This window comes from Streptomyces phaeofaciens, assembly GCF_014648915.1.
Classification (GTDB): Bacteria; Actinomycetota; Actinomycetes; order Streptomycetales; family Streptomycetaceae; genus Streptomyces; species Streptomyces phaeofaciens.
Map to the genome: position 1 here is coordinate 1 of NZ_BMSA01000038.1, position 57318 is coordinate 57318.

The 57318-nt window shown below is 73.3% G+C and carries 50 protein-coding genes (1 of these 50 only partly in view); 25 read left to right on the forward strand and 25 right to left on the reverse strand.

Translation table 11 applies throughout. The annotated features are described in order from the left end of the window. Positions 1–539 (reverse strand): alpha/beta hydrolase (locus IE275_RS40070; protein ID WP_189717631.1); only part of this gene is annotated, 539 nt, incomplete at its 3' end. Positions 540–727: 188 nt separating this feature from the next. Here IE275_RS40070 and IE275_RS40075 point away from each other — a divergent pair. Further along, positions 728–1210: a MarR family winged helix-turn-helix transcriptional regulator gene (locus tag IE275_RS40075; protein ID WP_189717632.1), complete on the forward strand. Its 483-nt coding sequence runs from the start codon at positions 728–730 to the stop codon at positions 1208–1210. A gap of 49 nt (positions 1211–1259) precedes the next feature. Here IE275_RS40075 and IE275_RS40080 read toward each other — a convergent pair whose 3' ends face one another. From IE275_RS40080 to IE275_RS40090, 3 genes are all read right to left on the reverse strand, one after another. Beyond that, on the reverse strand, positions 1260–3647 hold the full coding sequence (locus IE275_RS40080; protein WP_189717633.1) for an ATP-binding cassette domain-containing protein: 2388 nt from the start codon (positions 3645–3647) through the stop codon (positions 1260–1262). 74 nt (positions 3648–3721) lie between these two features. Then, positions 3722–4129: a VOC family protein gene (locus tag IE275_RS40085; RefSeq protein WP_189717634.1), complete on the reverse strand. Its 408-nt coding sequence runs from the start codon at positions 4127–4129 to the stop codon at positions 3722–3724. A 10-nt stretch (positions 4130–4139) separates the two neighbouring features. Beyond that, a complete protein-coding gene (locus IE275_RS40090; protein WP_189717635.1) occupies positions 4140–4583 on the reverse strand; it encodes a helix-turn-helix transcriptional regulator in 444 nt (147 codons plus the stop codon). Positions 4584–4815: 232 nt separating this feature from the next. On the opposite strand from IE275_RS40090, the gene IE275_RS40095 reads away from it, so the two are divergent. The 4 genes from IE275_RS40095 (at position 4816) to IE275_RS40110 (ending at position 9408) form a co-directional block, all read left to right on the forward strand. After that, positions 4816–6393, forward strand: a complete 1578-nt coding sequence (locus tag IE275_RS40095; RefSeq protein ID WP_189717636.1) for a hypothetical protein — start codon at positions 4816–4818, stop codon at positions 6391–6393. Between the two features lie 85 nt (positions 6394–6478). Next, positions 6479–7063, forward strand: coding sequence for an AMIN-like domain-containing (lipo)protein (locus IE275_RS40100; RefSeq protein WP_189717637.1), 585 nt, complete (start codon positions 6479–6481; stop codon positions 7061–7063). Between the two features lie 187 nt (positions 7064–7250). Further along, positions 7251–8321: a right-handed parallel beta-helix repeat-containing protein gene (locus IE275_RS40105; RefSeq protein WP_189717638.1), complete on the forward strand. Its 1071-nt coding sequence runs from the start codon at positions 7251–7253 to the stop codon at positions 8319–8321. Positions 8322–8379: 58 nt separating this feature from the next. Next, entirely contained in the window at positions 8380–9408 is a 1029-nt protein-coding gene (locus IE275_RS40110) for a methyltransferase (protein WP_189717639.1), read from the forward strand. A gap of 78 nt (positions 9409–9486) precedes the next feature. Here the strand turns inward: IE275_RS40110 and IE275_RS40115 are convergent, their stop codons facing one another. The 10 genes from IE275_RS40115 to IE275_RS40160 all read right to left on the reverse strand — a co-directional run bounded on the left by IE275_RS40115 (position 9487) and on the right by IE275_RS40160 (position 18468). Next, entirely contained in the window at positions 9487–9819 is a 333-nt protein-coding gene (locus IE275_RS40115) for a TcmI family type II polyketide cyclase (protein WP_189717640.1), read from the reverse strand. A gap of 21 nt (positions 9820–9840) precedes the next feature. Continuing rightward, complete coding sequence (locus IE275_RS40120; protein WP_189717641.1) at positions 9841–10320, reverse strand: SRPBCC family protein; 480 nt, start codon at positions 10318–10320, stop codon at positions 9841–9843. 1 nt (position 10321) lies between these two features. After that, the gene (locus tag IE275_RS40125; RefSeq protein ID WP_189717642.1) at positions 10322–10579 is read right to left on the reverse strand and encodes an acyl carrier protein; all 258 of its coding nucleotides are present in this window, start codon (positions 10577–10579) and stop codon (positions 10322–10324) included. A gap of 93 nt (positions 10580–10672) precedes the next feature. Next, positions 10673–11917, reverse strand: coding sequence for a beta-ketoacyl synthase N-terminal-like domain-containing protein (locus tag IE275_RS40130; protein WP_189717643.1), 1245 nt, complete (start codon positions 11915–11917; stop codon positions 10673–10675). Continuing rightward, a complete protein-coding gene (locus tag IE275_RS40135; RefSeq protein WP_189717644.1) occupies positions 11914–13182 on the reverse strand; it encodes a beta-ketoacyl-[acyl-carrier-protein] synthase family protein in 1269 nt (422 codons plus the stop codon). Before IE275_RS40135 ends, IE275_RS40130 begins: the two co-directional genes overlap by 4 nt. Further along, the gene (locus IE275_RS40140) at positions 13179–13631 is read right to left on the reverse strand and encodes a cupin domain-containing protein (protein WP_189717645.1); all 453 of its coding nucleotides are present in this window, start codon (positions 13629–13631) and stop codon (positions 13179–13181) included. The genes IE275_RS40135 and IE275_RS40140 overlap by 4 nt, the downstream gene beginning before the upstream one ends. A gap of 66 nt (positions 13632–13697) precedes the next feature. Beyond that, entirely contained in the window at positions 13698–14855 is a 1158-nt protein-coding gene (locus IE275_RS40145) for a SchA/CurD-like domain-containing protein (RefSeq protein ID WP_189717646.1), read from the reverse strand. Between the two features lie 123 nt (positions 14856–14978). Continuing rightward, entirely contained in the window at positions 14979–15692 is a 714-nt protein-coding gene (locus IE275_RS40150; RefSeq protein ID WP_189717647.1) for a class F sortase, read from the reverse strand. A gap of 123 nt (positions 15693–15815) precedes the next feature. Next, positions 15816–16538, reverse strand: a complete 723-nt coding sequence (locus IE275_RS40155) for a hypothetical protein (RefSeq protein ID WP_189717648.1) — start codon at positions 16536–16538, stop codon at positions 15816–15818. A gap of 274 nt (positions 16539–16812) precedes the next feature. Next, on the reverse strand, positions 16813–18468 hold the full coding sequence (locus IE275_RS40160; protein ID WP_189717649.1) for an FAD-dependent oxidoreductase: 1656 nt from the start codon (positions 18466–18468) through the stop codon (positions 16813–16815). Between the two features lie 157 nt (positions 18469–18625). Between IE275_RS40160 and IE275_RS40165 the strand changes: the two genes are divergently transcribed. Beyond that, positions 18626–18916 carry a zinc ribbon domain-containing protein gene (locus tag IE275_RS40165; RefSeq protein WP_189717650.1) on the forward strand — a complete coding sequence of 97 codons (291 nt, stop codon included), beginning with the start codon at positions 18626–18628 and terminating at the stop codon, positions 18914–18916. A 27-nt stretch (positions 18917–18943) separates the two neighbouring features. Here IE275_RS40165 and IE275_RS40170 read toward each other — a convergent pair whose 3' ends face one another. Further along, positions 18944–20023, reverse strand: a complete 1080-nt coding sequence (locus tag IE275_RS40170) for a sugar ABC transporter substrate-binding protein (protein WP_189717651.1) — start codon at positions 20021–20023, stop codon at positions 18944–18946. Then, positions 20020–22407, reverse strand: a complete 2388-nt coding sequence (locus tag IE275_RS40175; protein ID WP_189717652.1) for a SpoIIE family protein phosphatase — start codon at positions 22405–22407, stop codon at positions 20020–20022. Before IE275_RS40175 ends, IE275_RS40170 begins: the two co-directional genes overlap by 4 nt. Positions 22408–22537: 130 nt before the next feature. Here IE275_RS40175 and IE275_RS40180 point away from each other — a divergent pair, with 130 nt between their 5' ends. From IE275_RS40180 to IE275_RS40190, 3 genes are read left to right on the forward strand one after another with little or no spacing between them, the layout of a single operon-like run. Continuing rightward, positions 22538–23626 carry a sugar ABC transporter substrate-binding protein gene (locus IE275_RS40180; RefSeq protein ID WP_189717653.1) on the forward strand — a complete coding sequence of 363 codons (1089 nt, stop codon included), beginning with the start codon at positions 22538–22540 and terminating at the stop codon, positions 23624–23626. Positions 23627–23658: 32 nt separating this feature from the next. After that, positions 23659–24441 (forward strand): ATP-binding cassette domain-containing protein, encoded by a 783-nt coding sequence (locus tag IE275_RS40185; protein ID WP_373299374.1) that lies wholly within the window; start codon positions 23659–23661, stop codon positions 24439–24441. Positions 24442–24446: 5 nt separating this feature from the next. Then, positions 24447–25718 carry a sugar ABC transporter permease gene (locus IE275_RS40190; RefSeq protein ID WP_189717685.1) on the forward strand — a complete coding sequence of 424 codons (1272 nt, stop codon included), beginning with the start codon at positions 24447–24449 and terminating at the stop codon, positions 25716–25718. 81 nt (positions 25719–25799) lie between these two features. Here the strand turns inward: IE275_RS40190 and IE275_RS40195 are convergent, their stop codons facing one another. Beyond that, positions 25800–26090 (reverse strand): DUF6355 family natural product biosynthesis protein, encoded by a 291-nt coding sequence (locus tag IE275_RS40195; protein WP_189717655.1) that lies wholly within the window; start codon positions 26088–26090, stop codon positions 25800–25802. Positions 26091–26399: 309 nt separating this feature from the next. After that, on the reverse strand, positions 26400–27950 hold the full coding sequence (locus IE275_RS40200) for an MFS transporter (protein WP_189717686.1): 1551 nt from the start codon (positions 27948–27950) through the stop codon (positions 26400–26402). A gap of 448 nt (positions 27951–28398) precedes the next feature. Between IE275_RS40200 and dacB the strand changes: the two genes are divergently transcribed. From dacB to IE275_RS40215, 3 genes are all read left to right on the forward strand, one after another. Further along, on the forward strand, positions 28399–29793 hold the full coding sequence (dacB, locus tag IE275_RS40205; RefSeq protein WP_189717656.1) for a D-alanyl-D-alanine carboxypeptidase/D-alanyl-D-alanine endopeptidase: 1395 nt from the start codon (positions 28399–28401) through the stop codon (positions 29791–29793). A 209-nt stretch (positions 29794–30002) separates the two neighbouring features. Beyond that, positions 30003–31799: a protein kinase domain-containing protein gene (locus tag IE275_RS40210; RefSeq protein WP_308435766.1), complete on the forward strand. Its 1797-nt coding sequence runs from the start codon at positions 30003–30005 to the stop codon at positions 31797–31799. Positions 31800–31926: 127 nt separating this feature from the next. Next, positions 31927–32559, forward strand: coding sequence for a DUF6629 family protein (locus IE275_RS40215; protein ID WP_189717657.1), 633 nt, complete (start codon positions 31927–31929; stop codon positions 32557–32559). A 7-nt stretch (positions 32560–32566) separates the two neighbouring features. Here the strand turns inward: IE275_RS40215 and IE275_RS40220 are convergent, their stop codons facing one another. Continuing rightward, positions 32567–33712 (reverse strand): NADAR family protein, encoded by a 1146-nt coding sequence (locus tag IE275_RS40220; protein WP_189717658.1) that lies wholly within the window; start codon positions 33710–33712, stop codon positions 32567–32569. Between the two features lie 88 nt (positions 33713–33800). Here IE275_RS40220 and IE275_RS40225 point away from each other — a divergent pair, with 88 nt between their 5' ends. Further along, positions 33801–34952: a LacI family DNA-binding transcriptional regulator gene (locus tag IE275_RS40225; RefSeq protein ID WP_189717659.1), complete on the forward strand. Its 1152-nt coding sequence runs from the start codon at positions 33801–33803 to the stop codon at positions 34950–34952. Here IE275_RS40225 and IE275_RS40230 read toward each other — a convergent pair. Continuing rightward, the gene (locus IE275_RS40230; protein ID WP_189717660.1) at positions 34876–36474 is read right to left on the reverse strand and encodes a flavin-containing monooxygenase; all 1599 of its coding nucleotides are present in this window, start codon (positions 36472–36474) and stop codon (positions 34876–34878) included. The genes IE275_RS40225 and IE275_RS40230 overlap by 77 nt on opposite strands. Before the next feature lies 1 nt (position 36475). Next, the gene (locus IE275_RS40235; RefSeq protein WP_229871085.1) at positions 36476–37468 is read right to left on the reverse strand and encodes a patatin-like phospholipase family protein; all 993 of its coding nucleotides are present in this window, start codon (positions 37466–37468) and stop codon (positions 36476–36478) included. 134 nt (positions 37469–37602) lie between these two features. Here IE275_RS40235 and IE275_RS40240 point away from each other — a divergent pair, with 134 nt between their 5' ends. The 7 genes from IE275_RS40240 to IE275_RS40270 all read left to right on the forward strand — a co-directional run bounded on the left by IE275_RS40240 (position 37603) and on the right by IE275_RS40270 (position 42401). Next, positions 37603–38196: a TetR/AcrR family transcriptional regulator gene (locus tag IE275_RS40240; RefSeq protein WP_189717661.1), complete on the forward strand. Its 594-nt coding sequence runs from the start codon at positions 37603–37605 to the stop codon at positions 38194–38196. A 167-nt stretch (positions 38197–38363) separates the two neighbouring features. Then, a complete protein-coding gene (locus IE275_RS40245; RefSeq protein ID WP_189717662.1) occupies positions 38364–38870 on the forward strand; it encodes a DUF2617 family protein in 507 nt (168 codons plus the stop codon). Continuing rightward, positions 38867–39268 carry a DUF4247 domain-containing protein gene (locus IE275_RS40250; RefSeq protein WP_189717663.1) on the forward strand — a complete coding sequence of 134 codons (402 nt, stop codon included), beginning with the start codon at positions 38867–38869 and terminating at the stop codon, positions 39266–39268. Before IE275_RS40245 ends, IE275_RS40250 begins: the two co-directional genes overlap by 4 nt. Before the next feature lie 94 nt (positions 39269–39362). Next, complete coding sequence (locus IE275_RS40255; RefSeq protein WP_189717664.1) at positions 39363–39800, forward strand: DUF350 domain-containing protein; 438 nt, start codon at positions 39363–39365, stop codon at positions 39798–39800. A gap of 11 nt (positions 39801–39811) precedes the next feature. Beyond that, positions 39812–41413 (forward strand): polyamine aminopropyltransferase, encoded by a 1602-nt coding sequence (locus IE275_RS40260; protein WP_189717665.1) that lies wholly within the window; start codon positions 39812–39814, stop codon positions 41411–41413. A gap of 110 nt (positions 41414–41523) precedes the next feature. Continuing rightward, a complete protein-coding gene (locus IE275_RS40265) occupies positions 41524–41919 on the forward strand; it encodes an ArsR/SmtB family transcription factor (RefSeq protein ID WP_189717666.1) in 396 nt (131 codons plus the stop codon). Next, the gene (locus IE275_RS40270; RefSeq protein WP_189717667.1) at positions 41916–42401 is read left to right on the forward strand and encodes an SRPBCC family protein; all 486 of its coding nucleotides are present in this window, start codon (positions 41916–41918) and stop codon (positions 42399–42401) included. The genes IE275_RS40265 and IE275_RS40270 overlap by 4 nt, the downstream gene beginning before the upstream one ends. Positions 42402–42410: 9 nt before the next feature. Here IE275_RS40270 and IE275_RS40275 read toward each other — a convergent pair whose 3' ends face one another. Continuing rightward, positions 42411–44882 carry a SpoIIE family protein phosphatase gene (locus IE275_RS40275; protein ID WP_373299375.1) on the reverse strand — a complete coding sequence of 824 codons (2472 nt, stop codon included), beginning with the start codon at positions 44880–44882 and terminating at the stop codon, positions 42411–42413. Between the two features lie 251 nt (positions 44883–45133). Here IE275_RS40275 and IE275_RS40280 point away from each other — a divergent pair, with 251 nt between their 5' ends. Then, on the forward strand, positions 45134–47200 hold the full coding sequence (locus tag IE275_RS40280) for a SpoIIE family protein phosphatase (RefSeq protein WP_189717669.1): 2067 nt from the start codon (positions 45134–45136) through the stop codon (positions 47198–47200). Between the two features lie 28 nt (positions 47201–47228). Here IE275_RS40280 and IE275_RS40285 read toward each other — a convergent pair whose 3' ends face one another. Next, the gene (locus tag IE275_RS40285) at positions 47229–49418 is read right to left on the reverse strand and encodes an ATP-binding SpoIIE family protein phosphatase (protein ID WP_189717670.1); all 2190 of its coding nucleotides are present in this window, start codon (positions 49416–49418) and stop codon (positions 47229–47231) included. 331 nt (positions 49419–49749) lie between these two features. Continuing rightward, complete coding sequence (locus IE275_RS40290; RefSeq protein ID WP_189717689.1) at positions 49750–50931, reverse strand: ROK family transcriptional regulator; 1182 nt, start codon at positions 50929–50931, stop codon at positions 49750–49752. A 230-nt stretch (positions 50932–51161) separates the two neighbouring features. On the opposite strand from IE275_RS40290, the gene IE275_RS40295 reads away from it, so the two are divergent. Further along, the gene (locus tag IE275_RS40295) at positions 51162–51587 is read left to right on the forward strand and encodes a VOC family protein (RefSeq protein ID WP_189717671.1); all 426 of its coding nucleotides are present in this window, start codon (positions 51162–51164) and stop codon (positions 51585–51587) included. Between the two features lie 62 nt (positions 51588–51649). Here the strand turns inward: IE275_RS40295 and IE275_RS40300 are convergent, their stop codons facing one another. Then, a complete protein-coding gene (locus IE275_RS40300; RefSeq protein ID WP_189717672.1) occupies positions 51650–53347 on the reverse strand; it encodes an eCIS core domain-containing protein in 1698 nt (565 codons plus the stop codon). Between the two features lie 212 nt (positions 53348–53559). Here IE275_RS40300 and IE275_RS40305 point away from each other — a divergent pair, with 212 nt between their 5' ends. The 3 genes from IE275_RS40305 to IE275_RS40315 form a co-directional block, all read left to right on the forward strand. Then, complete coding sequence (locus tag IE275_RS40305) at positions 53560–54069, forward strand: hypothetical protein (RefSeq protein ID WP_189717673.1); 510 nt, start codon at positions 53560–53562, stop codon at positions 54067–54069. Positions 54070–54256: 187 nt separating this feature from the next. Then, positions 54257–55330 (forward strand): NAD(+)/NADH kinase, encoded by a 1074-nt coding sequence (locus tag IE275_RS40310; protein WP_189717674.1) that lies wholly within the window; start codon positions 54257–54259, stop codon positions 55328–55330. Between the two features lie 548 nt (positions 55331–55878). After that, a protein-coding gene (locus IE275_RS40315) for an arylsulfatase (protein WP_229871087.1) crosses the window boundary here: on the forward strand, positions 55879–57318 show its 5' portion. The gene runs 795 nt beyond the window's last position; 1440 of the gene's 2235 nt are visible here — the first part of the coding sequence; its start codon is at positions 55879–55881; its stop codon lies beyond the right edge, outside the window.

The following is a 57318-nucleotide window of genomic DNA, read 5'->3' on the forward strand; positions in this document are numbered from 1 at the left end:
CCGCGCTCCTTGGCCATCAGGGTGAGAGCCGCGGTCATGTTCCCGCCGACGGAGTCGCCGGCGGCCGCGAGGCGGGTGGCGTCCAGGCCGTGGGCGGCGCCCTCCCGCACGATCCACTGCGCGACGGCGTAGTTCTGCTCGATGGCGACCGGGTAGCGGGCCTCGGGCGAGAGGTCGTACTCCGGGAAGACCACGGCCGCCTCGGCGCCGACCGCCAGCTCACGCACCAGCCGGTCATGCGTGTGCGCATTGCCGAACACCCAGCCCGCACCATGGATGTACAGGATCACGGGCAACGTGCCCTGCGCACCGGCGGGCCTGACGATCCGGGCCCGGACACTGCCCGTCGGACCACCGGACACGGTGATCCACTCCTCGTCCACCACCGGCTTCGCGATCTCACCGGACTGCACCTCGTCCACCGCCTTGCGGCCGTCGGCCGGGGGCAGGTCGAAGAGGTAGGGCGGGTTCGCGGTGGCCTCGGCGAAGGCCTGCGCTGCGGGCTCGAGGACGGGACGGGCTGCGGCGGTGTCGGTCATGACGACCTCCTCGGTTCGGGTGCCGCGGGGCAGGCTCCGACGGTAGTCGCGCTGGGGAGCGGCGGCACGTCAGGAACAGTAGCGCGGTATTAAGTCGTGCACAACTTATTAGGACAGTATTTATTCGTGGTCGACTCATATGCGGGCGATAGAATCGTGAGGACGCGAACACAAGGGTGGTGAACCCGATGACCGGCACAGGGACCGGAAGCCGTACCGACGTGCGGGCCGCCGCACCGGGCGACGGCTCGCTGCTCCTGGACGACCAGCTCTGCTTCGCCCTGTACGCCGCCTCCCGGGCCGTGACCGCCCGCTACCGGCCGCTGCTGGACGAACTGGGCCTGACCTACCCGCAGTACCTCGTGCTGCTGGTGCTCTGGGAGCGGGACTCGATCTCCGTGCGGGAGCTGGGCGCCGCGCTCCACCTGGAGTCCAGCACCCTCTCCCCGCTGCTCAAGCGCCTGGAGGCGAACGGCCTGCTGCGCCGGGAGCGGCGCGCGGACGACGAGCGTTCCGTCGCCCTGCGCCTCACGCGGGACGGCGCCCGGCTGCGGGAGCGCGCGGGCACCGTCCCCCTCGCGATCGGCGACGCCATGGGTCTGACGCCGGAGCAGGACGCCCTGGCCAAGCAGCTGCTGCGCCTGCTCACGGCGAACGTCACCGAGGGCTGACCGGGCGCCCGGGCCGGCTCGCCGGCCGGGCACCCGCCCCTCGCCCGGTTCAGGCGCCCACGTACGCCGCGAGGTGCTCGCCGGTGAGGGTGGCGCGGCCGGCGACGAGGTCGGCCGGGGTGCCCTCGAAGACGACCCGGCCGCCGTCGTGGCCGGCGCCCGGCCCCAGGTCGATGATCCAGTCGGCGTGCGCCATGACCGCCTGGTGGTGCTCGACCACGATGACCGACTTCCCGGAGTCGACGAGCCGGTCGAGCAGGCCGAGCAGCTGCTCGACGTCGGCGAGATGCAGACCGGTGGTCGGCTCGTCGAGGACGTAGACGCCGCCCTTGTCGCCCATGTGCGTGGCCAGCTTCAGCCGCTGCCGCTCGCCGCCGGAGAGCGTGGTGAGCGGCTGGCCGATGGTGAGGTAGCCGAGACCGACGTCGGCGAGCCGCTCCAGGACGCGGTGCGCGGCCGGTGTGTGCGCCTCCCCGGAACCGAAGAACTCCTCGGCCTCGGTCACCGACATCGCCAGCACCTCGCTGATGTCACGGCCGCCCAGCCGGTACTCCAGCACCGACGCGTCGAACCGCTTGCCCTCGCAGTCCTCGCAGACCGTGGCGACGCCGGCCATCATCGCCAGGTCGGTGTAGATCACGCCGGCGCCGTTGCAGGTGGGGCAGGCGCCCTCGGAGTTGGCGCTGAAGAGCGCCGGCTTGACGTCGTTGGCCTTGGCGAACGCCTTGCGGATCGGGTCGAGCAGGCCGGTGTAGGTGGCCGGGTTGCTGCGCCGCGAGCCCCGGATCGGGCTCTGGTCGACCCACACCACGCCGCCGTCGGCGGGGATCGACCCGTGCACCAGCGAGCTCTTGCCGGAGCCGGCGACACCGGTGACGACCGCGAGGACGCCGAGCGGAATGTCGACGTCGACGTCCTGGAGGTTGTTCGCCGTGGCGCCGCGGATCTCCAGCGCGCCGGTGGACTCTCGGACCGTGTCCTTCAGGGCGGCGCGGTCGTCGAAGTGGCGGCCGGTGACCGTGTCCCCGGCCCGCAGCTCCTCGACGGTGCCCTCGAAGCAGACGGTGCCGCCGGCGGTGCCGGCGCCGGGGCCCAGGTCGACGACATGGTCGGCGATCGCGATCACCTCGGGCTTGTGCTCGACGACGAGCACGGTGTTGCCCTTGTCGCGCAGCCGCAGCAGCAGGTCGTTCATCCGCTGGATGTCGTGGGGGTGCAGGCCCGTGGTCGGCTCGTCGAAGACGTAGGTGGTGTCGGTGAGTGAGGAGCCGAGGTGGCGGATCATCTTGGTGCGCTGCGCCTCGCCGCCGGACAGGGTGCCCGCCGGCCGGTCGAGCGAGAGATAGCCCAGACCGATCTCCACGAACGAGTCGAGGGTCTGGCCCAGCGTGGTGAGCAGCGGCAGCACCGAGGGCTGGTCCAGGCCGCGGACCCAGGCGGCCAGATCGGTGATCTGCATCGCGCAGGCGTCGGCGATGCTCACTCCGTCGATCTTCGAGGAGCGGGCGCCCTCGCTGAGCCGGGTGCCGTCGCACTCGGGGCAGGTGGTGAAGGTGACCGCCCGGTCCACGAACTCGCGGATGTGCGGCTGCATCGACTCCCTGTCCTTGGCGAGCATGGACTTCTGGATGCGCGGGATCAGACCCTCGTAGGTCATGTTGATGCCCGCGATCTTCATCCTGGTCGGCTCGCGGTGCAGGAAGTCGTGCAGCTCCTTCTTGGTGTACTTCCCGATCGGCTTGTCCGGGGCGTAGAAGCCCGACTCGCTGTAGAGCCGGTAGTTCCAGCCGCCCGGCTTGTAGCCGGGGATGGTGAGGGCACCCTCGTCGAGCGACTTGGAGTCGTCGTAGAGCTGGGTGAGGTCGAGATCGGTGACCGCGCCGCGGCCCTCGCAGCGCGGACACATGCCGCCGGTGCGGTTGAAGGTCGCCTTCACCGCCTTCTTGGCGCCCCGCTCCACGGTGATCGCCCCGCTCGCCCGGACGGAGGCCACGTTGAAGGCGTAGGCGCTGGGCGGGCCGATGTGCGGGGTGCCGAGCCGGCTGAAGAGGATCCGCAGCAGGGCGTTGGCGTCGGTGGCGGTGCCGACCGTGGAGCGGGGGTCGCCCCCCATCCGCTGCTGGTCGACGGTGATCGCGGTGGTCAGCCCTTCGAGCACATCGACCTCGGGGCGGGCCATCGTCGGCATGAAGCCCTGCACGAAGGCGCTGTAGGTCTCGTTGATCAGCCGCTGCGACTCCGCGGCGATGGTGCCGAAGACCAGCGAGCTCTTGCCCGAGCCGGACACCCCGGTGAACACCGTCAGCCGGCGTTTGGGCAGCTCGACGCTGACGTCCTTCAGGTTGTTCACGCGCGCGCCGTGCACGCGGATCAGGCCGTGGCTGTCGGCGACGTGCGGCGCGGGCTCGCGCGGGCCCGTCCTCCTGGCCGTGCTCATCGTGTCTCCATCTGGTTGCCCGGGATCGGTCGGGGTGGTGCGGTGCGTGGTCGCGCCGTGCGGCGCCGGACGGCTCAGCGGCGCTCCTGGATACGGATCAGGTTGCCCGCGGGGTCACGGACGGCGCAGTCGCGGACGCCGTACGGCTGCTCGGTGGGCTCCTGGACGACCTCGGCGGTGGACTCCAGCCGGGCGAAGGTGTCGTCGAGGTCGGGGGTGGCCAGGAGGAGGGCGCCGTAGGTGCCCTTGGCCATCATCTCGACGACGACGCGGCGCTCGTCGTCGGTGACGCCGGGGTCGGCGGCCGGCGGCGTCAGGACGATGGAGGTGGCGGGCTGGCCGACGGGGCCGACCGTGATCCAGCGCTTCCCGCCGTATCCGACGTCGTCGCGGACCTCGAAACCGAGGGTGTCGCGGTAGAAGGCCAGGGCGGCCTCCGGGTCGTCGTGCGGGAGGAAGCTCGCGTGAATCGTGATGTCCATGAGGGTGAGGCTAGGGGCCGTCCGGGGCCGGCGCTTCTCGATTCCTGACAGGTCTGGTCACCTGCTTCGACACACAGGACGGCATCCCGGCCGTCGCGCGCGCCGCCTCGCGCCGGTAGACGCTGGGCGGCACCCCGACCAGCTCGGTGAACCGGGTGCTGAAGGTGCCGAGCGAGGAGCAGCCGACGGTGAAGCAGACCTCGGTGACACTGAGATCGCCGCGCCGCAGCAGCGCCATGGCGCGCTCGATGCGCCGCGTCATCAGGTATCCGTACGGGGACTCTCCGTAGGCCAGCCGGAACTGGCGGCTGAGATGCCCGGCCGACATGTGCACGCCACGCGCCAGGGCCTCGACGTCCAGCGGCTGCGCGTACTCCCGGTCGATGCGGTCGCGGACGCGGCGCAGCCGGGCGAGTTCGCCCAGTCGCCGGTCCTGGGCGGAGGAGCTGGTCATCTGTGCGATCGTGCCATGCCGCGGCCGGGCTTGCCCAGGGGAACCGGTGCCCGGCCGGCCGGTGCCCACCGTGCGGCCCGGCCGGGCGGGCACCGCCTCCCGTTCCTCGGAGCGCGCGCTCCTCAGGGGGTTGCGCGCGGGGGCGCGCTGGACCCCTGTCCGGCGCCACGCTTTCGCCCGTACACTGACAAATCACAGGTGTGCGGGGGAAGTTGAGCGGGGGAGGCCGGCCATGTCCGGGGACAGATTCGGCACGTACGACCACGGTTTCGTCATGCCGCCGGTACCACCGATGCCGTCCGCGCCGCCGCCGGGACCGGCGGACGGGGTGCGGGCCGTGGCGGTCGCGGTGCTCAACCTCAGCGGCCTGGGCCTGGGTTACGCCCTGGCCCGCAAGTGGGTGCTGACGGTGCTGTGCTGGGCGGCCACCGCCGTCCTGCTGTTCGTGGCGCTCCCGGCAGACCCCGACGGCGTCCCGGGGCTCGCGCTCGTGCTGTACGCGCTGTTCCTCGCCGCGGCGGCGGCGCACGGGGCCCGGGTCGGCCTGCGCACCCGGCTGGCCTGGCCTCCGCAGGCACCTCTCGCCCTCGGTCTCGGCCTGGTCCTGCTCGCCGTGCCGGCCGGAGGTTTCGTGCTGTACGACGACGCGCGGGACGAGGCCGTGGAGCAGATGCTGCTGGACCGGCTGGCGGACGCCGACGCCCTGGTGGCCTCGGCGGGCAAGGGGTCGTTCACCGCCGGGAAGTCGGAGTACCGCGAGGCGCTGCGGATCTACGAGGACCTGAGCGACGACCACTCCGGCTCCCGGGCGGCCGCGAAGGTGCCGGGCCGGCTGAGGGCCTACTACGAGTCGGTCGGCGCCCCCTACGCGCAGGACGACTACTGCGCGGCGATAGCCCCGCTGACCTATCTGCGCACGGTGCCCGACACGCTGGACGGGACGGACCTCGGGGACCTGGAGTCCTGGCCCGACGACCGGCTGGCCACCTCGCTGTACGAGTGCGCGGCGGACGGGCTCACCACGGGGCAGGCCACCTGGACCTCCCAGTTCGGCGAGCTGCTGACCGGCTTCCCCGGGTCGGAGCAGGCCGCGAAGGTCGAGCCGGCCGTCGCCGCCGCCGTCACCCGCACGCAGAAGGAGCTGCGCGGCTCCGATCCCTGCTCGGCGGTCGAGCGGCTGAACACTCTCGGCTCCCAGATCGACGGTCTGCCCACCGAGGGGGCGGACACCGCCGACGCCCTGGGCAAGCAGGCCGACCGGGCCACCGGCAGCGCCGACTCGGGCACGTACACGTGCGGGGTGGACCAGTACCGGGACGGCGACTTCGAGGCCGCGCAGACGACGATGAAGAAGTACGTCGCGGACCACAAGAGCGCCAAGAACGCGGCGCTGGCGAAGAAGATCGTGATCGCGGCGGAGATCGCCGAGACCGTGCCGGCCGCGGGCAAGAAGCTGCCCACGACGCGGTCCGGCGGCAGCATCGAGGTCACCGTGCAGAACGACAGCCCCGACGCGGTCACGGTCATGTACACCGGCCCGGTCACCGGCAGCTTCAGCCTCAAGGGGTGCGGCAGCTGCAAGGCGTACCCCCTCCTCAGCACCACCGTGCGGGGGTTCGAGCCGTGCAGCGACAGCGGGAAGAACTACCCGCAGCGCACCATCAGCCTGCCGCCCGGCACCACGTACTTCCTGCACAAGCCGCAGGGTGACAGCACCGCCTCGCCCGCCTCGGACACCGCGAAGCTCCAGTCCGGCTACATCTACACGGAGTGCGCCTACACGACGACCAGCGGTCTGAGCGGACTCTGACAGACCCGTCCCCCCGGGCGTGCAACCATTTCGGCCACCCGTCCGTCTCACCTCATACCCGACACACCACTCCAGGGGGGACAAAATGGTGCGAAACAGAACCGTCTGGGCCGCCGCAGCTCTCATGACCGTCACGCTGGGCGTGGCGGCGGTGCCCGCCACCGCCGCCCCGGCCACCGCGACCCGGGCGGCCACCGCCTGCCCGACCGGCTGGGGCAGCCTCCCCAAGACCGACTCCACCGGCACGGCGGAGTCGGTGACCAACGCCAGGACCGGCCGCCACGACTGCTACGACCGGTTCGTCGTCGACGTCCCGGGCGCGGCGGCCGGCGACATCGGCTACTTCGTCCAGTACGTCGACGCGTTCATCGCCGACCCGTCCGGCATCCGCATCCCGGTGACCGGCGGAGCCATCCTCGAGGTGCGGGTCAACGCGCCCGCGTACGACCCCGAGACCGGCGCCTCCACCTACCCCGGCCGGTTCGCGCGTCCGCTGCCGGGGGTGAACCTCACCGGGTACAGCACCTTCCGGGACACCAAGTACGGCGGCAGCTTCGAGGGCCAGACCCAGTTCGGGCTCGGCGTGCGCGCCCGGCTGCCGTTCCGGGTGCTGCCCCTGGACGGCCGTCTCGTGGTGGACGTCGCCCACAGCTGGACGGCGACCCGCTGAGCCGTGACACCACCCGCACCTCCACTCGTCCCGCGATCCGCGTCTCAGGATCAGGACCCCGGTGCCCCGTCCGCCGCCGACCACGGCGGGCGGGGCATCGCCGCGCCCGGGGAGCGGGGCGCGCGTGACACGCCGTCGGATGGACCATCCGGCCGTCCACGCCCTTTCCGGTCATACCGTGCGACATATGAAGAAATGCCATATCGCATACCTGGTGTGCACCGCGGCGCTCGCCGGATCGGCGCTCGGCGCCGCCCCGCCGGTGCACCACCGTGCCGTCCACGTGGTCCACCCCGGCCAGTCGATCCAGAAGGCGGTGGACGCCGCCGCGGCGGGCGACACCGTTCTCCTCACCCGGGGCACCTACCGCCAGAGCGTCAACATGACCGCCTCCGGCGTGACCCTGCGCGGCACGAGCCGCCGCGGCGTGATCCTGTCGCCGGCCCCCGCGACCAAGAAGAAGGCCCCCAACAGCTGCGCCGAGGCCGGCAACGGCATCTGTGTCGTCGGCACGAAGGCGCGCAAGGTCGAGGACGTCACCATCGCCGACCTGACCGTGTCGGGCTTCACCAAGAACGGCATCCACGCCACGGCCACCGACGGCCTGACCGTGCGCCATGTGACCGCGGCCAAGAACGGCGTGTGGGGCATCGCCACGGAGGGCTCGGTACGCGGCGTCTACCGCGACAACACCGCCCGGGACAACGGTGACGCCGGACTGTTCCTCGCCAACACGATCAAGGAGGAGCAGGGCGCCACCGACACCAAGGGCACGATCGTCGCGCGCAACCGGCTGGAGGGCAACCGGATCGGCGTCACCGTCCGACGGCTGCGCAACCTCACCCTCGCGCGCAACCACCTCACCGCCAACTGCGCGGGCGTCTTCGTCGTCGGCGACGAGAACAAGCCGAAGGCCGGCCTCGTCACCGTGCGCGACAACCGGATCGTGAAGAACAACAAGTCCTGCCCCAAGACCGCCCGGCTGGACGCCATCCAGGGCTCCGGGATCGTCCTGACCGGCGCCGAGGACAGCCTGATCACCCGGAACGTCATCACCGGCAACGCCGGCGCCTCCCCGCTCTCCGGCGGCATCGTCCTGTTCAAGAGCATCGTGGGCGCCGCCAGCGAGCGGAACCGGATCAGCGACAACCGGCTGCGGGACAACGCCCCGGCGGACCTCGTCGACGCGGACACCGGCAAGGGCAACACGTTCGAACGCAACGACTGCCGGGCGTCCCGGCCCACGGGGCTGTGCTGACCGTCCGGCCCTGACCCCTGGAACCAAGCAGCGCACGACGAAAGAAGGAAAGCGGCACATGACGACCGCACACACTGCCCCGCCCCCGTCCATGCGGCTGCGGGAACTCGCGTTCGGCGCGGCATGTGCCGCCGCCCTTCGCGCGGCCGCGCGGCTCGGCGTCGCCGACGCCCTCGGCGACAACCCCATGACCGTGGACGACCTCGCGGCCGCGGTGAAGACCGAACCCCGGCAGCTGCGCCGGCTGCTGCGGGCCCTGGCCTGCTACGGCGTCTTCGACGAGCGGCCGGACGGCACGTTCACGCACACCGACGTCTCCCGGCTGCTGCGCGAGGACGACCCCCACAGCCTGCGCGCCATCACGCTGTGGTGCACCGAACCCTGGACCTGGGACGCCTGGCCGAAGCTGGACGAGGCGGTGCGCTCGGGCCGCAACGTCGTCGAGGACCTCTACGGCAAGGAGTTCTTCGTCTACCTCAACGAGGACGCCCCGGAGTCGGCGGACGTCTTCAACCGGGCCATGACGACGTCCAGCGTGCAGTCGGCGCGGGACGTCGCGGAGTTCCTCGACCTGTCGGGGTGCGCGTCGGTCGCCGACGTCGCGGGCGGCCAGGGACACGTGGTGGCGAGCCTCCTGGAGAAGTACCCGTCGATGCACGGGACGCTGCTCGACCTTCCCCGGGTGGTGGACAACGCGGTGCCGCGACTGCTCACCGGCGGCGACCTCGCGGACCGGGCGCGCGTGGTGCCCGGCGACGTCCGCACGGCCGTTCCGGTGAAGGCCGACGTCTACGTCATCAAGAACATCCTGGAGTGGGACGACGACAGCACCGCCCGGACGCTGCGCAACGTCATCGGGGCGGGCGGCCCCGGGACCCGTGTCGTGGTCATCGAGAACCTCGTCGACGACACGCCCTCCATGCGGTTCAGCACCGCCATGGACCTGATGCTGCTGCTCAACGTGGGCGGGGCGAAGCACACCACCGAGAGCATGGTCTCCCGGCTGACCGACGCGGGCCTGGTCATCGACGACATCCGCCCGGTCAACCCCTACCTGCACGCCTTCGACTGCCACGTGCCCGCCTGACCACCGGACCGACGGACCACCGGTGGCCGGGCCCGCAAGGTCGCGGGCCCGGCCACCGTTCGGTGCCGGTCGGCGGGGTCAGCCGGCCGGTTCGCGCTCCCAGAGGTAGAAGCGCTGCGCCATCGCGTCCTTCGGCGACCGCCAGGTGGCGGGGTCGTAGGCGCTGACATAGGGGGTCAGCCGGTCGCTGACGTCCCGGAACTCGGGGTGCCCGGCCGCCTTGGCGATGGCGGGTCCGGGGTCCTTCTCGGACTCGATGAGGTGCAGGTACACATCACCGAACTGGAAGAGGCTGCGGCGGGCGACCCCGATGAGGTGCGGCAGCTCCCCCCGGTCGGACTCGTCGAAGATCTTGGCGATGTCCGGGGCGGCCCCGGGGGCCATCCGGGCGACGATCAGGGTGTGGTGCATGGGGCGTGTTCTCCGTCCGGCTCAGTCGGTCAGGCCCGGCGCGGCACCCTGCTCGGCGGCGGCCTTCTCGATGCGGTCCCGGATCAGGGCCATCTGGACCTTGGAGTTCCGGTTGATGTTGTCGGTCATCCAGTCGTCGTCGACCGGCGCCTCGGGCTTCATCGCGAAGTCCTGCGTCCACTCCATCCGCGTACCCTCGCGCACCTTCGTGTAGCGCCAGCGGATGTTCATGTGGGCGAAGGGGCCCGTCTCGACCCGTCGGGCCTTGACGGTCAGGGCGTCACGGTCCGTCTCCCGCTCCGAGACCCAGCTCCACACGGTGCCGTTCTCGTCCGGGTGCATGGTCAGCCGGAAGGTGGTCCTGTCCCCTTCCACCGAGAGGATCTCGGCGGAGGCGTACTCGCTGAACAACTGTGGCCAGTTGGCCACGTCGTTGGTCATGTCCCAGACCAGCTCCAGCGGTGCGGCGATGGTGATCTCGTTCTGGGTGTGTCCGGCCATGTCACGCTCCTGTCATGAGGGCAGTGTTGACGAGGTCGAGGAACTGACGGGGCGTCTTGCTGCGCTCCGCGTCGGGGGGCATCGCCGCGCCGTACCGGTTCTCCAGTTCGCCGACGATGCCGAGCAGGCCGAGCGAGTCGACGCCCAGGGCGTCGAAGCCGGTGTCGGACCGCTGCTGGAGCTCCGCCGGGGGGACGGTGACGCCGGCGGACTTCCGCATGAGTTCGGCCAGCTCTTCCAGGGTGATGCGCTCACTCATGGTGTTCCTCTCCTTTGCTTCCGGGCGTCCCGCCACGAGGCGGCGCCCTTTCACCGGCCGGTGCGCCCCGGGGGGCGTCACGGCCGGCGCGGCTCACGTGTCGGCACCGTGCCGCAGCACCAGTGCCGAGTTCGACCCCATGAGGCCCCGGCTCAGGACCAGCGCGGTGCGCGCCTCGACGGCACGGGCCCGGCCGGTCACGAGGTCGAGGTCATGGCAGATGTCGAAGACATTGGGGGTGGGGGGGACGACGCTCTGCTCCATCGCGAGCACCGCCGCCGCGGCGTCCAGCACCGGCGCCGCGCCGTAGCCGCGGCCGATGCCGGTCTTGGGTGCCGTGACCGGCACGCGCCGGCCGTGGGCACCGAGGGCGTCGACGATCGCCAGCGCCTCGGCCCGGTCCGCCTCGGGCACGCCGAGGGCGTCGGCGAAGACCACGTCGATCTCCTCGGGGGCGCAGCCTGCTTCGTCCAGGGCGCCGCGGACGGCCTGGGCGAGTCCTTCCCTCGACCGCTCCCACCGGGAGGCGCCGGTGAAGGTCGCCGCGTGCCCGGCGAGGTACGCCCGGACGGGCGCGCCCCGCTCCCGCGCCGTGTCCTCGCCCTCGACGACCAGCATGGCGCCGCCCTCGGCCGGCACGAACCCGCAGGCCGCACCCGTGAAGGGACGGTAGGCGCGGGTCGGGTCCTCGACGGTGCTCAGCTCGTCGTACCCGAGCTGGCAGACCATCGAGTAGGGCGCGAGCGGCGCCTCGGTCGAGCCGGCCACGATCACATCGGTGCCGCGGCGCACGGCCCGGGCCGCGTGGGCGAGGGCGTCCAGCCCGCCGGCCTCGTCGGCGGCGACCACCCCGCAGGGGCCCTTGAGGCCGCGCCGGATCGAGATCTGGCCGGTGCTGGCCGCGTAGAACCAGGCGATGGACTGGTAGGGGCCGACGAACCGGCTGCCCTTGCCCCACAGCTGCTGGAGCTCCCGCTGGCCGAACTCACCGCCGCCGGAGCCGGCCGCGGTGATCACGCCCACGGAGAACGGCGCGCCGTCGACCTCGGCCCGGCCGAACCGGGCGTCCTCCATGGCGAAGTCGGCCGCGGCCATCGCGAAGTGGGTGAACCGGTCGGTCTGGACGAGGTAACGCCCCTCGACCGCGGCCGCCGGGTCGAAGTCGCGGACCTCGCCGGCCACCCGCAGCGGGAGGTGCTCGCAGCCCTCGCGGGTGATCCGGTCGAGGACGCTGATGCCCTCCTTGGTGGACTTCCAGAAGGTCTCGGTGCTCGCGCCGTTGGGCGCGATCACGCCGATCCCGGTGACGGCGGCCCGCCGTGGACGTGATGCGCTCATCGTGTTCTCTCCCTCGGCCGGTTCAGGACCACCGCCGACTGGAAGCCGCCGAACCCGCTGCCGACCGAGAGCACGCTGTTCAGCCTGCGCTCACGGGCGACACGCGGCACGTAGTCCAGGTCGCACTCGGGGTCCGGGGTCTCGTAGTTCGCGGTGGGCGGTACGACCTGGTGGGCCAGGGCCAGCACGCAGGCGACGAGTTCGATCGCGCCGATCGCGCCGAGGGAGTGGCCCACCATGGACTTGATGGAGCTCATGGGCGTGGCGTAGGCGTGCTCGCCCAGGGTCCGTTTGACCGCGGCGGTCTCGTGGCGGTCGTTCTGCTTGGTGCCCGACCCGTGCGCGTTGACGTAGTCGATGGCCGTCGGGTCGAGCCGGGCGTGGTCGAGGGCGTCCTCGATGGCCCGGGCCATCTCCAGGCCCTCGCTGGTCAGCCCGGTCATGTGGTAGGCGTTGCCGAAGGTGGAGTAGCCGCCCAGCTCGCAGTAGACCCGCGCGCCACGGGCCCGGGCGTGCTCCAGCTCCTCCAGGACGAGCACCGCGCCGCCCTCCCCCATCACGAACCCGTCGCGGTCGGCGTCGAAGGGGCGCGAGGCGTGGGCGGGGTCGTCGTTGTTCGGGGAGGTGGCCTTGATGGCGTCGAAGCAGGCCATGGTGATCGGGGAGATCGGCGAGTCCGAGGCCCCGGCTATGCATATGTCGGCCCGGCCCTCCTCGACGGCGTGGAAGGCGTATCCGACGGCGTCGAGGCCGGAGGTGCAGCCGGTGGAGACGGTCTGCACCGGCCCGCCCGCCCCGAACCGCTCGGCGACGGTCGAGGCGAGCGTGCTGGGCGCGAACGCGCGGTGCAGATGCGGCTGCGCCTCCTGGTGGTCCACGTCCCAGCGCTGCCCGCCGTGGCTGACCAGGACGTAGTCGTGCTCCAGCCGGGTGGTGCCGCCCACCGCGGTGCCCAGGGAGACCCCGACCCGCCAGGGGTTCTCCCGGGCGAGGTCGAGACCGGCGTCCCGGACCGCCTCCTCACCGGCGACCAGCGCGAACTGGATGTACCGGTCGCAGCGGGCGGCCTGCTCGGCGTCCAGCCCGTGGGCCGCCGGGTCGAAGTCGCACTCGGCGGCGATCCGCGAACGCAGTCCGGCCGGGTCGAAGAAGGTGATGCCGCGGGTCGCCGTGCGTCCGGCGGCCAGGAGGTCCCAGAACGCCGGCACGCCTATGCCGCCGGGGGCGACGATGCCTATGCCGGTGACCGCCACCCGCCTGGTCATGAGCGGACCTGACGCCGGGAGACCGCCAGGCCCTCGCCCGCGCCGACCGGCTCGGCCGCGGCGACGGTCTCCTCGGTGTCGACGTGGCCGAGCGGCGGGCTCGGGGCCAGCGGGCCGAGGTGGAAGACCAACCGGGCCTCCACCTTGCCGACGTTGCGGAAGCGGTGGCGCATGTTGACGGGGATCATGAGCCCCTGCTCGGGCTGGAGCGCGAGGGGCTCACCGTCCAGGTCCACCTCCAGCTGCCCGCACACGACGTACACGAACTCCTCGGAGTACGGGTGGTAGTGCTCCGCGATGCGGTCGCCGGGCTGGATCAGGGCCACGCCCATGAAACCGCTGGTGGAGCCGACCGTGGCCGGGGTGAGCAGAGCGCGCAGGTCGCCGCCGCGCCGCGTGTTGGGCTCGGCCTCGCTGAGATCCACGACTCTGGGACGGGGTGTGATCACGACGTTCCTCCGATCAGGTGGTGCATCGCCGTGGGGCGTGGCCGCCACGGCCGGGGTGAGGACGCATCAGGCGTCGGGCGAGCGGCGGTCGGTGACGAGGTCCATCCGGACGAGTCCGCGCAGCCGCGGCGGGTCGCCCTTCTTCGGCGCGGGCGCGCCGGCGCCCGGGGATTCGTCCAGGAGCTCGGCGAACTCGGCCGCACGGGCGGGGTCGGAGAGGCCGAGGGAGAGGGCGGGGTCGGTGGCGTCGAGTCCGCCGCGCGCGTCGATCAGACGGACCACGATGTCGTCGCGCTGGAAGATCGTGCTGCGCAGGACCGGGCTGTGCGGGTCGTCCGCGGCCGCCTCGTCCTGCGTGGCCAGCAGTTCCGCCAGCCGCATGCCGCAGCCGGGGCGGGCCGGGTAGTACAGCGCGTGCCGCTCGGCCGCCGGGTCCTCGCGCTCGGCCGTCACATGGTGGACGGCGGGCAGGGCCGCGCGGGTGAAGAAGATCCGGGCGGACTCGGGGTCGTCGAGGTCCCGGTCCTGCTCCAGGTAGGGGTTGACGGCCTCCTCGACGGCGCGCACCTCGGGCTGGCGGGCGACGTGGCGCAGCGCGGCGAGCAGGTCGCCCCGTACCTCGATGGCCCGTACGACCCGGTTGCCGTGCATGAACAGCGAGGTGCGGATGAGCCGGGTGGTGTCGTCGACCTTCGGTTCGGGCGAGGCGTACTCGGAGAGGATCTTCGCGACCTTCTTCTCGCTGCCCGGCTTGACCGTGAAGGTGAGCGCGTGGCGGATGACGCCGTCGCCCATCCGGGGGGACGTCTGGAGCCGGCGCTTGCCCTGCGCGGCGTTCTCCGCCGGGCCGCCGGTCTCGCGGACCACGTGGAAGCGCAGCGACCTGGTGTCGCGCACGCAGCTGTGCAGCGGCTTCACCATCTCGACGTGTTCCTCGCTGTTGACCCAGGCGAGGAACGGCGGGGCGCTCTCCCACTCACTGGTGATGAGCCATTGGGAGGGGTTCTCGATGGACTGGCAGAGCTGGTCGCTGACATGTCCGGGAACGGACGCGACCTGGTTGCACAGTTGCTCGTACGCCTCCAGGAACTGCTGCTGGGCGCCGTCGTAGACGTCCACCAGCAGGACGACCCGGAGCCGGGAGCCGTCGAAGACGGACTGGGAGACGCGTTGCGACGCCTGTCGCGCCGTCGAACCTGAGAGACGTTCGGACGTGGTGGTCATCCTGCGCACAACTCCTTCGCGGGGGCGGAAGCCGACGTGGGCCGCGTGATGCGACGTCAGCGTTCCTCGATCGTGTGCCCGTCCCCGCGACCGCGCGACTCGTGTGCACTGGGCGGGTGACCCTCAGTCCAGATGGGCGAAGACGACGAGGTTCTCGGTGTAGTCCTTGGCGACGCGGTCATAGGCACCCGCGCAGGTGATGAGCCGCACCTGGGCCTGCGGTGTGTCGCCGTACACCCGGCGGTCGGGGAAGTCGTCCTTGGCGAAGGACTCGACGTCGTCGACGCGGAAGCGTGCCTTGCGGCCGTCGGCCCGTCTGACGTAGAAGACGTCGCCCTTGTCGAGTGCGGAGAGGTTCACGAAGACGGCGGCGGAGGTCTTGGTGTCGACGTGCCCGGCGATGATCGCGGTGCCGGCCTCGCCGGGGGAGGCGCCCTTGGCGTGCCAGCCGACGAGGTTGGTGTCGGCGGCGGGGGGCGGATCCAGCTGGCCCGTGGGGCCGACGGCGAGGTCGGTGAAGGGGGCGTCGACGGAGATCTTCGGGATGAGCAGGCGCACCGGGCGGGAGCGCGGCAGCCGTTTCCCGGCCGCTTGTCCGGCGGGCTGTCCGGCGCGCGGCGCCGACGGGCCGGCGGCGTCCGGGGAGGCGGACGCGGTGATCTGCGGGGGGAGCGGGGGGCGGGAGCTGTCGGACGCCGGGTCCGTGCCGCCGCCGGTCAGGCTCACCACCAGGATCACGGCGGCCGCGGCGCACAGCATCAGCACGCCGGTACGGGACGACCGCTGGTCGTCCGGGGCGGTCCTGTCGTCGGTCGGGGTGGGAGAAGGGGCTGCCATCGGAAGACCACCTCACTCGGGCGCGGCAGCGGAGCGGACGGGGCGGGGAGCGGGCCGGGCCGCCACACGGGGGCACGCGTGGCGGCCACGGCTGCGCTATCGCGGCTATCGCGTCCGGCATGGTCAGGCCACTCCGGCCGTCTTCTTACGACGGGCCATGAACAGGCCGGCTGCGGCGACACCCAGGACGGCCAGGCCGCCGGTGGTCACCGAGGGAGCGGCGAGGCCGCCGCCACCGGTGTGCACACCGCCGCTGGGCTTCTCCCAGTCGCCCTTGTCGTAGCCGCCGCTGTCCTTGCTGTAGCCGCTGTCCTCTTCCTTGTCCTTGTCCTTGTAGGTCTCCGGGTCGTGCTTCGGGTCCTTGGCGGTGCCCCAGTCACCCTCGTTGACCGTCATGAGGGCGCCACCGCCGGTGTGCACACCGCCGCTGGGCTTCTCCCAGTCGCCCTTGTCGTAGCCGCCGCTGTCCTTGCTGTAGCCGCCGTCCTCTTCCTTGTCCTTGCCCTTGTCCTTGTCCTTGTCCCAGTCACCCTCGTTGACCGTCATGAGGGCGCCACCGCCGGTGTGCACACCGCCGTGCGGGGCGTCGTGCTCCTTGCTCCAGCCGGAGTCCTCCTCCTTGCTCGACTCCTCCTTGCTCCAGCCGGAGTCGTCCTTCTTGCCCGACTCCTCCTTGCTCGACTCCTCCTTGCTCCAGCCGGAGTCGTCCTTCTTGCCCGACTCCTCCTTGCTGTAGCCGGAGTCTTCCTTCTCCCAGTCGCTGCCGGCCGCGAAGGCGCCGGGCGCCCCCATGCCGATGACGGCCGCAGCCGCCGTGGTGGCCAGGATCACGCGAGCAGAACGCATCTGATGGTCCTTCCGTCATGGGCCGGGCAGTTGACGCTTCGTCAGCTGTGGAGACCCGGCCCCGACGTGATCCACCGTCAGGCAGTTCGCGCCGGGCCACCACTCGGGAGGATCACACGGGTGAACGGAGCGGGCGTCCGGCTGATCCCGGCCGTCCCGAGGGCCCCGCGCAGACGCCCGCACAGGCCCGCGTACGGGCCCTGGCACGGGCCGGGAACGCGGCCGCCCCCGGCCCATGGGGGCCGGGGGCGGCGCGTGGTGACGGCAGGTCAGCTCAGCCGAGGGAGAGCACCTGGGTGAGGGCCTGGCGCAGGGCCCGCATCGGCTCCGCCTCCGGGCCGGCGGCCCGCCAGGCGACGAACCCGTCGGGCCGGACCAGGACGGCACCCCCGGGCGCGATGCCGTGCCGCTGAGCCCAGTCCACGTCGTCCTCCGGCACCAGCTCGGCACCGGGCTCGGCGCCCACCCGGAAGGAGCGGAGCGGGACGAGCAGCTCGTCGGCGAGACGGGCGGCGGCCTGGTGCCAGCCGCCGGGGACGGCGGCGTCGCTGAGCAGGACGAGGGTGCGCTCGTAGAGGTCGAGGGTGGAGATCCGCTCGCCGTTGCGCCGGATCCACAAGTGGGGCGCCCTGCTGCCGGGTTCGCCGCTCAGGTCCAGCTGTTCCGGGACCACCGGGGACCCGGGGTCGGTGCCGGCGACGGCGCCGCTCGGGTACCGGTAGCCGAGCGCCACGTTGAGGATGCCGCTCTGCCGGCCGCCGCCCGCGCCGGGCGGCGGGGCGAAACCGGGGTGGCTGTGCTCGGCCGACCGGGCGGCGGCCCGGGCGCTGGTGGCCTCGGCCACCGGCCGGCGTTCGGCGTCGTAGGTGTCCAGCAGCCCCTCCCCCGCCCAGCCGTCGAGCACGGCGGCCAGCTTCCAGGCGAGGTTGTGCGCGTCCTGGATGCCGGTGTTGGAGCCGAACGCCCCGGTGGGCGACATCTCGTGGGCCGAGTCGCCGGCCAGGAGCACCCGGCCCGAGCGGTAGCTGCGGGCGACGCGCTGGGCGGCGTGCCAGGGGGCGCGGCCGGTGATCTCCACGTCGAGGTCGGCGACACCGACCGCGCGCCGGATGTGCTCGGCGCACCGCTCGTCGGTGAACTCCTCCAGCGCCTCGCCCTGTTCGGGGTGCCAGGGGGCATGGAAGACCCACTGCTCCCGGTTGTCCACGGGCAGCAGCGCACCGTCGGCGTCGGGGGTGGTGAGGTAGCAGACGATGAAGCGGCGGTCGCCCACGACATCGGCGAGGCGACGGGAGCGGAAGGTGACGCTCACGTTGTGGAACAGGTCGCCGGGGCCGCTGTGACCGATGCCCAGCTGCTCCCGGACGGGGCTGCGGGGGCCGTCGGCGGCGACCAGGTAGTCGGCGTGGATGGTGGTGTGCTCGCCGGTCTCCCGGCTCTTGACCACCGCGGTGACCCCGGCGGGGCCGTCGTCGAACGACAGCATCTCGGTGGAGTAGCGCAGGTCGCCGCCGAGCCTGCGGGCGTGGTCGAGCAGCACCGGCTCCAGGTCGTTCTGGCTGCACAGGCACCAGGCCGTGGGACTGAACCGGGCCAGTCCACCACCGGGATCGATGTTGCGGAACAGCCACTCGCCCGCCTCGCCGACCAGGGTGGGCGTCTGGAGAATGCCGTGGTTCTCGGCGAGGGTGGCGGCGGCGGCGTGGATGTCCCGTTCCACGTCGGCCACCCGGAACAGCTCCATCGTGCGGACGTTGTTGCCGCGGCCGCGCGGGTGGATGGAGGTGCCGGCGTGGCGCTCCACCAGGGCGTGCCGCACGCCGAGCCGGCTCAGGAACAACGAGGTAGACAGTCCGACCAGGGATCCGCCGATGATGAGGACCGGGACCCTGAGGGTGTGGCCGTCGGCATGATCGGCTCGTTCGTTCATCACTCTCGCCTCCAGCGTGGTGTTTACCATTTCGGCCTTTTATAGCCGAGATCATCATTTTTGCCCCGCACGACTGACGGCGGCTCAGGCTTTCACCCGGCTGCTCATGCGCGACACTGTGCGGTGCAGACAAGCACCGACCGGAAGGAAGCGCAGCGTGATCATCTTCGGCACCAAGGGATACCTGTACCAGCTCGCGATATTGACGCTGGTGTGCGGCGGCTGCGGCAATCCGGCCGCGCACACGCTGCGCAAGCGCGTCACGAAGTTCACGCTGTTCTTCGTGCCGCTGTTCCCGTTCTCGACGAAGTACGCGACGCAGTGCACCTTCTGCGGCACGGAGCAGAAGGTGACGAAGGAGCAGGCGGAGCAGCTGACGGCGCACGGCGTGGGCGGTCCGGGCGCGCCGACGCACGGGCAGCCGCAGCAGCAGCCGTACCAGCACTGAGGCCCCCGGCCCGGTGCCCCGCCGTGCTCAGCCGGTGAGTCCGGCCGCGGCGCAGGCCTCGCGCAGTTCGGGGACGCAGATCCGGCGGACGGTGTAGACACCGCCGTCGACGAGGGTGGGCCCGATGTCGCCGACGGTGACCGAGGCCGGGCGGAGCAGGACGGCGGGGATGTCCCGGGTGGTGGGGCTGTCGATCGTGGTCGGGGTGTCGCCGGGGTCCTCGTCACGGCCCACGGCGACGGCCATGGCGGCGACCGAGCCGGCCTCGTCCCGGAACGACTTGTAGACGGTCATGTACTGCTCGCCCTTGACGATGCGTCGTACGGCGTCGAGGTCGGCGTCCTGGCCGGTGACGGGGGGCAGCTCGCGGACCCCGGCGCTCTTGAGGGCGGAGATGACACCGGCGGCGATCGCGTCGTTGGCCGCGAGGACACCGTCGATCCGGTCGGGGCCCAGCGCCGCGATGGCGGCGGCCATGTTGGTGTGCGCCTCCTGGGTGTTCCAGCCTGCGGTGTCGTACGACTTGGCAATCTCGACCCTGCCCCGCAGGACGGACAGCGCACCCTCGCGGTACCAGGCCGCGTTGGGGCTGATCGGGTCGCCGTTCATCATGACGATGCTCCCGCCGTCGGCCTTGTCCCCCATGGCCGTCAGCAGGCCCTCGCCCTGGAGTCTGCCGACCTCGGCGCCGTCGAAGCCGACGAATCCGGCGATCGGGCCCTCGGCGAGCCGGTCGTAGGCGATCACCCGGGTGCCCGCCCGGTCGGCCTCCTGGATCGAGGAGCGCAGCGCCCTGGTGTCGGCGGCGTCGAGGATCAGCACCCGGGCACCCTTGGTGATCATCGAGATCATCTGCTGGTGCTGGCGGGCCGCGTCGTTCTCGGCGTTGGCGTACATCAGGGTGCACGCGGGGCACCGTCGCTTCAGCTGCTCCTCGATCAGCGGCTTGTCCGCGTGCTCCCAGCGGGGCAGGGAGCGGCTCGGCAGGAGCAGGCCGACGGTGAAGCCGTCGCCGCTCTTCCCGCCGTCGCCGCCGCAGGACGCCAGGGAGACGGTCAGGACCGCCGCGACGAGCGCCGCGGTGAGGTGCCGGATGCCGGTCCTCATGGCAGGCCTCCTCCCCACGGCCCCGGTCCCGGGTCCGCGGCGTCCGGGTCGAAGCCCGGGACGGTGATCTCGCTCCACACCTGTTTGCCGCCGGCCACCGGCACCGTGCCGAAGGAGTCCGACATCGCCTCGACCAGCATCAGTCCCCGGCCGCCGGTCGACTCCCAGTCCACGATCACCGGCTTGGCGGGGGCGCGCGGCGAGGCGTCGCTGACGCCGACCCGCACCCGGTCGCCGCGGAGCATCAGATCGACCTGGACCGGCCCCTGGGTGTGCACCAGGGCGTTGGTGACGAGTTCGGAGACGACGAGCAGGACCGCGTCGGCCGCCTTCTCGGCCTTCCAGCGGCGCAGGGTGCGCGCGGTGAAGCGGCGGGCGTGCATGACGGCGTCGGGCAGCCGCCACACCATCCAGCCGGCCCGGATCGGCTTGACCCGCATCCCGTCGTAGCGCATCAGCAGCAGCGCCACGTCGTCCTCGCGGCGGTCGCCGTCACCGAGGAGTTCGTCGGCCATCCGGCCGAGGTCGGCCGGGTCGGCCGTGGCCAGCGCGGCGCCGGTGCGGCGCATCCCCTCGTCGAGGGGCAGATCGGCGGCCTCGACCAGGCCGTCGGTGACCAGGGCGAGGACGGTGCCGGGGGCCAGGGCGACCGCGGTCATCGGGAAGTGCGCCTCGGCGAGGATGCCCAGCGGCGGCCCGCCCGCGACCTCCACCTCCTCGGTCCCGCCGTCGGGCCGGCGCAGCAGCGGCGCGAGGTGCCCGGCGCGCACGAACAGGGTGTTGCCCTCCTCCATGTCCAGTTCGGCGTAGCAGCAGGTGGCGAAGAGGTCGGTCTCCATGCTGACCAGCAGCCGGTTGGCGTGCGAGACGACGACGTCGGGCGGGTGGCCCTCCATGGCGTAGGCGCGGACGGCGGTGCGCATCTGGCCCATGATCGTCGCGGCCCCGGCGCTGTGTCCCTGCACGTCCCCGATGACCAGGGCCACCCGCTCGTCGGAGAGGGCGATGACGTCGTACCAGTCGCCGCCCACCTGGAGGCCCCGCCGGGCGGGCAGATAGCGGGCCACGGCCGTGCCGCCGGGCAGTTCGGGCAGGCGCCGGGGCAGCAGGCTGCGCTGGAGCATGGTGGCGAGTTCCTGCTCGGCGTCGTGCGCGTGGGCGCGCTGGAGCGACTGGCCGATCAGGGCGGCGGTGGCGGTCAGCAGGGAGCGTTCCTCGGGGACGAACGCGTGCGGCTCGTCCCAGCCGACCAGGCAGATCCCGGCGACCCGGCCCTTGGCGGGCAGCGGCAGGACGGCCAGCCCGCCGGGGCCGATGCCCGCCAGGCCGGGTTCGAGCGCGGTGCCGGCCGGCCACAGGTCCATACGGCCGTCCCGCATGGCCTCCTGGAGGGTGGGCAGGGCACGGACCGGCGCGTCGGGCCACTCCGTGCGCCACTCGGCCCGCCAGGCGTCCGGCCAGGCGGCGGGCTGCGGCGGATCGAGGACGGCGACCATCAGCCGGTCGTCCTGGAGACCGGCGAGCGCCACCCGGGCGGCGCCGAGCGGCTCCCGCAGGGCGGCGACGACCACCCGGCCGACCTCCTCGACGGTGGTGGCGTCGTCGAGGGCGGCGGTCAGCCACTGGATCCGGGCGACGTCGTCGGCGCCCCGGCGCAGCACGGGCGTCGCCGTGACCACGCCCACCACGCGCTCCCCCAGGCCGTCGGTGGCCGGCTCGGCCCGGCAGCTCAGGCTCAGCCAGCGCATCTCGCCGGTGGGGCCGCGCACCCGGAACTCCAGCTCCCGCCGGCCGGAGTCGTCGGTGGACGGCTCCAGGACCGACATCAGGGCGTGCATGTCCTCCGGGAGGGCGTGCGCGAGCAGGGTGTCGGCCTTGCCGTCGAAGTCGTCGGGGCTGATGCCGACCAGGTCGAGGAGGGTGTCGTCGGCCTCGGCCACGCCGGTGTCCGGGGCCAGCACGAAGGAGCCGACCCGCAGGCTGCGCAGCGCGGGGCCGAGCACGGGCACGGACGGGGGCGTCCCGGACCGGAGCAGTCGGGCGACGGCGTCGGCGTACCGCTCCAGGAAGCGGCGCTGTTCGGCCTGGAAGCCGTCGGCGGAGTCGCCGGTGACCAGGAGGCAGCCCAGGCGTCGGCCGTCCGCGCCGAGGGGAAGCGCGCCCAGCGCGCCCTCGGCGTTCAGCCACAGCGGGTGGTCGGTCCGGAAGGCCTGGGCCACGGGTGTGTCATCGGCGAGGGTCAGCCGTTCCGGGAGTCCCGGTCCGGTGGAGGGCCGTCCGGCGGTGTCCGCCAGCCGGAGCTCCTCGTTCCCGGCCCCGGAAACATAGACCGCTGCCTGTGTCACTCCGGCGAAGGTCAGGGCCCGATCGAGGCATGTCCGCAACGTACCTCCCGTCCCTGTCGCAGGTGCCGACAGGTTGAGATCGGGGCACCCACCCACCAGAATCGCATATACGGATCAACCGAACATATCAGCGCCTATCCACCTTATTGTCGTCTACGGCAGGTACCACATGAAGGGCCGGATTCGGGACACGGCCGTGGCCGTGACCGCGGTCGCCACGGCCGTCGCCCTGGCGGCCTGCGGGGCCGACGGCGGGAGCAGCCCCGTCGAGGGGGACGGGCCGCGGATCGGGGTGCTGCTGCCGGACGCCACGACGGCCCGCTGGGAGACCCAGGACCGGCCCCTGCTGGAGGAGAAGATCGCGGAGCTGTGCGACACCTGCGTGGTCGAGCACGCCAACGCCAAGGGCGAGGTGGCCCTCCAGCAGGAGCAGATGGACTCGATGATCACCAAGGGGGTCGACGCCATCGTGCTGGTGCCCGTGGACGCCCGCTCGCTCGGCCCGGCGGTCCGCAAGGCCCACTCCGCGGGCATCCCCGTCATCTCCTACGACCGGCTCGCCGAGGGCCCGATCTCCGGATACGCCTCCTTCGACGGCAAGGAGGTCGGCAGGCTCCAGGCCCAGGCACTGCTCAGGGCGATGGGTGACGAGGTGCCCGGCGCCCAGATCGTGATGATGAACGGCGACCCCAGCGACCCGAACGCGGTCGACTTCAAGAAGGGCGCGCTGTCCGTGCTCGACGGGAAGGTGCGGATCGGCCGGGAGTACGACACCCTCCAGTGGCGGGCGGAGACCGCGCACATGAACATGTCCGCCGCGATCGCGGCCCTCGGCGACGACGCCATCGACGGGGTCTACGCGGCCAACGACGGTCTCGCCGCCGGAAGCATCTCGGCCCTCAAGTCGAACAAGGTCGCGCCGCTGCCCCCGGTCACCGGGCAGGACGCGGAGCTGGCGGCCGTGCGGCGGATCGTCGCGGGCGAGCAGTACATGACCGTCTTCAAGCCGTTCGCGCCGGAGGCCGCGGCCGGCGGCGCCATGGCCGTCGCGGCGGCCCGCGGGGAGAGCCTGGATCGTCTGGCGACGGGCGAGGTACGGCCACGCGGCGGCGGGACCGTGCCCGCCGTGCTGCTCGTCCCGGAGTCCGTCACCGTGGACAACATCGAGGACACCGTGGTGAAGGACGGCCTGCACACGGTGGCGCAGATCTGTACCCCCCAGCTCGAGGCCGACTGTGACCGGGCCGGGCTGATCTGACGGTTCCGGGCGGTCCGGACCTGGGAAGGAGCGTGGTTTCCGTGCCGGATCCGCCCCTGCTGGCGCTGCGCGGTGTGTGCAAGCGCTACGGCGTCGTCGAGGTCCTCACGGACATCGAGCTGGAGATCCATTCCGGTCAGGTCGTCGCTCTGCTGGGGGACAACGGGGCCGGCAAGTCCACCCTGGTCAAGGTGATCTCCGGGGTCACGCTCCCGGAGCGGGGGGTCATCGAGTGGCAGGGCCGGGCGGTCCACATCCGGCGCCCGCACGACGCCCGGGACCTCGGCATCGCCACCGTCTTCCAGGACCTCGCGCTGTGCGGGAACCTCGACGTCGTCGCCAACCTGTTCCTCGGGCGGGAGATCCGCCGCTACGGCTTCCTCGACGAGATGGAGATGGAGCGCCGCACCCGGCAGCTGCTGGCGCGCCTGACCCGGCGCGTGCCCGATCTGCGCGGCCCCGTCGCCGCGCTCTCCAGCGGCCAGCGGCAGACGGTCGCCATCGCCCGCTCGCTCCTCGGCGAGCCGCGGATCCTGCTGCTGGACGAGCCGACCGCGGCGCTGGGCTTCGAGCAGACCAGTGAGGTCCTCGACCTCGTCGACCGGCTGCGCGAGCACGGCATGGGGGTTCTGCTGATCAGCCACAACATGGGCGACGTGAAGGCGCTCGCGGACCGCGCCGCGGTACTGCGGCTCGGCCGCAACAACGGCTTCTTCGACGTGAACACCGCGTCCCAGGAGCAGATCATCTCCTCCATCACCGGCGCCACGGAGAACGTGCCCCGCCGGCCGGCGTCCCGGGAGGCGGGGTGGTGAAGGACATGCGCGGCACGGCGGGGGCCACGGCGGCCGAGGACACCGCATCCGGCACCGCCTCCCCGCCACCGGGCCGCCGGGAGGCCGTCGCCCGGGCCGTGCACGACGGGGTCGCCTTCCTCCGGCGCAAGGTGAGAGCGGGTGAACTGGGCTCGCTCCCGGTCGTCCTGGTGCTCGCGGTGGTCTGGATCACCTTCCAGTCCCTCAACGCGAACTTCCTGTCGCCGCGCAACCTGTCCAATCTCAGCGTGGACATCGTCGGCACCGGGCTGATCGCCGTCGGCATCGTCTTCGTGCTGCTGCTCGGCGAACTGGACCTGTCCGTCGGCTCGATCAGCGGCCTCGCGGCGGCCGTCTTCGCGGTGCTGAACGTGACCAACGGCGTACCGGAGTGGCTGGCGCTGATCGTCGCGGTGCTCTCCGGCACCGCGGCGGGCACCGTGCAGGGCTACTCCATCGCCCGGACCAGGGTGCCCGCCTTCGTGATCACGCTCGCCGGACTGCTCACCTGGAACGGGATCATGCTCGCCATCCTCGGCAGCAGCGGCACCGTCAACCTCGACGAGAACGGGCTGGTCGCCAAGCTGACCAGCTACTACTTCACCAACGACGCCGTCGCCTACGGTGTGGCCGCGCTCGCCGCGGGCGCGGTCTTCGCCGTGACCGACCTGGACCGGCGGCGGCGCCGGGCCGTCGGCATGCCGCACCGGTCGCTGCGGGCCGTCGTGGTGCGCGCGGGCGGCATCGCGGTGATCGCGTTCACCGCCGCGTACCTGCTCAACCGGTTCCAGGGACTGCCGCTCGCCCTGCTGATCTTCCTCGTACTGGTGGCCGGCCTCGACATCCTGCTGCGGCACACCCACTACGGGCGGCAGGTGTACGCCGTCGGCGGCAGCGTCGACGCGGCCCGGCGGGCCAGTCTCAACGTGACCTGGGTACAGACCTCGGTGCTCGCGGTCTCCGGCACCATGGCCGCGATCGGCGGCCTCTTCCTGGCCTCACGGATCACCTCGGTGAGCCAGAGCTCGGGGACCGGTGTGCTGCTGATCAACGCCATCGCGGCGGCGGTGATCGGCGGCACCAGTCTGTTCGGGGGGCGCGGCACGACCTGGACGGCGGTGCTCGGCATGCTGGTCATCCAGTCGATCGCCTCGGGCATGGCGATCACGGACACTCCGCCGGCCGCCCAGTTCGTGATCACGGGCGGTGTGCTGTTCGCCGCGGTGGTCATCGACGCGTTGTCGCGCCGCTCGCAGGAGGCTCACGGACGGGCTTGACGGCACGGGTCCGTCCCGCGCGCACGAAGGGCCGGGCCCCGCCCCCCGAGAGGCGGGACCCGGCCCTTCGTGGACCCGGGATCAGCAGGTGCGGCCGACGTAGTAGGCGCCCTGGATCCGGCCCGCGGAGCCCAGCCAGGTGGTGCCCGGCGCCACGCACCGCTCGTAGTCGGGCGCGAGGGCGACCTCGACCTTGACGACCACGCGCGAGCCGTCGGAGGTGCAGTGGTTGTAGTAGGCGTCGGAGCTGGTCTTGTAGAAGCCGCACGGGTCCGCGGCCACGGGGCCCGCGGCGGCGGTCAGGGCACCCAGGGAGGTGAGGACGAGGGCGGCGGAACCGATGGCGCCGGTGACCGTTCGGCGGAAACGCACAGCGAGACTCCTTGACTGGTGAAAGGGCGGGCCCGCGCAGGGGGACCGGGTCCGCGGTGAGGCCGGGACCTGCCCCAGGATCACCGCGCCGCCCACCGCCGATGATCGTCCGGCGGCGCCGTTCACCCTGCGAATCGTTTCGCCGTTGCGCCGGTCGGGTGAGGTCGGATCGGGAGTGGGGGCGGACGGGGCGTGGGGCCCGGGATCCTCGTGCGGTCCCGGGCCCCGGTGGGCGCCGTACCCGTCCCCACGGACGGCGCCGGTACCCGGCCGGCGTTCCGCTCTGTGCGCCGGCCGGGTACGCCGGTGTCACCCCGCGGTGGGCCCGCCCGTCAGGGACGGGGCCTGCGCGGCGGCCGGGCGGGGGCCGGTGGCCACGGGCCGTGCCGTCCGCCGCGGGCCGCGCAGCAGGAGCGCCCCGACGGCCGCGGCGAGCAGGGTCAGCGCGGCGGAGACGACCAGGCACAGGTGCAGACCGTCCAGGAAGGCCTCGGACAGCGCGCCCAGGACCCGGGGGGTGTCCGCGCCGAGGTCGAGCCCGCCCACGGCCCCGATGCCACCGGACTCGGCGACCGAGGTGACCTGCCGGACGGTGGGGCCGGACAGTCCGGCGCCGGTGAGGTGGCCGGGCAGGGCGTGCACGGCCCGGGTGGACAGCAGGGCGCCGAGTATCGCGGGGCCGAGGGCGCCGCCGACCTGGCGGAAGGCGTTGTTGGCCGCGGCGGCCATCCCGGCCTGGTGGAAGGGGACCGAGCTGACGGCGGTCGCGGTCATCGGGGTGATGACGAAGGCCATGCCGAGGCCGAGCAGCGCCAGCCGCCAGGCCAGCGAGCCGAACGAGGTGTCCGCGCCGATGTCCGTGAGGGAGAGCAGGGCGGCGGTGGCGACCAGCAGGCCGCCGGGGATGAGCAGCCGGGGCGAGACCCGGTGGACGAGCTTGCCGACGGGCGCGCCCAGCACCAGCGGCATCATGCTCACCATCAGCAGCCGCCAGGCGGCGTCGAGCGTGGAGAGCTGCTGGACCATGCCGAAGTAGAGGCTGAGGACGAAGAAGAACCCGATCAGGCCCAGGAAGCTGATCATGGCGATCAGGGTGGTGGCGGTGAAGGCCGGGCTGCGGAACAGGGTGAGGTCCAGCATGGGGCTGGGGCCGCCGCGTTCCACCAGGACGAACGCGACGGCGCCGACGGCCGCGACGGACAGGGCGGTCATCACCCCGGCGTCGGTGAAGGACCCGGCGCCGCCCTCGATGATGCCGTAGACGAGCGCGGTGATCGCCAGGGCGGCGGTGAGCTGGCCGGGCCAGTCCAGCCGGCGGGAGCCCGGGGCACGGGAGTCGGTCAGCAGCCGCGCCGCGCAGGCCATGGCGGCCAGCGAGGCGGGCACGGGCAGCAGGAAGATCCAGCGCCAGTCGGCGTGGTCGAGGATGACTCCGGCGACGACGGGGCCCAGTGCCAGCGCGGCGGTCAGGGCGGTGGCCCACAGGCCGATGAACTTGCCGCGCTCGCGCGGGTCGGGCACCGCGTGGCTGATCAGGGCGAGGGTGGTGGGCAGCAGCGCGGCGGAGCCCAGTCCGGCGAGGGCCTGGCCGGCCCAGAGGACCTGGACGTTCTGCGCGCACAGCGCGACGAGGGCCCCGAGCCCGCTGAGCGCGAGCCCCGCCTGGAGGACCTTCTTGCGGCCGTGCACCTCCCCGAACACGCCCGCGGTGAGGATGAGCGCCGCCATGGGCAGGACGAACGCGTCGGAGACCCAGGACAGCTGGGAGGTCGAGGCGTCCAGGGCCCGCTGGATCGCGGGCAGGCCGGCGGAGACGGTGGTCACCGGCAGATAGGCGACGAACACGCCGACGCAGGCCATGACGAGCGTGGCGGCCCGCCGTTCCTGCGGCGTGTGCGCCGTGGACGTGGCATTCACGGAAACTCTCCCTTGCGGCGCCGGTGGCGCCGGTCACTGGGGGTGGGGCTGACGGGCACCACCCTGGGCCGGGCCGGGCGCCGAATCGAGCCACCGCCCGCCGTAACCCGGAGAATCGACATCCCGGCCCCGTTTTCCGCGGATCTTCGACGCGGCCCGCCCGCCGGACGGCCGGGTCGCCACGCCGGGCGCCAGGGCGCCCCGGCCGCCCGGACACCGCGCGCCCGCCTCCGGGGACACCGCCCCGACGCCACCTCCGATGCGGCGTCACCTCTCGTCAACTCCCTTGAAACGTCCGGCGTTTGCACAATCCGTGAGTCACCTGTGACGGGTGATAATCTGCGCGCGCTCCACCCCGCACAGCACCCCCACGAGCACCCTGGAACCCCCCATGAGCGACACGACGGCGGAATCTCCGGCGACCCCCTCCATCCCCGGCGCCCGGCGCCGGAACCACCCACTCCGGCGGAACGGCACCGGCATGCGACGCGCGCTCGTCCTCGCCCTGGCCGTGCCCTTCGCCTCGGTCGCGCTGTCGGGCCCGTCGGCCTTCGCCGTCGGCGAGGACCCGGGCACGACGGCGAACGACCCGGGCACGACGGCGAAGGACACGGCACCGGACGGCGTCCTCGGCGCCGACGACCGGCAGATGGCGGCCAACCTCGAGAAGCGCGTCCTCGACCCGCGCCTCGGCGCCGACGTCAGCGGTGTGGTCCTCGACGCCGCGTCGGACACCGTCCTGTGGGGCCACCACGCGTCCACGGCGCTGATGCCCGCGTCCAACGTCAAGCTCGCCACGGCGACCGGCGCCCTCACCGTGCTCGGCCCTGACCACCGCTTCACCACCAAGGTCGTCCACGGCCACGGCACCCTGACCCTCGTCGGCGGCGGCGACCGGACCCTGACCACCGCCGACCTCACCGAGCTGGCGAAGACCGCCGCGGCCGGACTGAAGGCCGCGGGCGTGTCCACCGTGAAGGTCGCCGTCGACGACAGCCTGTTCCCCGAGCCGACCCTGGCCGACGGCTGGAACACCGGCTACTACCCCGACTCCGTCGCCCCGGTGCGCGCGCTCGTCGTCGACGGGCACGGCGTGGACGACACCTCCCTGGACGCCGGGCAGGCCTTCGCCGCCCGGCTCGCCGCGGCCGGCGTCACCGTCGACGGCGCCGTCACCCGGGCCACGGCGGGCCCGCACGACGTACCGGTCGCGCGGCACAGGTCGGCGCCGCTGTCGGACATCGTCCACACCATGCTCAAGACCAGCGACAACGACATCGCCGAGACCCTGCTGCGGGCGACCGCCCTCGGCGCGGGCCGCCCGGCCACCTTCGAGGGCGGGACCGAGGTCGTCCGCGGGGTGCTGAGCCTGCGCTACGGCGTGTCCCTCGCCCACTTCGAGATGTACGACGGCAGTGGACTGTCCCGGGCCGACCGGATCCCGGCGGCCACCCTCGCGGAGATCCTGGACCTGCTGACGGAGCCCCGTCACCGGCGCGTCCTCGGCTCCGTCCTCGACGGCCTGCCCGTCTCCGGCGAGGCCGGCAGCACCCTCGGCCCGGAGTGGGGCCGCTTCGACGACGCCGACTCCCGGTGCGCCGTCGGCAAGGTGCACGCCAAGACCGGCACGCTCACCGGGGCCGTCGCCCTCAGCGGTCTGACCCAGGGCAAGGACGGCAGGTGGAAGGTGTTCTCGTTCGTCGAGAACGGCTCCACCGCCGCCCCGAACGACATCAAGGACGCCATGGACGGCCTCGCCGCGACCGTCAACGGCTGCTGGGCATAGCCCCGACGCCCCCGCCGCATCCCGGCCCGTGCTCCCCGCCGACCGTTCCGTCCGCTCCGCCGGAAGCGCCGGAAACCCTGAGCACGGGCCGTGGTTGGGTTAGCCTCGTTCTCCCCCTCGTATGCGAACTGACTTACGGCGAACATCACTTCGGGAGATCCGTGTCTGACCGGCGGCCGCCTTCACCGCACTCCTCGGCGCACCCCTCGGTGAATTCCCCCGCGAATTCCCCGGCCCACTCCTCGGCGGACACCGCGAAGGCCGAGGCGGCCGCGCTCCGGGAGACCGGCGCCGCGCCAATGAGGATCGGCGACCCGGACCGCGTCGGCACCTTCGTGCCGGTCGCGGTGCTCGGCAGCGGCGGCATGGGGCGGGTCTATCTGGCGCGGACCGCCGACGACACTCCCGGACTGTTCGCGGTGAAGGTGATCCGGCCCGAGTACGCCGAGGACGTCCGCTTCCAGCGCCGCTTCGCACGCGAGGCCCTCGTGCACGGCCGGCTCGGACCGCCGCACGCGCCGCGGCTGTGCGGGACCGGGTGGGACGGCCAACTCCTGTGGATGGCCACCGAGTACGTCCCCGGACTCGATCTGGCGGACGCCGTGCGCGGCGGCGGAGCCCTGCCCGCGGCCACGGTGTGGCGGCTGACGGCGGAGCTGGGCGAGGTGCTCACCGCCCTGTCCGCCGCGGGAGTCGTGCACCGGGACCTGAAACCGTCCAACGTGCTGCTGTCGCTCCGGAGCACCTGCGTGATCGACTTCGGGATCTCCAAGGCCGTGGACGCCAGCGCGATCACCGGCACGGGCAACCGGGTCGGCACACCGGCCTACATGTCGCCCGAGTATCTGCGCACCGGCCACTGCGACGCGGCGTCGGACGTGTTCTCGCTGGCCTGCACCCTGCTCTACGCGGCCACCGGACGCGCCCCGTTCGGCGACGGGACGGGCGTCGACGTGATGCACCGGGTGGCCTACGAGGAACCCGACCCGGAGGTGACCGGCCTGGTCGCGGCGGCCGACCCGGACCTGGGCGCCCTGCTGACCGCCTGCCTCGCCAAGGAGCCGGAACTGCGGCCCACACCGGACGAACTCACCGGCACCGCACGCCGATTCACCACCGGAGCCGCCGACTGGCCGGACCCGCTGCGGGGCACGGTACGGGCCCGGCAGGCGGCGTACGAGATCCTGCGCCTGCTGCCCGTCGAACGGGCGGCGCTGCTGCGTCCGACGGACCACCGGGACAGGGCGGGGACGCCCGCGCGCCCGCCCGTGCCCGCCGCCGACCGCGGGGAGCGACAGGCGCCCGACCCGGCGGCCGCCTCCACCGGGGCCACCGCGCCCTCGACGCCGCCCCGGCCCTGGACACGCCGGAAGCGGGTCCTGGCCGTCGCCGCGGGAACCGCCCTGTGCGCGGTCGCGGCCGGCGCCTTCGTGCTGACGCGGGACGACGGTCCCGGGCGGACGGCCGCACCGGAGGCGGCCGCCTCGGCCGGCGGCGTGCCGGGGGACCTGCCCGCCGACCCCGCCGGGGCGACGGCGCCCTCCGCCTCGGAGGCCGCCTCCGTCGCGGGCGCGCCCAGCGCACGCGCCGACCTCCCCGAGGACGGCGGCACGGCCGCCCCGCCCGCCGACGCCACCGCTTCCCCCTCCGGCGCCTCGCAGGACGTCCCCGCCGTCCCGGCGGGCGACTCCTCATCGTCCCCCTCCCCCACCCCGTCCCCGCCCGCCGGCACCGCTCCGGCCGATGCCGGGACCGCGCCCTGGAACACCGAGTGCACGTACTACGCGGGCAACGGCCGCACCCGCCTCGGGGACAGCGGCAAACGGGTGTTCCAGGCGCAGTGCATGCTGACCGAGCGCGGCTACGACCTGGGCGGTTCCGGTGTCGACGGCGAGTTCGGCCCCGGTACGCAGGCTGCGGTCTCCCGCTTCCAGACCGCCGTGGGACTCGACGCCACCGGCGTGGTGAAGCAGGGCACCTGGGCCGCGCTGCGCGCCCCGAACTGACGGCACGCAAGGCGCCGGGGCGCTTCCCTGGCGGCGGGCCGCGCCGTCGTCGTACGGACGGAGTAATGGCGACCCGGCCCCGGCGGGGCGTGGGCCGTCGGCCCGGCGGGGTCCGCAAGGTGGCGTGATGTGCTGGAGCGCGACGGCCGATCTGGTGGCGGGTGCGGGCATCGCGGCCGTCGGGGTGGCCTGTGCGGCGCGGGTGCGCGACCCCCGGGCCCTGCCGCTGGCCGCGCTGCCGCTGCTGCTCGGCGTCCACCAGATCGTCGAGTCGGTGGTCTGGCGCTCGGGCGGGGGCGGCGGGCCCGCCACCGTCGTCTGGGCGGTGATCGCGCTGCCGCTGCTGGCGGTGTGGACGCCCGTCGGGGTGTGGTGCGCCGCCCCGCCGCCCGCCCGGCCCCGGCTGCTCGTCCCGCTCGCGGTCGGCGCCGCGACGGCCGCGGTGCTGGCGTACGCCCTGGCCACGGGACCCGTGACGGCCGAGATCCGGGGCCGCACGATCGGCTACGCCGTCGACGCCCCTTTCCCGGCCGTGCTCGTCGTGGGCTATCTCCTGGCCACCGTCGGCTCGTTGCTGCTGTCGGGCGACCGACGGCTGGAGACCCTGGGGTTCCTGGCCGGGGTGGGCGCACTGGGCTGCTGGGCGCTGTGGCGGACGGAGTTCGTCTCGACGTGGTGCGCGGTCGCGGCCGTCTGCTCGGTGGTGCTGTTCGGCTGGGCGCGGGCCCGGCGGGACGGGGCACGGGGGGCACCGATGTGACGCACGGTCAGGCGAGCGCGGGTCCGCCCGTCTCGCCGAGGGTGAATCCCGTGCGGGCGGCGTGCAGTTCGGAGCGGACGAGTTCGAGGAGGCGGCCCGTCCAGTTGCGGCCCCGGCCGCCGTTGTCGCCCCAGAAGCAGGAGTCCATGTCGTCGTAGACGAGCGTGGCGTCGTCCGTGGCCAGGAGGATCTCGGCGAGGGCGGGGTGCTGGGCGTACTTGGCGCGCAGCAGGGTGGTCAGCACCGCCGTGCGGGCCTGTTCCCAGCCGTCGCGGCGCGGGGCGTCGGCGGCCAGGGTGCGGGCGGCATGGGCGTTGTCCTCCGCCGCGACCGCCGGGCGGGTGCCGGGGTCGGCGACGGAGAGGGCCCAGTAGGCGTGGGCGACGGAGGCGTAGGTGACGCCGCCGAGGTCGATCGGGGCAGGGTAGTCGTTGCGCAGGGCGTTGGTGCCCGGATCGTCGGACGGCTCCCGCACGAAGGTCTGGTAGAGGTGGATCGCGGGGGCGAACGGGGTGTCGGGGCCGTCCGCGGGGACCCGGGCGGCGCGGGCGGCGGCCGACCGGTCCCGTTGCTCGAAGTAGGCGAGCGCGCTGTCGTAGGCCTCCTGCGTGACCGGGTCGTCGGGCCGGTCCTCCGGGTACCCGCCGGGCCCGGCCACCAGGACCTGGAGCTGCCAGTCCTTGCGGTCCATGTCACCGAGGGCGTAGTGGCGCTGCGTCTCGGGGATGGCGAGGTAGGCCTCGCGGGCCGTCGCCCGGTTCTCCTCGGTCCGGTCGGCGAGGAACGCGTCGACGGCGGCCAGGCAGCGGTCCGTGGAGTCCGGGCGGCCGTTGAGCTGCTCGACGGTGTCACGGACCTCGGCGAGCAGCAGTTCGGGGGTGAGCCAGGAGTGCGGCTCGTCGAACTTCCACAGGGCCATCTCATGGGCGGACACCCGCGCGCCGGCCTCGAGATCGGTGGCGACCCAGCCGGTGCGCAGCTTCTCCTCGAACCCGTCCAGGGTGACCAGGCCCCAGCAGTCGACCAGCCCGTCCGCGTAGACGAACAGGTCGGTCAGGAAGTAGCTGCCGCCGTTGCGGATGAAGGCGTGGCGCCAGGTTCCGGGGACGCGCACGCCGTCCGCCACACGATGGGTGATCCTCGATCCGATCATCGGAGCATTCTGGCGGACCTGCCGACGGGGAGGCGCGCGAATTTCCTGACATCATCGAAGGCGGGCCGCACAGCCACCGGGAGACACCATGACGCGAGGGACCGGGCGGGGCGGACACGCCGCCGCGCCGCGCAGCGTGGACGTCGCCCGGCTGGCCGGGGTCTCGCAGAAGACCGTGTCACGCGTCTTCAACGACGAGCCGTACGTCTCCACCGAGGTCCGCCGGCGGGTCCTGGAGGCGGCGGAGGAACTCGGCTACCGGCGCAACGACGCCGCCCGCGCGCTGGCCTCCGGGCGCAGCCGCTCCATCGGGGTGGTGACCCTGGGCACCGCGCTGTACGGGCCCGTCTCGCTGCTCATGGGTGTCGAGCGGGCCGTCCGGGACACCGGCTACGCGCTGCGGGTGGTCAACACCGTGGAGGGCGACCCGGCCGGCATCGCGGGCGCCGTGGACTCGCTCCTCGACCAGGGGGTGGACGGCATCGTCGTCTCCGAACCGATCGACGAGTCCGGAGGCGAGGGCAGGGGCGAGGGCGAGATCGCCCTGCGGGCCGACGTGCCCGTCCTGGTGCTCGGCGCGCCCTCGCCGGTCACCGCGCCCACCGTGCTGACGGCGGGCGGCGGCGCCGGCCTGATGGCCCGCACCGCGACCGAACACCTCCTGGACCTCGGACATATGACGGTGCATCACCTCGCCGGTCCGCAGCGGTGGTACGCCGCCCGGGACCGGCTGGAGGGCTGGCGCGCCACGCTGACCGCGCACGACAGAGAGGTGCCGCCGGTCGTCGAGGGCGACTGGTCGGCCGCCTCCGGCCACCGGGCGGGCCGCGCACTGGCCGAGGACCCCGGCGTCACCGCGGTCTTCGCCGCCAACGACGACATGGCCATCGGCCTGATCCGCGCCCTGCTGGAGGCCGGCCGGCGGGTGCCGGAGGACGTCAGCGTCGTCGGCTTCGACGACACCCCGGTCGCCGCCTTCGTCACTCCGCCGCTGACCACGGTGCCGCAGCCGTTCGACGCCGTGGCGCGGGAGGGCCTGAAGCGTCTCGTGCACGCCATCGAGCACCCCGGCGCGGCCCCCCTGCCGTCGAGCGACCCACCCGTCGGCCTCGTCGTGCGCGCCTCGACCGCGCCCCCGCGAGCCCCCGGCCCGGGATCCGCTCTCACCGGGCGTCGTAGGCCTCGGGGTCGAAGCGGGCCAGCCGGCGGCGCATCCGTCCCGTCGACCACGGCCAGCTGAAGCTGTTGAGGCCGTTGGCGTCGAGGTAGTAGCTGGAGCAGCCGCCCGCGTTGTAGACGGTGGTCGGCAGCGCCTGCCGGACCTCGGCCCGGAAGGCGGCCTGCACCTCCGGGCGGACGTCCATGGCCGCCCAGCCCGCCGAGCGGACGTGCCGTACCGCGCCCACCAGGTGGTCGAGCTGGGCTTCGAGGACCATGAAGGCGGAGGAGTGCCCGGTGCCCAGATGCGGGCCGAGGAGGACGAACGCGTTGGGGAATCCGCTCACGGTGGTGCCCAGGTAGGCGTCCGGGCTGCCCTTCCAGTGGTCGTCGAGACTGGCGCCGTCGGCGTCGAACACCCGCCGGGCGATGGGCATGTCGAGGATGTGGAAGCCGGTGCCGAGGACGATGGTGTCCACGTCCGCGGTGCTGCCGTCCGCGCCGACGACCCGGCCGCCCTCGACCGCCCGGACGGCCGTGGCGTGGACGGTGACGTTGGGGCGGGTCAGCGCCGGATAGTAGGTGTTCGACAGCAGCAGCCTCTTGCAGCCCAGGGTGTAGTCGGGCGTCAGGTCCCGGCGCAGCCGGGGGTCCCTGACGGCGGCCCGCAGATGGAGCGCGCCCACCCGCTGCACCGCCCGCAGCAGGGCCGGGTGGCGGAAGCCCACGCCCAAGGCCTCCAGCGCCGCGTACTCCGCGCCGCGCAGGGCGCGCTGGGCGGCGGGAAAGCGGCGCAGCAGCAGGCGTTCGGCGCGCGGGACGTGATGATCGGGCTTGGGCAGCACCCACTGGGCGGTGCGCTGGAACAGGTGCAGCCGGGCGACGCGCGGCTGGATGGCAGGCACGAACTGCACGGCCGACGCGCCGCTGCCGATCACCGCGACGCGGGCCCCGGTCAGTTCGTGGTCGTGGCGCCAGCGGGAGGAGTGGAAGACCGTGCCGGGGAAGTCGGCGAGGCCGGGCAGGTCCGGGACCGCCGGCTCGTGCCACGGGCCGGCCGCCGAGATCAGGAAGCGGGCCCGGTAGCGGTCGCGGGTGGTCTCGACGTGCCAGCGCGCGTCGCCGGGGTGCCACTGGGCGCGGACGACCTCGGTGCGCGGCCGGACGAGCGGGGTGATGCCGTGGGCGGCGGCCGTGGCGTGCAGATAGGCGCGGATCTCGGGCTGCCCGGCGAACGCCCTGGTCCAGCGCGGGTTGGGGGCGAAGGAGTAGGAGTAGAGGGCGGAGGGCACGTCGCAGGCGCAGCCCGGGTAGGTGTTGTCCCGCCAGGTACCGCCCAGGTCGTCGGCCTTCTCGACGAGGACGAGGTCATGGACACCGGCCCGGCGCAGCCGGATGGCCGCTCCGATGCCGGAGAGACCGCTGCCGATGATCAGCGCCTCCACGTCACGGGTCTCGCGGGCCACGCTCGCCTTGAAGCGGTCCGGGCGGTCCGGGCGGTCAGGGCTGTCGAAGCGGTCGGGGCTGTCAGGGCTCCCGAAGCCGTCCAGGCTGTCGGGGCTGTCGGGGCTGTCGGGGCTGTCGGGGCTGTCGGGGTGCGGCATGTCAGGCTCCTGTCGTCCGGGCGGCGGGCCGCGCCCCGGCCGGGTCGCCGAGGTGCCGGCGTACGGCGGCGCGGGTGGTGCGCAGCGCCGTCTCCAGGACGGCCGGGCGGCGCCGGGGGTCCATGAAGTTGCCGCCGGCCACGGCCAGGTCGGCGGCGGTGGGCTCGATCCGGACGACCCGGGTGCCGGCCGCCCGCAGCGCGGCGCACTCGGCGTCCAGCGTCCGAGTCATGACCCGGCGCAGCAGTGCCTCGGCCCGGCCGAGTCCGGTCCGGGGCACCGGGGTGGACGAACTCATCGGCGCGAGGACGTACACCTCGTCCAGGCCCAGGGGCACCAGGAGGTCGGCCGAGGCGGTGGAGAGGATGCCGCCGTCGGCGTACCGCCGGCCGCCGATGCGCACCGGCGGGAACCAGCCCGGGACCGCCCAGGACGCCCGGAGCGCGTCCCGCAGGGCGGCGGGCCGGGTGTCCGGATGGCCGAAGACCGTCCGTCGGCCCGTGTCGAAGTCCGTGGCCACCAGCCAGGTCGCGGGATGGGACACCCAGCCCCCGGCGGGCGTGAGGAGGTCGGCGAGGGCGGTCAGCCGGCGGGCGTCCCCGCGGCCCTGGGGCAGCGCGCCGGAGAGTCCGGCCAGGGCGGGCACGCGGCGCCGCAGGGCGAGCCGGGCCAGGGCGGGCGAGCCCGGGAAGAGGGCCGGGCGGGGCGGGAGGCCCCGGGGCGGGGCCGTGAAGTGACGGACCAGTTCGGGGCGGGCCCCCGGGTCGGCCAGCTGGGCGGCGAGCAGCTCGTCCACGCCGACGCCGGCGCCGAGCAGGGCGGCCAGTTCCGCTCCGGCCGAGGTGCCGACCAGGGCCGCGGCCTCGCGCGGGTCCCAGCGCAGGGCCTGCCGGAGCGCGTGCAGCGCGGCGATCGTCCAGGTGGCGCCGAGGGTTCCGCCGCAGCCCAGCACCAGTCCGCGGGAGGGGGTCGGGCATGTGCCTGTAGGGGTCAACGGGGTCTCCGACCAATCGGGATACCGACGAGATCGGGATACTAGCGGTATCCGAATGCCGGGGACAGGGGGCGGATAGGATCCGGAGCCAGAGCCTCTCGGGAACGCCGCGCGAGGCGGAAAGGTGCACCGCCATGGCCCGCCTCAGCCGCGTCGAGAGCCAGGAACAGACCCGGGAGCGGCTCGTCGCCACCGCCCGCGAGCTGTTCCTGCGCAACGGCTACGGCGCCACGTCCCTCGGCGAGGTCGCCGAGACGGCCGGCTACTCCAAGGGCGCCGTGTACTCCAACTTCCGCGGCAAGGGCCATCTCTGCCTCGCCGTCCTCGACGCGGTGCGCGCGGATCAGCTGACCCTGCTCACGGACTCCGTCATGGGCGGCGGCGGGATCGACGACCGGCTCGCGGCCTTCGGCGCGTGGAGCGAGGCGCACATCGGCGAGGAGGCCTGGACCGCGCTCGAGGTCGAGTTCCTGACCGGGACCCGCCACGACGCCGAGCTGCGCCAGGAGATCACGGCACGGGTCGCCGCGGTCCGCGAGGTGCTCGCCCAGCTGCTGCTCACCCTGGCCGAGGACACCGGGACCTCGCTGGCCATGCCCGTCGACCGGGCGGCCGCGACGCTGCTCGGCCTCGGCATCGGACTCGGCGTCCAGCGCATCGCGGACCCCACCGTGCCCACGGCGGTGCTCACCGACACCCTGCGACTGGTCCTGGGCGGCCGCGGGTGACCGCGTCCGGCGGCACCCGCGCCCCGCGGCACGACTCCCGCGGAGGCACCTCCACCGGCCCCGCCCGACCGGATTCGATCATTCCGCACCCCGTCGTTTAAACCCCGTGCGTCACATGTGCCATACTCGGCGCCGCTTATAGCAAGATCCGACCGGGGGAGTCCACCATGCATGCCATTTCTTTGGGTGCCCCTTACCTGGACACGGACGCGGATCAGCTCTGCTTCTCCCTGGACCTTCCGGAGCGGCCGGCCCTCGCCGAGCGCGAGGTCGTCGTCGGCGGGATCGACGTACGGCTGCGGCTGCTCGGCGCCTCCCACCAGGTCTTCGTCGGACCGGTGCGGGAGACCGTGGCGTGTCTGCGCGAGACCGACCGGGGCCTGCCGGCCACCCACAGCGAGGAACTGCCGGGCTGGACCTACGACTTCGGCGCCGAGACCCGGCGTCTGGACCCGGAGGCGTTCAGCGCCGAGGTGGCGTGGGTCCTCGGCCTGGTGGCCGACAACGAGAACAGCCTGTGCGGGATCTTCCCCGGCTCACCGGAGGCGGTGACGGCCGTGGTCGTCGAGGCGGCCGACGGACCGGCGGGCGGCGGGCTGGTCTGGCGCACGTGGCACACCTATCCGCAGCACGGCCAGATCGTATCGACGCAGACCCGGCTGGAGGCCCGATGAACAGCTCCCGACTCACCCGCGCGGCGGTTGCGGCCGTGCTGGCCGCGGTCCTGCTCACCGCCTGCTCCTCCGGCGGGGACGACGGGGTCCCGCGCGGCTGGATCAGCGACACGTACACCGCGGACGGCGCGGACTGGCTCGACCCGGACAGCAACCCGATCGTGGTCGCCGACGCGATCCACGGCCACCGCGAGTCCCTCGACCGCGCCAGCGGCGACAGCATGGAGTTCCTGCGCTACGGCGACGACCTGGTCACCGTCTCGCCGGCCGGCGGCGGCAGCCGGATCGCCATAGAGGACTACCGCAACGGCTACCACCGCCACAGCCAGTACCTCAGCAGCTGGCCCGACCCGGACAGCGCCAGCTTCCGCGGCGGCGGCCCCGGCGAGGGCAAGTGACCCGCGCCGAGCCGGTCCGCACACCCCGCGCGGCCGCGTCCCGCAGACCCTGACCACGCCCTGAAGACCTGAAGACCTGAAGAAAGGCAACGCAGTGACCGAGATCTTCGAGTCGACCGGCCAGGCCCTGCTCTACGGAGTCGTGGGCCTCGTGGTGATGGCCGCCGGCTTCATCGCCCTCGACCTCGTCACGCCCGGCAAGCTCTTCCACGTGGTCTGGACGGACCGCAACCGCGGTGCGGCCGTCCTGCTGGGCAGCCAGTCCATAGCCGTGGGCCTGGTCATCATGGAGGCCATCCGGGCCAGCGAGTCCGAAGAGGGCCTGGGCTACGGCCTGCTGAGCACCCTCCTGTACGGTCTGGCCGGCGTCCTGGTGATGACGGTCGTCGGCATCGTGATCGGTCTGCTCACCCCCGGCCAGATGGGCGCGGTCGTCCTCGACGACAGCGACGGCCGTCCGCACCCCGGCGCCTGGGTCCAGGCCGGCATGTACCTCGGCACCGCGGTCATGGTCGGCGCGGCCATCTCGTAGCCGCCGCCCCCATGACCACCGTCACCCCGCAAGGCCGCGACACCGCGGCACCCGCCCGCCCCCCGGCCGTCCGGCACTCCCGGGGGGCGCGCTTCCTTCTGCTGCTCGCCGTGTTCCTCTGCGCGGCCTGCGGTCTCGTGTACGAACTGGCACTCACCGCGCTGGGCAGCTACCTCATCGGCAACTCGGTCCTCCAGACCTCCGTGGTCATCTCCGTGATGGTCTTCGCGATGGGGCTCGGCTCCCTCGCCGCCAAACCGCTGCGCCGCCGCGCGGTCGGCGCGTTCGCGCTGGTGGAGGCGGCCCTGGCGCTCGTCGGCGGACTGTCGGTGCTGGTGCTGTACGCGGCGTTCGCCTGGCTCCAGCTCTACACCCCGGTGATGATCGTGATCACCCTGGTGGTCGGACTGCTGATCGGCGCCGAGATCCCGCTCCTCATGACGCTGCTGCAGCGCATCCGGCGGCAGGAGGCGGGCAGCGCGGTCGCCGACATGTTCGCCGTCGACTACATCGGCGCACTCGTCGGCGGGCTCTGCTTCCCGCTGGTGCTCCTGCCGACGTTCGGCCAGCTGAAGGGCGCGCTGGTGGTGGGCGCGGTCAACGCGGTGGCCGGGGTCGTGGTGGTGGTGTTCATCTTCCGCCGCCAGACCCGGCGTTCGGTCCAGCTCGGTCTGCTCGCCACGGTCACGACGGTGCTGGCGGTGCTCGGCACGGCGTACGCGCTGGCGGACGAGCTGGAGGTCACCGCCCGTCAGCAGCTGTACCGGGACCCGATCGTGCACGCCGAGACCACGGCGTACCAGGAGATCGTCGTCACCCGCTCCACCGCGTTCACGGGCGAGCCGGACATGCGGCTCTTCCTCAACGGCGACCTCCAGTTCAGCTCCGTCGACGAGTACCGGTACCACGAGTCGCTGGTCCACCCCGCGCTGTCGGGCGACCGCGCGAACGTGCTGATCATGGGCGGCGGCGACGGGCTCGCGCTGCGCGAGGTGCTGCGCTACGACGACGTACGGCGGGTGACCCTCGTCGAACTCGACCCGGCGATGACCCGGCTGGCGCGCGGGTTCGAGCCGTTGCGCGCGCTGAACGACGGGGCGCTGGACGACCCCCGGGTCGAGGTGGTGAACGCGGACGCGTTCAACTGGCTGCGCAGCGCCCACGAGCGGTACGACGCGGTCGTCATCGACTTCCCGGACCCCGACACGGCGGCCCTGGCCAAGCTGTACTCGGTGGAGTTCTACCATCTGCTCGGCCAGGTGCTGACGCCGCGGAGCCAGGTGATGGTGCAGAGCGGGTCGCCGTTCTTCGCGCCGAAGACGTTCTGGTCGATCGCCGCGACCGTCGAGGCCGCGGGCTACACGACCACCGAGTTCCAGGTCGACGTGCCGAGCTTCGGCAACTGGGGTTACGTCCTCGCCTCCCCCGGCACCGGCGCGCCCCCACCGCTGCGGCTGGCGGCGGACGCGCCGCCCCTGCGCTACCTCGACGACGCGGTCCTGAAGGCGGCCACGGTGTTCCCCGTCGACCGCCGCCGCGTGGACGTACGGCCGAGCACGCTGATGGACCCGGCGGTGCTGGAGTACGTGCAGAGCGAGTGGGAGAACTACTGATCCCCGCCCCGGCCGGCTGATCCGGGCTCCGCCCCGGCCGGCCCACGCGGCGCCCACGCCCCGTCCACCGCGGTTTACAGGCGGCGGGCCGTCGACTAGCGTACAACCAAATGGTTTCACATCAAGGGGACAGCGGGAGCCTGGACCGGCTCTTCCACGCGCTGGCCGACACCACGCGCCGGGACATACTCCGCCGCTGCGTCCACGGCGATCTGTCCGTGTCCCAGCTGGCCGCCGCCTACCCGATGAGCTTCGCCGCGGTGCAGAAGCACGTGACGGTGCTGGAGCGGGCCGGGCTGGTCAGCAAGCGGCGGCACGGACGGGAACAGCTCGTCCTGACGGAGCCCGAGGCCGTGGCACGGGCCCGGCAGGCGCTCGACGACCTGGACACCCTGTGGCGCGGCCGGGTGGCGCGGATGTCCGGCCTGCTGGCACAGGAGCCGCAGCACCCCCGCACGAACCCCGGCACGCACGAACACCGTCCGAAGGAAGGACCGGAACGATGAGTGTGACCAGCGTGGACAAGGATTTCGACAGCCTCACCCTCACCCTGATCGCCGACTTCGCCGCCCCCGTCGAGCGGGTCTGGGAGCTGTGGGCCGACCCCCGGCGGCTGGAGCGCTGGTGGGGTCCGCCGACCTACCCGGCGACCGTCGAGGATCACGACCTGACCGCGGGCGGCGAGGTCACGTACGTCATGACGGGCCCCGAGGGCGACCGGCACCGCGGCTGGTGGCGGGTCACCTCGGTCGCCCCGCCCACGTCCCTGGAGTTCACCGACGGCTTCGCCGACCCGGACGGGACCCCGAGCACCACCATGCCGACCACCACGGTGTCCGTCCGGCTCACCGCGCACGGCGAGGGCACCCGGATGGAGATCCGGTCCGCCTTCGACACCCGGGAACAGATGGACCAGCTGGTGACCATGGGCATGGAGGAGGGCCTGAAGCTGGCCGTCGGCCAGATGGACGACCTGCTGACCGGCTGAGCACCCCGGTCAGGGGATCTCCTGCTCCGCCCAGATGATCTTCCCCTCTCCGGTGTAGCGGGCTCCCCACCGGTGGGAGAGCTGGGCCACCAGGAAGAGGCCACGGCCCCCCTCGTCCGTGCTGCGGGCGTGCCGCAGCCGGGGGGCCGTGCTGCTGGCGTCGGCGACCTCGCAGGTCAGCCGCGCGTCGCGGATGAGCCGCAGCCGGATGGGCCCGTCGGCGTAGCGGATCGCGTTGGTGACCAGCTCGCTCACGATCAGCTCCGACGTCATCGCCAGCTCCCCCAGCCCCCACTCCTCCACCTGACGCGTGGCCCTGGCCCGGGCCTCGGCGACGGCGACCGGGTCCGCGGGCACCTCCCAGGAGACGACATGGTCGGCGCCCAGGGCATGGGTGCGGGCCAGCAGCAGGGCGATGTCGTCGGGCTGGGGCACGGGCACCAGCTCCTCCACCGCCGAGGTGCACAGGGCCGCGAGGTCGGCGGCGGGCCGGGCCAGCACCTCCCCGAGCCGGACCATGCACGCCTCCATGTCCCGGTCGGCGCCCCCGATCAGCCCGTTGGTGTAGAGCCCGAGCAGGCTGTTCTCGGGCAGCTCGATCTCGGTGGACTCGAACGCCATCCCGCCCAGCCCGAGCGGGGGCCCGGCCGGCGGTTCCGGGAAGGACACCTGGCCGTCGGGCGCGACGACGACGGGCGGCGGGTGACCGGCCCGGGCCATGGTGCAGCGCCGGGTGATCGGGTCGTAGACGGCGTACAGACAGGTCGCGCCGAGCACGGCGGTGGCGGTGCTCGGCCGGGCGCTGTCGTCGGCCGCCTCCACGCTCAGCCGCAGTTGCAGGTCGTCGAGGTGGGCGAGCAGTTCGTCCGGGGGCATCTCCATGTCGGCGAGGGTCTGCACGGCGGTGCGCAGCCGGCCCATGGTCGCCGCGGCGGTGATGCCGTGCCCCACCACGTCCCCGACGACCAGGCCCACCCGCGCCCCGGACAGCGGGATCACGTCGAACCAGTCGCCGCCCACACCGTCCGTGGCGTCGGCCGGCAGATACGAGGAGGCGACCTCCACGGCCGTGCCGCCGGTCAGGGCCTGGGGCAGCAGACTGCGCTGGAGGGTGACCGCCGCCGTGTGCTCCCGGGTGTAGCGGCGGGCGTTGTCGACGCACAGCCCTGCCCGCGCCACCAGCTCCCGGGCCAGCAGGACGTCGTCGGGCTGGAAGGAGACGGGGTTGAGCGACCGTACGAAGGTGGTGAGGCCCAGGGCGGTGTTCCGGGCCCGCATCGGCACCGAGACCAGGGAGTGCAGACCCCACTCGCGCATGCTCCGCGCCCGCTCCGGCTCCTGGGACGCCCACAGTTCGTCGGCCGGGTCCAGGACCGGGATGAGGATCGGATCGCCGTCGATCAGCAGGGTCGCGTCGTGCGGCGGCGGGAGGAAGTCCACCCGGTCCCCGATCCTGGCCACCGCCTCCGGACAGCCCTCGCGCACCGAACTCATCCCGGCCCGCCGCATCACCGGCCGGGCGGGCGCCGGTCCCGCGTCCGTCAGCCACGTGCCGTGCCCCTCGGTGCTGAGCACCGGCTCCAGCAGGTCCACGACGACGAAGTCCGCGAACCGGGGCACGGCGAAGTCGGCCAGCTCCTGCGCGGTGCGCATCACGTCCAGGGTGGTGCCCACGCTGGTCCCGGCCTCGTTGACCAGCGTCAGGAGCCGGCGGGCGGTCCAGCGCTCGGTGATGTCCAGCACCATGTAGCAGACGCCGGTGACGGTGTCGTCCGCGCCCACCAGCGGGAAGAAGGACGTCGAGTAGGCGTGCTGACGGTGCGGGTCGGCCCAGCTCCAGCCCACGTACTCGTAGTCGGTGATCGGCACCCCGGTCCGCAGGACCTTGCGCATCTGGCCCTCGATGGCGACCGTCTGGAGGCCGGGCAGCAGCTCGCTCAGCCGGTGGCCCAGCCGCTGCTCGCGGGGCACCCCGCCGAACCGTTCCAGCGTGTCGTTGAGCCACACGTAGCGCAGCTCCAGGTCCAGCACCGCCATACCGACCGGGGAGCGGGTGAGGAAGCCGTCGATGACGGACGGGTCGACCGTGACGGGCCGGCGCTGCGGGCGCGCCGACAGCAGGAAGCACTCCTGCTCTCCGATCCGGAAGGACGCGGAGACCCGCAGGTCGACCTCGACGGTCCGGCCGTCCAGGTGCCGTGCGGAGATCAGGCCGTTCCAGCCCATGCCGGCACGGCAGCGCGCCGCGACGGCGGCCACCCTGGCCGGGTCCGCGGGCATCGCCACCAGCGCCGCGGCGGAGCCGCCGACCACCTCCGACGCCGGGTGTCCGAGCAGTGCCTCGGCGCCCCGTGTCCAGCCGGTCACGACGCCGTCGCCCGAGACGATCGCCGCCGCGTCGGTGGACGCGTCGAGGAGATCGCGCGGTCCCGCGGTCGTCGGGGCGTCGGAAGCCTCTCGCGCAGAATCCATTGCAGCCATCCTCTACCCGACCATGTTCCTGCTTGTCCGGCCGATGCGCACGGCGCCCGGCCGTGGCCCGGCACACGGCGCCCGGCCGCGGCCCCGGCTCCCGGCCGCGTTCCGGCCGCCTTCCGGCCGCCTTCCGGCCGCCGCGGTGTCGCACCCGGCGGACGGGAGGGAGCATGGAAGGGCCGGTGGCCTGAGCCCAGGTGGGCGGCCGCGCCGAAAAGCGCCGCCGCGTCCCGCCGAACGGTGGAGGAGGATCTCGGATGACAACCGAACCCTTCGGGTCCGACGGTGGCCCGCGCCCCTCCGAGGTGCCCCCGAGCACCGGTCTGCTGGACGTGCTGAGCGTGTCCGCGATGGTCGTCGACACCCAGGGCCGGATCGTGTTCTGGACCCCGCAGGCGGAGGAGCTGTTCGGCTACAGCGCGCAGGAGGCCCTCGGCGCGTACGCGGCACGGCTGTTCGTCCACCCCGAGCATCTCCAGTCCGTGGTACGGCTGTTCACGGAGGTGCTGGAGACCGGCCGCAGCTGGGCCGGCGCCTTCCCCATCCGCCACAAGGACGGCAGCAGCCGGCTGATGGAGTTCCGCAACATGCGGCTCCAGGACGACCTCGGGGACGTCTACGCGCTGGGCATCGCGGCCGACCACGCCCTGCTCCAGCGCGTCGAGACCGACCTCGCCCTGTGCGAGCGGCTGATCAACCAGTCCCCGATCGGCCTCGCCCTGCTGGACCCCGATCTGCGGTACGTCCTTGTCAACCCCGCCCTCGAACGCATCGACGGCATCCCCTCCGAGGACCATGTCGGCCGGCACCTGGGCGAGACCCTGCCCCTCCCGGACGTCGACACCATCGAGTCCGCGCTGCGCCAGGTGCTCACCACCGGCACCCCGCTGCTCGACCAGTACCACGTGGGCACCCCCCGCACCGATCCCGACCACGAGCACGCCTGGTCGCTGTCGTTCTACCGGCTGGAGGACCCCGGCGGGCGGGTCCTGGGCGCCGCCGTGTCGGTCGTCGACGTCACCGAACGCCACCGGGCCGCCTCGGAGGCCGACCGGGCCCGGCGGCGCCTCGCCCTGATCGCGGACGCCTCCACCAAGGTGGGCACCACGCTGGAGGTGGAGCGGACCGCCCGCGAACTGGCCGAGATCGCCGTCCCGCAGCTCGCCGACGTGGTCGCCGTGGACATCCTCGACTCCGCCCTGGCCTGCCGCCGCTCCCGCAGACCCGACAACGGCTCCGAGCTGTTCCGGGCCCTCGCCCTGAAGGCGGCCCACCCGACGGTGGCGCTGCGGGCCGCCGACCCGCCCGGTGACATCGCGGCCTACGAGGGGGACCGGCTGGTCACCCTGTGCGTGCACACCGGCCGCCCGGTGCTGGTGCGGCACGTCGGCGACCAGGACATCCCGCGGATCGCCCGGGACGCCGAGGCCGGTGCGATGCTGGCCCGGGCCGGGGTCCACTCGTATCTCGCCGTGCCGCTGATCGCCCACGGCGAGGTGCTCGGCGCCCTCGACCTCAAGCGGACCCGCAATCCGCTGCCGTTCGACGACGACGACGTGATCCTCGCCAGCGAGCTGGCCGGCCGCGCCGCCGTGGCCATCGACAACGCCCGCTGGTTCCAGAGCGTGCGCAACACCGCCCTCACCCTCCAGCGCAGTCTGCTGCCCGACCACGCGCCGCACCACACCGGTCTCGAGGTCGCCTCCCGCTACCAGCCCGCGCAGACCACCAGCGAGGTCGGCGGCGACTGGTACGACGTCATCCCCCTGACCGACGACAAGACCGCGCTGGTCGTCGGGGACGTCATGGGCAACGGCATCGACGCGGCCGCCACCATGGGCCGGCTGCGCACCGCCACCTGCGCCTACGCGGACCTCGACCTCGACCCCGGGGACGTGCTCCAGCATCTGGACAAGATCACCTGCGATCTGGAGCACTACATCGTCACCTGCCTCTACATCGTGTACGACCCCCGCACCGGGCGGTGCCGCATCGCCAACGCGGGACACATGCCGCCCGCGCTGGCCCGCCCCGGACAGGCCCCCGTGCTGCTCGACCTGCCGCCCTGCGCACCGCTCGGCGTAGGCGGCATCCACTTCGAGACCACCACCGCCGACCTGGGGCCCGGCGATCTTTTGGTGCTGTACACCGACGGCCTGGTCGAGACCCGGCAGCACCCCATCGACGACCGCCTGAACGTCCTCCTCGGCTTCCTGGACGAACCCGAACGGCCCCTGGAGCAGATCTGCGACCTGCTGCTGTACGGCCTGCGCCACCCCGACGACCACGACGACGTCGCCCTCCTGGTCGCCCGCGCGCTCTGAGCCCGTTCCGGGCCGGAGGAAGCCTGTCCTAGACGAACTCCAGGGCAGCCGCAACGCCGGCGGACTCGTTCAGCTCGGCCCAGACCGTCTTGCCGTACCGGGCGGTGCGGGTGCCCCAGCGGTCGGCGAGCTGCGCGACCAGGAACAGGCCGCGGCCGCCCTCGTCGAACGTGCGGGCCCGGCGCAGATGCGGGGTCGTGGTGCCGGAGTCGGAGACCTCGCAGAGCAGCGAGCGGTCGTGGATGAGGCGCAGCCGGATCGGCGGCCGGCCGTACCGGACGGCGTTGGTGACCAGCTCGCTGACGACGAGTCCGGCGGTGAAGTCCAGCTCCTCCAGTCCCCAGGCGCTCAGCTGCCGGGCGACGTCCGCGCGTGCCCCGGCGACGGCGGCGGGGTCCGCCGCCAGCTCCCAGGCGGCGACCTGGCGCTCCCCCAGCCCCCGGGTGCGGGCCAGCAGCAGGGCCACGTCGTCGTCCGGGCGGTCCGGCAGCATGGCGTCGAGTACCCGGTCGCAGGTCGCCTCCAGGGACGGCCCGGCGTGGTCGAGGGCCTGGCGCAGCCGGTCGAGGCCGGCCTCGACGTCGTGGTCGCGGGCCTCGATCAGGCCGTTGGTGTAGAGGGCGAGGAGGCTGCCCTCGGGCAGGTCGAACTCCGCCGCCTCGAAGGGCAGTCCGCCGAGGCCCAGGGGCGGGCCGGGCGGCAGGTCGAGGATCTCCGCCCGCCCGTCCGGGCGCAGCACGGCGGGCAGCACATGACCGGCGCGGGCGAGGGCGCAGCGCCGCGAGACGGGGTCGTAGACGGCGTACAGACAGGTGGCGCCGACGTCTCCCTCGGGGCCGTCGTCTCCTTCACCGCCGGTGTCCCCCTCGCCGTCGGTGTCCGGCCCGTCGGAGGCTTCCGCGGCCAGGCGCAGGACCACGTCGTCGAGGTGCGTGAGGAGTTCGTCGGGCGGCAGGTCGATGTCGGCGAGGGTGCGGACGGCGGTGCGCAGCCGGCCCATGGTGGCGGCGGCGTGGACACCGTGGCCGACGACGTCGCCGACGACGAGGGCGACCCGGGCGCCGGAGAGCGGGATGACGTCGTACCAGTCGCCGCCCACACCGGCCTGGGCACCGGCGGGCAGGTACCGCCAGGCGACGTCCACGGCGGACTGGCGCGGGGTGTGCCGCGGGAGCAGGCTGCGCTGGAGGGCGAGCGCGGCGGCCCGGGCGTGGGTGTAGCGGCGGGCGTTGTCCACGGCGACCGCCGCCCTGGCCGCGATCTCCTGTGCGAGCAGCAGGTCCTCGTCGTCGAAGAGGTCGGGGTCGCGGAAGCGTTCCAGCCGGGCCACGCCCAGGGTGGTGCCGCGGGCGCGCAGGGGGACGACGAGGGTGGAGTGGACCCGGTCGGGGCCGGCCGGGGGACCGCCCGGCGGGTGGGCGTCCTGCGCATGGTGGCGGGAGGGCCGGCCGGTGGCGAGGGCGCGGGCCGGGGCCGAACCCTCCGGGTAGGTGTGCAGGCCCTGCGGGGGTATCTCCGGGTCCGGGGGGTCCTCGGTCACGGACCGCTGGGCGACCCGCCGCAGCACGGGCGGGCTCTTGCCGGGGGCGTCGTTCCCGTGCAGGACCGAGTCCAGCAGGTCGACGGTGACGGAGTCGGCGAAGTGCTCGACGACGACGTCCGCCAGTTCCTCGGCGGTGCGGGCGATGTCGAGCGTGGTGCCGACGCACATGCTCGCGTCGCTCACCAGCGACAGCCGCCACCGCAGCCGCCGGTCGCGCTCCTCCTGGAACGCCGCCACGCTCTGCTCGGACGAGCGGTCCACGTACCCGATCCCCGTCATGATCATCAGGCGGGCGGCCGCGGTGACCTGCGTGGGGTCGTCGCTGAGCGCGGGCAGCTCGGCGAGCAGCCGGTCGAAGACGATGGCCTGGGCGAGCCGGTGGGCCCGCAGCAGCGCGCTGACGGAGGTGCCGTGCCGGGCGAGCCGGCGCGCGCGTTCGGCGTCGGCGGCGGGTGGTTCGAGCCGGTTCGGATCGACGCCGTGCGCGAGGTCGGACAGGGCACCGTTGATGTGGTCGGCGATGTTCTTCGACGTCATCCGGCCGATGTCCGGCTCGCCCCACAGTTCGGGGACCTCCTGCCGCAGGCATCGCTCCACGTCCGCGATCAGCCGGTCCCGGCCCGAGCCGAGCCGCCGCGCGGCGCGGGCCACCAGTCCGTCGGCGGTGACGTCCACAAGGAAGACGTTACGCCGTACGGGCGTATCCGCACCGCCGGGGCCGCTCCGGGCCGCCGGGGCCGCTCCGGGCCGCCAGGGCCCGCGGGGGCCCCGTCCGGCCGGGTGCCTCCCTGTGGGGAGGGCGGCCGGTGGGCGCGGGCGGCGTCGGTGGGAGAAGGCCGACGGGGGCGAAGTCGTACGCCCTGAGGTGGGCGTACGCGTCGAGGAGCTGGAGGCGAGGCAGCCGGGGTCGGCGAGGGCCCTGTCGACCCCGAAGTGGTCGCCCCAGCAGGGCCGAACGCCGTGCCGGGTGAGTGGTGCGTGCGGTGCGAACGGGTGGCGGTGTCGCCTACGCGGGTGCGAAGAGGTGGTCGCTGATCAGGCGGGCCCCGCCGATGACACCGGCGGTGGGTCCCAGCTCGCCCAGGACGATGGGCAGGTTGCGGGTCGCCAGGGGCAGTGACTGGCGGTAGACCTGGGTGCGGATCGCGGCGAGCAGGGTGTGGCCGAGGCCGGTCACCCCGCCGCCGATCACCACCAGGCCGGGGTTGAAGAAGGAGACGAGTCCGGCGATGACCTGGCCGACCTGGGTGCCGCCCGCGCGGATCAGGTCGAGCGCGGTGGCGTCACCGGCGGCGGCCGCGGCCGCGACGTCGACGGCGGTGAGGGTGCCGTTCGCCTCCAGCCGGGCCGCGAGGTCGGCGGAGAGGCCCTGGCGGGCGGCCTCCACCGCGTCCCGGGCCAGGGCGGCGCCGCTGAAGTGGGCCTCCAGGCAGCCCCGGTTGCCGCAGGCGCAGGGCCGGCCGTCGGGCACGGCCTGGATGTGGCCGATGTCGCCCGCGCTGCCGGTCGTACCGCGGTGGACCCGGCCGCCGACGACGATGCCGCAGCCGATACCCGTGCCGATCTTGACGCAGAGGTAGTCGGCGACCGGCCGGGCGACTCCGGCGTGCTGCTCCCCCATCGCCATGAGGTTCACGTCGTTGTCGACCATGACCGGGCAGCCGAGTTCCTGGCTGAGCGCCTCCCGCACGGGGAAGCCGTCCCAGCCCGGCATGATCGGCGGCGCGACCGGCACGCCCTCGGGGAACCGGACCGGGCCGGGGACGCCGACACCGGCGCCGTCGAAGCCCTCGGCGAGCCCGGTGGCCTTCAACTTCCCGGCCATCTCCAGGACTTGCTCGAAGACCGCGACGGGCCCCTCGCGGACGTCCATCGGCTGGTTCAGATGGCCGAGGATCTCCAGTTCCGCGTTGGTGACGGCGACGTCGACCGAGGTCGCGCCGATGTCGACACCGAGGAAGCGCAGGCCGGGGTGGAGCCGGACGTTGTGGGAGCGGCGGCCGCCGCGCGAGGCGGCGAGTCCGTCGGCCACCACCAGGCCCGTCTCCAGCAGCCGGTCCACCTCGACGGCCAGCTTGGACCGGGACAGGTCGACCCGGTCGCCCAGCTGGGCACGGGAGTGGGGGCCGCCGTCCCGGAGCAGCTTCAGCAGGCGGGACTGGTGCGCGTTCGCCGGTCGTGCCGTCATGCGTCTCACGAACCCCTCCCCGCCATGATTCGGCCACCAGTGACTGGCTTTCGAGGGGAAGGTAGCAGCGGCCGCCGACTCTGGGAAGAAGCGGTGGATAAAGGAGCTACGGCTTTCTCCATTCACAGGACAAAGCTCCACTCGCAGGACAAAGGCCTGGCCCACCGGCTCCGGCGGGGCACAGCGGCCACCTCCGCCCCTCGGGCCGGAGCTCACGGCACAGTGGGCACATGGACGCAGACAACAGGGACATTCTGGCCGGGGCGCACGTGGCGACCAGGCTGCCCACGCAGGACCTGGAGCGGGCGCGGCGCTTCTACGCCGAGCGGCTCGGCCTGGAGCCCGTCGACGAGCGGCCCGGCGGGCTGCTGTACCGGTGCGCGGGGGCGGAGTTCGCGCTGTACCGCTCGACGGGAGCCTCCTCCGGCACCTTCACCCAGATGGCCTTCCAGGTCGACGACATCGAGACCGCCGTGGCGGAGCTGAGGCGGCGAGGAGTCGTGTTCGAGGACGTCGACGTACCCGGCTTCCGGACGCACGACGGGATCGCCGAGGTCGAGGGGAACTATCCGAGCACGGGCGCGCGCGGCGAACGCGGCGCCTGGTTCCGCGACAGCGAGGGAAACCTGCTGGGCATCGGCCAGCCGGTGCTCTGAACGGGCGCCGGCCGTGGCCGGGGCGGGAACGGAACGCGGCGGACGGGCCGCCGCGCCACAGCTCACCCGTTGCCGAAGTGCCGGACCTTGAAGCCTCCGCCGTCCGGCTGCGCGGCCTTGTCCTTGGCCTCGGAGTAGACCTCGGCGAGCACGGCGGGCATCCCCGCGTAGTTCATCGCCCGCCGCACCCGGTCGCGCAGCTCCGCCCAGTCGACATCGCGGTCCTTGGCGCCGGCCAGCCCGCAGAGCCGCTTCAGTTCGGTCCGGGCGTCCTTGGCCCGGCGGGTCGTGGTGATCCCGTCCTTGGGGAACGCGGCCGCGAGCAGCCCGACCAGGCGCTCGATGAGCGCGTCCTGGGCGGAGGCCTTGGGCATCTTGCCCTTGTCGAGCGGGAGTACCAGCCCGTCGCCCTGACGCCCGGCGGGCCGGTACTCGGGGAAGTCCTGGAAGTCCGGCATGCTCAGCCGTCCCAGCAGGGCGCTCATCGGCTGGACCGTACCGTTGCGGGACTCCTGCCGGACCTCCTCGACCAGGCCGTCCGGGGCATAGGTGACCAGGGAGTTCGCCACCGCCGAGCCGACGACCTCGGTCATCCACGCCCCGCGGATCTCGTACTGGTCGGAGTCCTTCGCCTTGTCCGTGCTCTGGCTCAGGTTCCCGGGGTCGTAGACGGACTTGATCTGCTTCTCGCTGACCGCGTTGCCGGTCACCCGCCGGTAGGTCTCCAGGGGGACGAGGAAGGACCGCACCAGTGTCGTGGTCTGCGCCGTCGGCGTGGCGAAGCCGCTCGGGTCGCTGCGGTTCTTCTGGTCCTGGTAGGTGCGCACGTAGTGCATCGACCGCCACGGGCGGCCCATGTTCAGCCAGGCGGCGTCCTGCTGGTTGCGGAAGTCGATGGAGCCGTCCCCGCGCTGGTGCACGTCCTTGTGGCCGCCGCCGGCCATCACCGGTGCGAACACCGTCTGGTAGACGCGGACGTGCGGCTCCCCGTCGTGCTCCTCCACGTCGATGTCGCCCCGGTTGGTCAGCGAGACCTTGCCGCCGGCCGACGCCACGTAGCTCGGCTCCTGATGGATCATCCGCTGCACGGGCGCGGGTCCCTGGCCGGCCCCGGGCCGCCGTGCCGGACGACCCGCAGCGTCCGCCGGGGCGGCGGGGGCCGGCCCGCTCATCACCCGGACCGCGTTCGCCTCGGCGGCCCGCTCGTCGCGGTCGCCCGGATCGCTGACCCGCAGCCCCGCCCCGTTGTCCGCGCCGGCCACCGGGCCCGTGCGCTGCTGGATGACGTGGGTGAGCTCATGGGCGAGGGTGTGCTTGTCCGCGCCACCGGCCCCGATGACGACGTGGTGCCCCGAGGTGTAGGCGCGGGCACCCAGTTCGGCGGCGGAGCGGCGGGCGTCGGTGCCGGTGTGCAGGCGTACGTCGGAGAAGTCGGCGTCGAGCCGGGCCTCCATCTCCGAGCGCAGCGGGGCGGCGAGCGGCTGCCCCGGGGAGGACAGGACGTCGCCGACGGCGGACCGCTGCACCGCGGCGGTGTTCTGTGCGTGGCCGCACCCGGGCCCGTGCTCGTGCCGCTCCCGTTCCTCGCTGCGGACCAGCTGGACCGAGCGGGTGGCGGCCGCGTTCCCGGCGGTTCGCTGGAGGGCGAGGAGTCCGTCCGGGGACAGCGGGAGCGCCGGCCGGGCCGAGGCCGAGGCGGCACGGGCGGCCGCCCTCACCTCGCCGGACCCGGTGTTCCTCGCGGGGCGGTGCGCGCGCATGGTGGGATCCCTCTGTAGCGGTTCACACCCGGTCTACCGCCGCCCGCCCTCCACCCGGAAGGTACGGCAGGGCAGACTCACCGTCCGGCGGGGCAGCGTGGGGGGCCTGCGCGGGCGGTCCGGACCGGGCCGGTGACGCGCTACGGCGGCGGGTCGCCGCCCCCGGGCGAATCCGCTGGCCCGGGGCACCGCAGGACAGCGACACTGGGCCGGTGAACACCCCTCTGCCGGTGCCCGGCCCGCCGCCGGTCCCGGACCCGCGCACCCGGGACACCGCTCTCGACCCCGCGGGCACGCACACCCCGCGTCCGGCCGCCGGCACACCCCTGTCGGAGCCGATCGAGCGGGCAACCGGTGCCGGGCGCGATGCCGGGCGCGTCGGGGCCGCACCCACCACGGAGCCCGACCGCGACCGGGTGCCCGAGGAGCGGCTCGCCAGGCTGTGGAAGGACCACCGGCGCGCGCCGTACCCCGACGGCTTCCGCGGAGTGAACATCGGGGGCGTGGAGCTGATCCTCCTGGACGCCGACGTCGCCGGCCTCGTCCGGAGCGAGCTGGACGGCGGACTCGGCGGCGCGGGCATCGCCGGCCTGTGGGCGTGCATCGCCGACCTCGACACGGCCCTGCCCCTGATCGACGAACCGTACTGCCTCGACTACTTCACGAGACTGCGCACGATGGCCCGGCTCGCGGCGGCACGCCACCTCCCCACGGCGACCTGATCACCGGGGTCGAGAAGGCCGACGGAGCGTCCGACCGAGCCCTCGCACCGGCCGGCGCATACGCCACCAGGGTGACACCTGGGCCGCGCCCCGCACCGTCGCCACCACCTGGTGGTCGCGATCGCCTAGAGCAGTGGAGGCGGCGTCCGTTCGGGCGGTCCGCCCACGAGATGCCCTGGAGGCGGAGGTGACGGTGGAACGGCTCGGTCTGGTCGTGCACGGCGGCCGTGCGGAGGCCGCGGAGGCGGCCCATGTCGTGCGCGCGTGGTGCGCCGAACACGGTGTGCGGTGCACGGACATCGACGTCTGGCACGAGGGCGGGCGGCACAGTGCCCGCGAGGAAGTCGACGCGGCCGGCGATCCCGACCTCATCGTCACCCTGGGCGGAGACGGAACCTTCCTCCGCGGCGCACGGCTGGCGGCCCGCAACGACGCCCTGCTCCTGGGCGTCGACCTGGGCCGGGTCGGCTTCCTCACCGAGGTGCCGGCCTCCGCCGTGCATTCCGCGCTGGACTCGGTGCGCGAGGACCGGATCGACGTCGAGAGCCGGATGCTGCTCACCGTGCGCGCTTCCCGCCGCCTGGAGCTGCCGACCGATGTGGAAGCGCTGATGCGGTACGGCCGCGGGCCGCTGCTGCCGCCGCCCCAGGTACGCCCCGACTGCGAGGTGGACGCCGAGTGGGGCATCCCGCTGGACGTCATGGCGCTCAACGACGTCGTCCTGGAGAAGCTGTCCCGGGACCACCAGGTGTCGGTCGGCGTCTACGTCTCCGGCCGCCTCCTGGCTTCCTACTCCGCGGACGCGCTGCTGGTGGCCACCCCCACCGGTTCGACCGCGTACAGCTTCGCCGCCGGCGGTCCGGTCGTCTCGCCGCGCGCGAACGCGCTCGTCTTCTCGCCGGTCGCCCCCCACATGGCGTTCAACCGGTCCATCGTCACCGCCCCCGACGAGCCCATCGGACTGCGGGTGCTGGAACGGTCGGGGCAGGCCGCGGTCAGCATCGACGGCCAGCTGCGCGGCGTGCTCGACCCGGGCGACTGGATCGGCGTGTACGCCGCCCCGCGCCGGCTGCGGGCCGTACGGATCGGACCGATGGACTTCTACGGCCGTCTGCGCGAGCGCATGAACCTGACCGACGCCCCGGCCGCCGTCGCCGACGGAACCCCCGCACCACTCTGGTCGGTGACGACCCCACCCCCCGGAGACATGGCCCATCTCACCCTCCTCACGGCCCCGGCGGGCCCGTCCCCCGCACCGTGAGGGGACCGTTCGCCGCATCCTGACCCGCCCAGGGCCTGCGGCCGCTACGTGACCCGGTCGCGCCACGGTCGACGTGGGTGAGGCGTGGCACGGAGCCAGCCGCGGCCCGGGCGGCTCGTCCCAAGGGCGCAACCCCAGGTGCACCTCGATGGCGTTGCGTATCCAATGGACGGTGGGCGGCGGTTTCGCCGCGATCGTCCCCAGGAGTGCCATGAGTACGCCGCCCGAGCCGTCCCCGTCCGAACCACCCGACGGGGCGGCCCTCCCCATCCCGCCCCCACCCGGCCGGACGGGTGCCTCACGTGCCACGCGGTTCGCAGGGGGCGCGGCCTCCGCGGTGCTGCTGCGTCGGCGAGAGGCCCTGTGGAGAGCCGCACACCAGCATCAGCGGTGCTCGCGCCGATGACGGGACGGAGAACGACATGACGCAGGCATCGTGGAGTGAGTACAGGCCGGGGCAGCGGTTCCCGGGGGTGATCGGTCGGACGACCGAGGAGTCGAGTCCGGCGTGGCCGCGACCGGTGCGGGCGGCGGCGGGTGCTCCGAACGTGGTGTTCATCGTGTTCGACGACACCGGGTTCGGACAGCTGGGCTGCTACGGCGGCCCGATCGAGACGCCGAATCTGGACGCACTGGCCGCGGGTGGCCTGCTGTACAGCAACATGCACACCACCGCGCTGTGCTCGCCGTCGCGCTCCTGCATCATGACGGGCCGCAACCACCACGCCAACGGCATGGCGGCGATCACGGAGCTGGCCACCGGCTTCCCGGGCTACAACGGGCAGATCCCGTTCGAGAACGGGTTCCTGTCGGAGATGCTGCTGCAGCACGGCTACAACACGTACATGGTCGGCAAGTGGCACCTGATGCCCTCGGAACAGGAGTCGGCAGCGGGCCCGTACGACCGGTGGCCGCTGGGGAGGGGCTTCGAGCGGTTCTACGGGTTCCTGGGCGGGGATTCCAGCCAGTGGTACCCCGACCTGGTCCACGACAACCACCAGGTGGAGCCGCCGGCCACCCCGGAGGAGGGCTACCACCTGACGGAGGACCTGGTCGAACGCGCGATGTCGTTCATCGCCGACGCCAAGCAGGTCGCCCCGGACAAGCCGTTCTTCCTGAACCTGTGCCCCGGCGCGACGCATGCCCCGCACCACGTGCCCAAGGAGTGGGCGGACCGCTACCGGGGCCGGTTCGACGACGGCTGGGACGCCTACCGGGTGCGCACCTTCGCCCGGCAGAAGGAACTGGGCGTGGTGCCCGCGGACGCGGAGCTGTCGCCGCACGATCCGGACGTGCCCGCGTGGGAGTCGCTCACACCCGAGGCGCGCCGGCTGGCCGCGCGGATGATGGAGGTCTACGCGGGGTTCCTCTCCCACACCGACCACCACATCGGGCGGCTGCTGGAGTTCCTGAAGGAGACCGGCGAGTTCGACAACACGCTGATCATGGTGGTCTCCGACAACGGGGCGAGCGCCGAGGGCGGGGTGACCGGAACCACCAACGAGCTGCAGTTCTTCAACAACGCGCCCGAGACGTTGGAGGAGAGCCTGGCGCGGATCGAGGAGATCGGTGGCCCGGCCACGTTCAACCACTACCCATGGGGCTGGACGTGGGCGGGCAACACGCCGTTCAGGCGGTGGAAGCGGGAGACCTACCGCGGCGGCGTCAGCGACCCGTTCCTCGTCCACTGGCCCGCCGGCATCCAGGCCCGCGGTGAGGTCCGCGGCCAGTTCGCGCACATCATCGACATGGTCCCCACCGTCCTGGACGTGCTCGGGGTCGAACCGCCCGCGACCATTCGGGGGGTCACCCAGTCGCCCCTGCACGGGGTCAGCTTCGCCCACACCTTCGACGACGCCACCGCGGCGAGTCGCCACCGCACCCAGTACTACGAGATGCTCGGGCATCGGGCGATCGACCACGACGGGTGGCGGGCGGTCTGCCCCTGGCCCGGGCCCTCCTTCGAGGAGGCCGAGCGGCCGTTCGGC

Bases quoted from the DNA above. Each gene is read 5' to 3' on its own strand.
- IE275_RS40085 (WP_189717634.1), bottom strand. From the start codon at position 4,129: ATGGACATCACGATTCACGCGAGCTTCCTCCCGCACGACGACCCGGAG.
- IE275_RS40180 (WP_189717653.1), top strand. From the start codon at position 22,538: ATGAAGGGCCGGATTCGGGACACGGCCGTGGCCGTGACCGCGGTCGCC.
- IE275_RS40100 (WP_189717637.1), top strand. From the start codon at position 6,479: ATGGTGCGAAACAGAACCGTCTGGGCCGCCGCAGCTCTCATGACCGTC.
- IE275_RS40300 (WP_189717672.1), bottom strand. From the start codon at position 53,347: ATGCGCGCGCACCGCCCCGCGAGGAACACCGGGTCCGGCGAGGTGAGG.
- IE275_RS40095 (WP_189717636.1), top strand. From the start codon at position 4,816: ATGTCCGGGGACAGATTCGGCACGTACGACCACGGTTTCGTCATGCCG.
- IE275_RS40075 (WP_189717632.1), top strand. From the start codon at position 728: ATGACCGGCACAGGGACCGGAAGCCGTACCGACGTGCGGGCCGCCGCA.
- IE275_RS40090 (WP_189717635.1), bottom strand. From the start codon at position 4,583: ATGACCAGCTCCTCCGCCCAGGACCGGCGACTGGGCGAACTCGCCCGG.
- dacB (WP_189717656.1), top strand. From the start codon at position 28,399: ATGAGCGACACGACGGCGGAATCTCCGGCGACCCCCTCCATCCCCGGC.
- IE275_RS40135 (WP_189717644.1), bottom strand. From the start codon at position 13,182: ATGACCAGGCGGGTGGCGGTCACCGGCATAGGCATCGTCGCCCCCGGC.
- IE275_RS40145 (WP_189717646.1), bottom strand. From the start codon at position 14,855: ATGACCACCACGTCCGAACGTCTCTCAGGTTCGACGGCGCGACAGGCG.
- IE275_RS40230 (WP_189717660.1), bottom strand. From the start codon at position 36,474: ATGCCGCACCCCGACAGCCCCGACAGCCCCGACAGCCCCGACAGCCCC.
- IE275_RS40260 (WP_189717665.1), top strand. From the start codon at position 39,812: ATGACCACCGTCACCCCGCAAGGCCGCGACACCGCGGCACCCGCCCGC.
- IE275_RS40275 (WP_373299375.1), bottom strand. From the start codon at position 44,882: ATGGCTGCAATGGATTCTGCGCGAGAGGCTTCCGACGCCCCGACGACC.
- IE275_RS40220 (WP_189717658.1), bottom strand. From the start codon at position 33,712: ATGATCGGATCGAGGATCACCCATCGTGTGGCGGACGGCGTGCGCGTC.
- IE275_RS40200 (WP_189717686.1), bottom strand. From the start codon at position 27,950: ATGGCCTGCGTCGGCGTGTTCGTCGCCTATCTGCCGGTGACCACCGTC.
- IE275_RS40250 (WP_189717663.1), top strand. From the start codon at position 38,867: ATGAACAGCTCCCGACTCACCCGCGCGGCGGTTGCGGCCGTGCTGGCC.
- IE275_RS40160 (WP_189717649.1), bottom strand. From the start codon at position 18,468: ATGAACGAACGAGCCGATCATGCCGACGGCCACACCCTCAGGGTCCCG.
- IE275_RS40215 (WP_189717657.1), top strand. From the start codon at position 31,927: ATGTGCTGGAGCGCGACGGCCGATCTGGTGGCGGGTGCGGGCATCGCG.
- IE275_RS40225 (WP_189717659.1), top strand. From the start codon at position 33,801: ATGACGCGAGGGACCGGGCGGGGCGGACACGCCGCCGCGCCGCGCAGC.
- IE275_RS40120 (WP_189717641.1), bottom strand. From the start codon at position 10,320: ATGGCCGGACACACCCAGAACGAGATCACCATCGCCGCACCGCTGGAG.
- IE275_RS40240 (WP_189717661.1), top strand. From the start codon at position 37,603: ATGGCCCGCCTCAGCCGCGTCGAGAGCCAGGAACAGACCCGGGAGCGG.
- IE275_RS40290 (WP_189717689.1), bottom strand. From the start codon at position 50,931: ATGACGGCACGACCGGCGAACGCGCACCAGTCCCGCCTGCTGAAGCTG.
- IE275_RS40155 (WP_189717648.1), bottom strand. From the start codon at position 16,538: ATGCGTTCTGCTCGCGTGATCCTGGCCACCACGGCGGCTGCGGCCGTC.
- IE275_RS40280 (WP_189717669.1), top strand. From the start codon at position 45,134: ATGACAACCGAACCCTTCGGGTCCGACGGTGGCCCGCGCCCCTCCGAG.
- IE275_RS40245 (WP_189717662.1), top strand. From the start codon at position 38,364: ATGCATGCCATTTCTTTGGGTGCCCCTTACCTGGACACGGACGCGGAT.
- IE275_RS40110 (WP_189717639.1), top strand. From the start codon at position 8,380: ATGACGACCGCACACACTGCCCCGCCCCCGTCCATGCGGCTGCGGGAA.
- IE275_RS40295 (WP_189717671.1), top strand. From the start codon at position 51,162: ATGGACGCAGACAACAGGGACATTCTGGCCGGGGCGCACGTGGCGACC.
- IE275_RS40125 (WP_189717642.1), bottom strand. From the start codon at position 10,579: ATGAGTGAGCGCATCACCCTGGAAGAGCTGGCCGAACTCATGCGGAAG.
- IE275_RS40150 (WP_189717647.1), bottom strand. From the start codon at position 15,692: ATGGCAGCCCCTTCTCCCACCCCGACCGACGACAGGACCGCCCCGGAC.
- IE275_RS40270 (WP_189717667.1), top strand. From the start codon at position 41,916: ATGAGTGTGACCAGCGTGGACAAGGATTTCGACAGCCTCACCCTCACC.
- IE275_RS40170 (WP_189717651.1), bottom strand. From the start codon at position 20,023: ATGAGGACCGGCATCCGGCACCTCACCGCGGCGCTCGTCGCGGCGGTC.
- IE275_RS40105 (WP_189717638.1), top strand. From the start codon at position 7,251: ATGAAGAAATGCCATATCGCATACCTGGTGTGCACCGCGGCGCTCGCC.
- IE275_RS40190 (WP_189717685.1), top strand. From the start codon at position 24,447: ATGCGCGGCACGGCGGGGGCCACGGCGGCCGAGGACACCGCATCCGGC.
- IE275_RS40130 (WP_189717643.1), bottom strand. From the start codon at position 11,917: ATGAGCGCATCACGTCCACGGCGGGCCGCCGTCACCGGGATCGGCGTG.
- IE275_RS40265 (WP_189717666.1), top strand. From the start codon at position 41,524: ATGGTTTCACATCAAGGGGACAGCGGGAGCCTGGACCGGCTCTTCCAC.
- IE275_RS40080 (WP_189717633.1), bottom strand. From the start codon at position 3,647: ATGAGCACGGCCAGGAGGACGGGCCCGCGCGAGCCCGCGCCGCACGTC.
- IE275_RS40115 (WP_189717640.1), bottom strand. From the start codon at position 9,819: ATGCACCACACCCTGATCGTCGCCCGGATGGCCCCCGGGGCCGCCCCG.